Source organism: Hymenobacter negativus, assembly GCF_017571495.1.
Lineage (GTDB): Bacteria > Bacteroidota > Bacteroidia > Cytophagales > Hymenobacteraceae > Hymenobacter > Hymenobacter negativus.
In genome coordinates this window covers 113,897-171,567 of sequence record NZ_JAGETZ010000006.1, presented here as the reverse complement: position 1 = coordinate 171,567, position 57,671 = coordinate 113,897, and the positions used below count along the sequence as shown (strand labels likewise).

The 57,671-nt window shown below is 61.2% G+C and carries 43 protein-coding genes (2 of these 43 running past the window's edge); 20 read left to right on the top strand and 23 right to left on the bottom strand.

Annotated elements, in window-relative coordinates; genetic code table 11:
* The 3 genes from J4E00_RS14790 to rsfS all read right to left on the bottom strand — a co-directional run.
* Positions 1 to 392: the 5' portion of a lactate utilization protein C gene (locus tag J4E00_RS14790; protein ID WP_208175949.1), read on the bottom strand. Its footprint begins 268 nt before the window's first position; the window shows 392 of its 660 coding nt (coding positions 1-392); the start codon lies at positions 390 to 392; its stop codon lies beyond the left edge, outside the window.
* A gap of 78 nt (positions 393 to 470) precedes the next feature.
* Positions 471 to 2,594 carry an ATP-dependent zinc metalloprotease FtsH gene (ftsH, locus tag J4E00_RS14785; RefSeq protein WP_208175948.1) on the bottom strand — a complete coding sequence of 708 codons (2,124 nt, stop codon included), beginning with the start codon at positions 2,592 to 2,594 and terminating at the stop codon, positions 471 to 473.
* Between the two features lie 274 nt (positions 2,595 to 2,868).
* Positions 2,869 to 3,249 (bottom strand): ribosome silencing factor, encoded by a 381-nt coding sequence (rsfS, locus tag J4E00_RS14780; RefSeq protein ID WP_208175947.1) that lies wholly within the window; start codon positions 3,247 to 3,249, stop codon positions 2,869 to 2,871.
* Between the two features lie 115 nt (positions 3,250 to 3,364).
* Here rsfS and J4E00_RS14775 point away from each other — a divergent pair, with 115 nt between their 5' ends.
* From J4E00_RS14775 to rlmB, 5 genes are all read left to right on the top strand, one after another.
* Positions 3,365 to 4,075 carry a biotin--[acetyl-CoA-carboxylase] ligase gene (locus J4E00_RS14775; protein ID WP_208176054.1) on the top strand — a complete coding sequence of 237 codons (711 nt, stop codon included), beginning with the start codon at positions 3,365 to 3,367 and terminating at the stop codon, positions 4,073 to 4,075.
* 258 nt (positions 4,076 to 4,333) lie between these two features.
* The gene (locus J4E00_RS14770; RefSeq protein WP_208175946.1) at positions 4,334 to 4,984 is read left to right on the top strand and encodes a T9SS type A sorting domain-containing protein; all 651 of its coding nucleotides are present in this window, start codon (positions 4,334 to 4,336) and stop codon (positions 4,982 to 4,984) included.
* A gap of 192 nt (positions 4,985 to 5,176) precedes the next feature.
* Complete coding sequence (locus J4E00_RS14765) at positions 5,177 to 8,188, top strand: DUF2723 domain-containing protein (RefSeq protein WP_208175945.1); 3,012 nt, start codon at positions 5,177 to 5,179, stop codon at positions 8,186 to 8,188.
* A gap of 348 nt (positions 8,189 to 8,536) precedes the next feature.
* Positions 8,537 to 9,808 carry a GWxTD domain-containing protein gene (locus tag J4E00_RS14760; RefSeq protein WP_208175944.1) on the top strand — a complete coding sequence of 424 codons (1,272 nt, stop codon included), beginning with the start codon at positions 8,537 to 8,539 and terminating at the stop codon, positions 9,806 to 9,808.
* A complete protein-coding gene (rlmB, locus tag J4E00_RS14755; RefSeq protein ID WP_236049804.1) occupies positions 9,745 to 10,800 on the top strand; it encodes a 23S rRNA (guanosine(2251)-2'-O)-methyltransferase RlmB in 1,056 nt (351 codons plus the stop codon). The genes J4E00_RS14760 and rlmB overlap by 64 nt, the downstream gene beginning before the upstream one ends.
* A gap of 105 nt (positions 10,801 to 10,905) precedes the next feature.
* Here the strand turns inward: rlmB and J4E00_RS14750 are convergent, their stop codons facing one another.
* The 3 genes from J4E00_RS14750 to J4E00_RS14740 all read right to left on the bottom strand — a co-directional run bounded on the left by J4E00_RS14750 (position 10,906) and on the right by J4E00_RS14740 (position 13,693).
* Complete coding sequence (locus J4E00_RS14750; RefSeq protein WP_208175943.1) at positions 10,906 to 11,421, bottom strand: hypothetical protein; 516 nt, start codon at positions 11,419 to 11,421, stop codon at positions 10,906 to 10,908.
* Between the two features lie 23 nt (positions 11,422 to 11,444).
* On the bottom strand, positions 11,445 to 12,527 hold the full coding sequence (locus J4E00_RS14745) for a mannose-1-phosphate guanylyltransferase (protein WP_236049803.1): 1,083 nt from the start codon (positions 12,525 to 12,527) through the stop codon (positions 11,445 to 11,447).
* 161 nt (positions 12,528 to 12,688) lie between these two features.
* Positions 12,689 to 13,693 carry an SIS domain-containing protein gene (locus J4E00_RS14740; RefSeq protein WP_208175942.1) on the bottom strand — a complete coding sequence of 335 codons (1,005 nt, stop codon included), beginning with the start codon at positions 13,691 to 13,693 and terminating at the stop codon, positions 12,689 to 12,691.
* Between the two features lie 349 nt (positions 13,694 to 14,042).
* Between J4E00_RS14740 and recQ the strand changes: the two genes are divergently transcribed.
* Positions 14,043 to 16,247: a DNA helicase RecQ gene (gene recQ, locus J4E00_RS14735; RefSeq protein WP_208175941.1), complete on the top strand. Its 2,205-nt coding sequence runs from the start codon at positions 14,043 to 14,045 to the stop codon at positions 16,245 to 16,247.
* Here the strand turns inward: recQ and J4E00_RS14730 are convergent.
* Positions 16,240 to 16,527 (bottom strand): hypothetical protein, encoded by a 288-nt coding sequence (locus J4E00_RS14730; protein WP_208175940.1) that lies wholly within the window; start codon positions 16,525 to 16,527, stop codon positions 16,240 to 16,242. The genes recQ and J4E00_RS14730 overlap by 8 nt on opposite strands.
* Here J4E00_RS14730 and J4E00_RS14725 point away from each other — a divergent pair.
* From J4E00_RS14725 to J4E00_RS14715, 3 genes are all read left to right on the top strand, one after another.
* The gene (locus J4E00_RS14725) at positions 16,503 to 17,795 is read left to right on the top strand and encodes a tetratricopeptide repeat protein (RefSeq protein ID WP_208175939.1); all 1,293 of its coding nucleotides are present in this window, start codon (positions 16,503 to 16,505) and stop codon (positions 17,793 to 17,795) included. The genes J4E00_RS14730 and J4E00_RS14725 overlap by 25 nt on opposite strands.
* Before the next feature lie 58 nt (positions 17,796 to 17,853).
* Positions 17,854 to 19,929, top strand: coding sequence for an OmpA family protein (locus J4E00_RS14720; protein WP_208175938.1), 2,076 nt, complete (start codon positions 17,854 to 17,856; stop codon positions 19,927 to 19,929).
* A 79-nt stretch (positions 19,930 to 20,008) separates the two neighbouring features.
* The gene (locus J4E00_RS14715; protein ID WP_208175937.1) at positions 20,009 to 20,509 is read left to right on the top strand and encodes an EamA family transporter; all 501 of its coding nucleotides are present in this window, start codon (positions 20,009 to 20,011) and stop codon (positions 20,507 to 20,509) included.
* On the opposite strand, the gene J4E00_RS14710 is transcribed toward J4E00_RS14715, so the two are convergent.
* From J4E00_RS14710 to J4E00_RS14665, 10 genes are all read right to left on the bottom strand, one after another.
* The gene (locus tag J4E00_RS14710) at positions 20,506 to 20,835 is read right to left on the bottom strand and encodes a hypothetical protein (RefSeq protein WP_208175936.1); all 330 of its coding nucleotides are present in this window, start codon (positions 20,833 to 20,835) and stop codon (positions 20,506 to 20,508) included. The genes J4E00_RS14715 and J4E00_RS14710 overlap by 4 nt on opposite strands.
* 110 nt (positions 20,836 to 20,945) lie before the next feature.
* Positions 20,946 to 21,983, bottom strand: a complete 1,038-nt coding sequence (locus tag J4E00_RS14705; RefSeq protein ID WP_208175935.1) for a hemin-degrading factor — start codon at positions 21,981 to 21,983, stop codon at positions 20,946 to 20,948.
* Between the two features lie 140 nt (positions 21,984 to 22,123).
* Positions 22,124 to 22,927, bottom strand: coding sequence for a heme ABC transporter ATP-binding protein (locus J4E00_RS14700; RefSeq protein WP_208175934.1), 804 nt, complete (start codon positions 22,925 to 22,927; stop codon positions 22,124 to 22,126).
* A gap of 49 nt (positions 22,928 to 22,976) precedes the next feature.
* A complete protein-coding gene (locus J4E00_RS14695) occupies positions 22,977 to 23,384 on the bottom strand; it encodes a hypothetical protein (RefSeq protein WP_208175933.1) in 408 nt (135 codons plus the stop codon).
* A gap of 48 nt (positions 23,385 to 23,432) precedes the next feature.
* Positions 23,433 to 24,554, bottom strand: a complete 1,122-nt coding sequence (locus tag J4E00_RS14690) for a FecCD family ABC transporter permease (RefSeq protein ID WP_208175932.1) — start codon at positions 24,552 to 24,554, stop codon at positions 23,433 to 23,435.
* 166 nt (positions 24,555 to 24,720) lie between these two features.
* On the bottom strand, positions 24,721 to 25,554 hold the full coding sequence (locus J4E00_RS14685) for a hemin ABC transporter substrate-binding protein (protein WP_208175931.1): 834 nt from the start codon (positions 25,552 to 25,554) through the stop codon (positions 24,721 to 24,723).
* Positions 25,555 to 25,731: 177 nt separating this feature from the next.
* Complete coding sequence (locus tag J4E00_RS14680) at positions 25,732 to 26,355, bottom strand: HmuY family protein (protein WP_208175930.1); 624 nt, start codon at positions 26,353 to 26,355, stop codon at positions 25,732 to 25,734.
* 58 nt (positions 26,356 to 26,413) lie between these two features.
* Entirely contained in the window at positions 26,414 to 28,537 is a 2,124-nt protein-coding gene (locus J4E00_RS14675) for a TonB-dependent receptor plug domain-containing protein (protein WP_208175929.1), read from the bottom strand.
* Positions 28,538 to 28,714: 177 nt separating this feature from the next.
* Entirely contained in the window at positions 28,715 to 29,137 is a 423-nt protein-coding gene (locus J4E00_RS14670) for a BrxA/BrxB family bacilliredoxin (protein WP_208175928.1), read from the bottom strand.
* Positions 29,138 to 29,421: 284 nt separating this feature from the next.
* Positions 29,422 to 30,540: a glycoside hydrolase family 43 protein gene (locus tag J4E00_RS14665; RefSeq protein ID WP_236049801.1), complete on the bottom strand. Its 1,119-nt coding sequence runs from the start codon at positions 30,538 to 30,540 to the stop codon at positions 29,422 to 29,424.
* A gap of 299 nt (positions 30,541 to 30,839) precedes the next feature.
* Here J4E00_RS14665 and J4E00_RS14660 point away from each other — a divergent pair, with 299 nt between their 5' ends.
* Positions 30,840 to 31,730 (top strand): pirin family protein, encoded by an 891-nt coding sequence (locus J4E00_RS14660; RefSeq protein WP_208175927.1) that lies wholly within the window; start codon positions 30,840 to 30,842, stop codon positions 31,728 to 31,730.
* An 82-nt stretch (positions 31,731 to 31,812) separates the two neighbouring features.
* Here J4E00_RS14660 and J4E00_RS14655 read toward each other — a convergent pair whose 3' ends face one another.
* Complete coding sequence (locus tag J4E00_RS14655; RefSeq protein WP_208175926.1) at positions 31,813 to 33,468, bottom strand: M28 family peptidase; 1,656 nt, start codon at positions 33,466 to 33,468, stop codon at positions 31,813 to 31,815.
* Positions 33,469 to 33,564: 96 nt separating this feature from the next.
* Here J4E00_RS14655 and J4E00_RS14650 point away from each other — a divergent pair, with 96 nt between their 5' ends.
* From J4E00_RS14650 to J4E00_RS14640, 3 genes are all read left to right on the top strand, one after another.
* Entirely contained in the window at positions 33,565 to 34,707 is a 1,143-nt protein-coding gene (locus J4E00_RS14650) for an ABC transporter ATP-binding protein (RefSeq protein ID WP_208175925.1), read from the top strand.
* Positions 34,695 to 36,266, top strand: coding sequence for an ABC transporter permease/substrate-binding protein (locus J4E00_RS14645; protein ID WP_208175924.1), 1,572 nt, complete (start codon positions 34,695 to 34,697; stop codon positions 36,264 to 36,266). The genes J4E00_RS14650 and J4E00_RS14645 overlap by 13 nt, the downstream gene beginning before the upstream one ends.
* Positions 36,267 to 36,345: 79 nt before the next feature.
* On the top strand, positions 36,346 to 36,855 hold the full coding sequence (locus tag J4E00_RS14640) for a GNAT family N-acetyltransferase (RefSeq protein ID WP_208175923.1): 510 nt from the start codon (positions 36,346 to 36,348) through the stop codon (positions 36,853 to 36,855).
* Positions 36,856 to 36,878: 23 nt separating this feature from the next.
* On the opposite strand, the gene J4E00_RS14635 is transcribed toward J4E00_RS14640, so the two are convergent.
* Positions 36,879 to 39,506, bottom strand: coding sequence for a M1 family metallopeptidase (locus J4E00_RS14635; RefSeq protein WP_236049799.1), 2,628 nt, complete (start codon positions 39,504 to 39,506; stop codon positions 36,879 to 36,881).
* 110 nt (positions 39,507 to 39,616) lie between these two features.
* On the opposite strand from J4E00_RS14635, the gene J4E00_RS14630 reads away from it, so the two are divergent.
* Genes J4E00_RS14630 through J4E00_RS14620 form a run of 3 tightly spaced genes read left to right on the top strand, consistent with a single transcriptional unit; the run spans position 39,617 to position 42,042 of the window.
* Complete coding sequence (locus J4E00_RS14630) at positions 39,617 to 40,111, top strand: hypothetical protein (RefSeq protein WP_208175922.1); 495 nt, start codon at positions 39,617 to 39,619, stop codon at positions 40,109 to 40,111.
* 42 nt (positions 40,112 to 40,153) lie between these two features.
* Complete coding sequence (locus J4E00_RS14625; protein WP_208175921.1) at positions 40,154 to 41,671, top strand: NCS1 family nucleobase:cation symporter-1; 1,518 nt, start codon at positions 40,154 to 40,156, stop codon at positions 41,669 to 41,671.
* 11 nt (positions 41,672 to 41,682) lie between these two features.
* On the top strand, positions 41,683 to 42,042 hold the full coding sequence (locus tag J4E00_RS14620) for a hypothetical protein (protein WP_208175920.1): 360 nt from the start codon (positions 41,683 to 41,685) through the stop codon (positions 42,040 to 42,042).
* Between the two features lie 8 nt (positions 42,043 to 42,050).
* Here J4E00_RS14620 and J4E00_RS14615 read toward each other — a convergent pair whose 3' ends face one another.
* The gene (locus tag J4E00_RS14615; RefSeq protein WP_208175919.1) at positions 42,051 to 43,496 is read right to left on the bottom strand and encodes a hypothetical protein; all 1,446 of its coding nucleotides are present in this window, start codon (positions 43,494 to 43,496) and stop codon (positions 42,051 to 42,053) included.
* A gap of 178 nt (positions 43,497 to 43,674) precedes the next feature.
* Here J4E00_RS14615 and msrB point away from each other — a divergent pair, with 178 nt between their 5' ends.
* The 3 genes from msrB to J4E00_RS14600 all read left to right on the top strand — a co-directional run bounded on the left by msrB (position 43,675) and on the right by J4E00_RS14600 (position 47,647).
* Entirely contained in the window at positions 43,675 to 44,136 is a 462-nt protein-coding gene (gene msrB / locus J4E00_RS14610) for a peptide-methionine (R)-S-oxide reductase MsrB (RefSeq protein ID WP_208175918.1), read from the top strand.
* Positions 44,137 to 44,171: 35 nt separating this feature from the next.
* Positions 44,172 to 46,691, top strand: coding sequence for an excinuclease ABC subunit UvrA (gene uvrA, locus J4E00_RS14605; RefSeq protein WP_208175917.1), 2,520 nt, complete (start codon positions 44,172 to 44,174; stop codon positions 46,689 to 46,691).
* Positions 46,692 to 46,912: 221 nt separating this feature from the next.
* On the top strand, positions 46,913 to 47,647 hold the full coding sequence (locus J4E00_RS14600; protein ID WP_208175916.1) for a hypothetical protein: 735 nt from the start codon (positions 46,913 to 46,915) through the stop codon (positions 47,645 to 47,647).
* A gap of 85 nt (positions 47,648 to 47,732) precedes the next feature.
* On the opposite strand, the gene J4E00_RS14595 is transcribed toward J4E00_RS14600, so the two are convergent.
* Positions 47,733 to 48,056: a hypothetical protein gene (locus J4E00_RS14595; RefSeq protein WP_208175915.1), complete on the bottom strand. Its 324-nt coding sequence runs from the start codon at positions 48,054 to 48,056 to the stop codon at positions 47,733 to 47,735.
* Positions 48,057 to 48,439: 383 nt separating this feature from the next.
* Here J4E00_RS14595 and J4E00_RS14590 point away from each other — a divergent pair, with 383 nt between their 5' ends.
* Complete coding sequence (locus J4E00_RS14590) at positions 48,440 to 54,505, top strand: carboxypeptidase-like regulatory domain-containing protein (RefSeq protein WP_208175914.1); 6,066 nt, start codon at positions 48,440 to 48,442, stop codon at positions 54,503 to 54,505.
* 73 nt (positions 54,506 to 54,578) lie between these two features.
* Here J4E00_RS14590 and J4E00_RS14585 read toward each other — a convergent pair whose 3' ends face one another.
* Both J4E00_RS14585 and J4E00_RS14580 read right to left on the bottom strand, forming a co-directional pair.
* Positions 54,579 to 57,482 (bottom strand): hypothetical protein, encoded by a 2,904-nt coding sequence (locus tag J4E00_RS14585; protein WP_208175913.1) that lies wholly within the window; start codon positions 57,480 to 57,482, stop codon positions 54,579 to 54,581.
* Positions 57,483 to 57,485: 3 nt separating this feature from the next.
* Positions 57,486 to 57,671, bottom strand: the end of a protein-coding gene (locus J4E00_RS14580) for a hypothetical protein (RefSeq protein ID WP_208175912.1). Its footprint extends 2,280 nt past the window's final position; 186 of the gene's 2,466 nt are visible here — the last part of the coding sequence; its start codon lies off the right edge, out of view; it ends in the stop codon at positions 57,486 to 57,488.

Below are 57,671 nucleotides of genomic sequence, written 5' to 3'. Positions count from 1 at the left end.
ACCAGCACGCTACCAGTCCGCGCCACCAGCGCCTCACAAGATGTCAGACTGAGGTCGGCATTGGCGATAAAGTCTGCCTCGTCAGCCAAAAACTCGATACCAGCGGCTTGCAGCACCGCCTGCAAATCAGACTCCCACACATAAGGAGGCCCTACCTGCTGCCGCTCCTGGAAAGCGGCCAGTTGCACCGCCAACTGCTCCAGCGACTCGCAATAGTAAAACTCGCCACCCACGCGCTGAAAGCTTTCGGCAAAAGCCACCACAATATCAGGGTTGTTGAGCGGCGGATGCACGGGAGCCGCAAAGTCGGGCCGGGGCGGCAGCGGCGCAGGTCCGGCTGCCAAACCCTGACGGATTCGGGCCAGCACGGCGTCGCGGGATGTATTGGACATAAGTGCAAAAGTAATAACATAAAAAAAGCCAGCCCTTTTGCGGGGCTGGCTTTCACATGCAGCATAAGCTTACAACACTTATCCAGCAACGGCACTTCCGCTGGAAGCTGAAGCTTCATTGCTGCGGTTGTCATCCATACCGGGCAGGTTCAGGTCGGGCAGGTCGCTGCCGAGCTTGCCGCCAGCCGTTTGCTCACCTTTCACCTCCGAAGCAGTTTCGCTACGGTCGGTACCGGCCATGTGGGCCTGGTAATTGGTCTGGGTAGCGAACGGGCGCGGGCCCACGAGACGGGTCAGGTCCTCCTGCTGAAGAACTTCTTTCTCAAGCAGTTCTTTAGCCACTACTTCCAACTCATGGCGGCGCTCAGTCAGCAGCTCTTTGGTCCGGACGTAAGCGTTTTCGATGATGGCGCGTACCTCCTCGTCAATCATCTGCGAAGTAGCTTCCGAATACGGCTTCGAGAAACCGTACTCACTTTGCCCCTTCGAATCGTAGAACGACACGTTGCCAAGCTTGGCATTCATGCCGTACATCGTCACAATGGAGTAAGCCATTTTGGTGATGCGCTCCAAGTCGCTCAGCGCGCCGGTCGAGATTTTGCCGAATACCAGCTCCTCAGCAGCACGGCCACCCAGAGCCATGCACATCTCGTCAATCAGTTGCTCAGTATTGTAAAGGAACTGCTCCTTGGGCAGGTATTGCGCATAGCCCAGTGCGGCCACGCCGCGGGGCACAATGCTCACTTTCACCAAAGGGTCGACGTGCTCCAGGAACCAGCCCGCTATGGCGTGGCCAGCCTCGTGGTAGGCCACAATGCGCTTCTCACCGGGCGAGATGATTTTGTTCTTCTTCTCCAAGCCACCAATCACGCGGTCAATGGCATCGGTGAAGTCCTGGTCGGTGATGAACTTCTTATCGCGACGGGCAGCAATCAGGGCGGCCTCGTTGCAAACGTTGGCAATCTCGGCACCTGCGAAGCCCGGCGTTTGAGCCGAAAGACGTTTGGCGTCCACATCGGGGCCCAACGTCAGGGGCTTCAAATGCACGTTGAAAATCTGCGTACGGCCGTTAATATCCGGCTTATCGATGCTGATTTGACGGTCGAAACGACCAGGCCGCAGCAAAGCCGAGTCCAGCGTATCGGGCCGGTTGGTAGCCGCCAAGATGATAACACCCGAGTCCGTGCCAAAACCGTCCATCTCCACCAGCAGGGAGTTCAGGGTGTTCTCGCGCTCGTCGTTGCCGCCGGGCATGGAGCCCTTGCTACGCGAACGGCCCACGGCGTCAATCTCGTCAATAAAGATGATGCAGGGCGCTTTTGCTTTGGCTTGCTTGAACAAGTCCCGTACCCGGGCGGCACCTACGCCCACGAACATCTCCACAAAGTCGGAACCCGACAGCGAGAAGAACGGCACATCGGCCTCGCCAGCTACAGCTTTGGCCAGCAACGTCTTGCCGGTGCCGGGAGGGCCGACTAGCAGGGCGCCTTTCGGAATCTTGCCGCCAAGGATGGTGAACTTGCTCGGGTTCTTCAGGAACTCCACAATCTCCTGCACCTCCTCTTTGGCTTCTTCGAGGCCAGCCACGTCTTTGAAGGTGATTTTCACCTTGTCGCCGCCTTCGAACAAGGCAGCTTTGCTCTTGCCGATACTGAAAATCTGACCACCGGGGCCACCAGCGCTACCCATACGGCGCATCAGGAACCAGAAGCCCACAATCATCAGGATGATGAAACCGTAGGTCCCGATGTAGTCGCCGGGGCTCTGCCGGTCCTCAATGTCGAGGGGCAGTCGCTGGGCAGGCGGCACATTAGCTTGCAGCTTGTCCAGGTTTTCCTGGAACAGCTTGGCATCCACCACCGGGAAATAGAACTGCGAGCCCGAGCCGGTAGCGCCAAATGGCGTGCGGCGCGTCAGTTCCTGGCGGTACTCTGGCTTAGCCAGGGCTTCGGGCTTGAGCGAAACCTCCACCACCTTCTGGTTGCTGATGATGGTGACTTTGCTCACGTCGCCAGCGGCCAGAATTTGCTCGAAGCGCTGCTGGTTAATTTTGGCGGGCGAGTTCAGGTTATTCACCCACATCACGCCAAACAAGAACACGAGCAAGCCGGCCAGCACCCAAAGCTGCACACCCGGACGGGGCGAGGGCGTGGGCACCATCGGCTTCTTTTTCTTATTGTTACTGGGATTTTTATCCGACATGTAAATAGCTAGTTAAATCTGGTATAACCACGGGCAGAACACCGGCTCGAAAGCAAATGTTCGGTAAAAAGGAAGACGCGGCGGCAACGATTTTATTTTATTCGAAGGCTTTTCTCTGCTAGGCAAGCGGCGTAGAACCTGTCATCCTGAACGCAGCGAAGGCCCTTCTCACCGAAGAACAGTTGGCATTAAATTACAATAGCAATGCGGACGTAATAGGTCGTTCGCAAGCTCAGGATGACAGACGCCGCTTTGCCTGACATTCAATGAGGAGTTATGACGGTTCCGATTCGATGTAGCTGATGTCGGCGTCGCCCCACAGTTCTTCGAGGGCATAGAACCGGCGGCGGTCGCGCAGGAATACGTGCACCACCACATCTACGTAATCGAGCAGCACCCACTCGCGGTTGGTGCGGCCTTCGGTTTGCCAGGGGCTTTCGCCGGTTACTTTCTCAATTTCCTCCTCTACCGAGCGAGCTACGGCTTCGAGTTGGGTATCGGAGTTGGCCGAGCAAATGATAAAATAATCTGCGACAGCGTTTTTTAATTCCTTCAAATTCAGCACCACGATGTCGGATGCCTTTTTATCCTGCATGCCGCGAACGACCAAATCTGCCAATGTGTCTGAATCCTGACGGACCAACGTGCTTTTCATATTGTCTTGTTAGGTGTGAGCTTTACAGCCGAAAGTCTACGAAGTTAACGATACGCGAAAGAAGGCTGTGGTAGTCACCCCAAAAACCCTGTTCACGGGCCAGCAATTGATATGGATGCCGGCCTGTGCCTCGACGAATTCGGAGGCTCAAAGTTTGATTGTCCAAAACCGGGCCAGCGAAGGCTGCACCATTATTACGGACTTTCAGACCGCTGGCCGGGGCCAGCGCGGCAACCAATGGGAAGGCGCCCCCGCCGAAAACCTGATGATGTCGGTGGTGTGGCAGCCCACGTTTCTGGCCGCCCCCGAGCAGTTTCGCCTTAGCCAGACCGTAGCGTTGGGGGTGCACGACTGGGCGCAAACCCTGCTCGGACCCGCCCCAAAACTGAAGCTAAAATGGCCCAACGACCTCTACTATGGCGACCAAAAGCTGGGCGGCATTCTGATTGAGAACACCCTGAGCGGCGCAAAGATTCAATATAGCATCATTGGTATTGGCCTGAATATCAACCAGCAGGAATTTGCCGTTCCCACGGCTACATCCATTGCAAAGGTCACGGGCCGCAGCTACCAGCGCGATGCGCTGGCCGCCCGCCTGCTGGAGTACTTGGAGCGACGCTACCTGCAACTGCGGGCCGGCCAGGTGGGTGCCCTGCGGCGTGAATATTTACAGGCGCTCTACCGCTACCAAGAGGTTCACTCGTTTATAATCGACGGCCAAACAGTGAGCGGCCAGATTGTCGGGGTAGAGGACGACGGCCGGCTGGCCGTGGCCATCGGCAATGAGCTGCGCCGGTTCGGACTACAGGAAATCCGCCACGCCTAGCAACCAATGCCGCCGTTTTGGCATCTGTTCACTATATTCAAACTTTCGAATAAAAAATAATTTTGGGCAGGCAACCTTATTAACAGCATTGCCGAGTTGTTTTTGCTACGGACATTCAACTTCTGAGTGTTTTGGCAGTACATCAAACCGAAATGCTTCGGCTGGCGTTGGTTACGTCAGGCGGCGGCAACATCGGCACGGTGCTTGTCTTACGTGGCTTGGTCCGAATTTTTCCACCTTCATTTTTCTGCTTACCTGATGAAACTCTTTACTCGCTCCTTTGCTACCCTCGCCATGCTGGCGATGTCGCTGGCCACAGCCTTCGCGGCTAATATCACCATTAACGTGGGTGATAACTTCTACCGCGGTCCAGGCAATACCAGCGGCGTAGCCGATATCCGCACCATCAACGTAGGCGATGTCGTGACTTGGCACAATGTAGGCTTCAGTAGCCACCCTACCATGTCGGACAACGGCGCTTGGAGCACCTTCCCGATGAACCCCGGGAGTCCGGACTTCACCCGTACTTTTTCCACGGTAGGTTCTTTCCCTTACCACTGCACGGCACACGGCGGCCCCGGTTCTGGCCAATATGGTGTTCTAAACGTAGTAGCTACCCCTACAGCCACGTTGGCTGATGCCAACCTGGCTGCTGCTACGCTGAATGTATTTCCTAATCCCAGCCACGGCCAGGTGACGGTGAAGCTGGAACAGAAAGGCGGTGCCGACTACAAGCTGCGCCTGAGCAACATCATCGGTCAGGAAATTCGCACCATCGCCCTCAAGCCAGAGCTGACGGCCGCTGGCCTGCCGCTCGACCTGAGCGACCTGCGCACCGGTGTGTATTTCTATAGCTTGCTCGTGGACGGCAAGGTGGCCAGCACGAAACGCCTCGTGTTGCAGAACTAAGCTAACCTATTTTTGTGATTGACCAAAAAGCAGCCTCGGGCTGCTTTTTGTGTTTCTAGCCTGAATTGGTTTGCAGCAAGCGTCAGTGCAACGGTGCATTGCCTACTTTTGCCTTTTCACTGAGTAGTTGTTGCTTTTTCCGGCAATGCGTTTTGTTGGCGCTTGCTGGGCCCTCGTGTCTCACCCGTTTCTATGCGTTCCTTTAAAAGTCTGAACAACCTCGTCGGCTGGCTGGTGTTTGCCATTGCCGCCGCTACCTACCTGCTCACCCTGGAACCCACGGCCTCGTTCTGGGACTGCGGCGAGTTCATTGCCTGCTCCTACAAGCTGCTGGTGCCGCACCCTCCGGGGGCACCCACGTTTCTGCTGCTGGGCCGCTTGTTTTCGCTGTTCTCGTTTGGCGACGTGACGAAGGTGGCCGTGCTTATAAACGCCCTGTCGGGTTTGAGCAGCGCCTTTACCGTTCTGTTCCTGTTCTGGATTATCACGCGCATGGCCCGCAAGCTGGTGCTGCGCGGCGAGGCCAATGAGTACTCGCTGGCTGCCGAAGCCATTGAGCCGACGGGTGCTCAGACCTTGCTCATTCTGAGTGCGGGCGTGGTGGGGGCGCTGGCGTTTGCCTTCTCCGATTCGTTCTGGTTCAATGCCGTGGAGGGCGAGGTGTACGCCATGTCGGCGCTGTGCACTGCGGCCGTGGTTTGGATAATGCTGAAGTGGGAAGCTCGCGCCAGTGAGCCCGACTCGGATAAATGGCTGGTATTGATTGCCTACGTTATCGGTCTCAGCATCGGGGTGCACTTGCTAAACCTACTCACGCTGCCCGCCCTGGGCTTCACCTACTACTACCGCCGCACAGCCAACCCAACGATGAAAGGCGGCATTATCGTACTGGTGGTGAGCATGATTATCGTAGGCTCCATCCTGGTAGGCATCATCCCAGGCCTGCCCACGCTGGCCGGCAACTTCGAGGTGTTCTTTATTAACACCATCGGATTACCCTTCAACTCGGGCCTGTTTATTTTCCTGATTGTTTTTGTGGGGCTGATTTGGTTCGGTTTCCGGATGTCGTTCCAGCGCCGCAGCCAGCTGCTGAACACAGCCATGCTGTGCTTCGTGTTCATCCTGATTGGCTACTCCTCGTACCTGATTGTACCCATTCGCAGCTCCTTCCAGCCCACCATCAACGAGAACGACCCGGAGGATGTGCTGAGCTTTGTGAGCTACCTCAAGCGGGAGCAGTACGGCTCGCGCCCGCTGCTCTACGGCCCGCAGTTCAACGCCCAGCCGGTGGACTACGCCCAGGGTGCCCCACGCTACGCCCGCGACCTGAAGACCGGCACCTACAAGGAGATTCTGCCGCGTCAGCAGGAGCCCGTGTACCGCGACGAGGACAAAATGCTACTGCCCCGCATCTACAGCTACGAGCCCGACCAGATTGCCAACTACAAGAAATGGGTCGACATTCAGGACGGCGTGAAGCCCACCATGGGCCAGAATCTGGGCTTCCTGTTCCGCTACCAGATGGGCCACATGTTCTGGCGCTACTTCATGTGGAACTACGTGGGCCGGGAGTCCGACATTCAGCAGGCGGGCGTGGTGACACCGTTTAGCCCCGGCAAAGGCACGCTGCCGCCCCGCATCGGCGATAGCCCGGCGCACAACAACTTCCTGGCACTGCCGCTTATTCTGGGTCTCATCGGCCTGTTTTTTCAGAGCCGCCGCAACAGCAAGGACGCCTGGGTGACCGGCCTACTCTTCCTGATGACAGGCCTAGCCATTGTGCTCTACCTCAACCAGCCGCCACGCGAGCCGCGCGAGCGCGACTACACCTTCACGGGGGCCACTTTCGCCTTTGCCATTTGGATAGGCCTGGGCGTGCTGGGCGTGGCCGAGCTGCTGGGCAAGGTGGTGAAAGCCGACGGCGTGCGCGCCGGGGTGGCCTTGCTGGCCGGTCTGCTGGTGCCGGGCATTATGGTGGCCCAGGGCTGGGACGACCACAACCGCTCTGACCGCTACAACTCGGTGGACTCGGCCAAGAACCTGCTCAATAGCTGCGAGAAAAACGCCATTCTGTTCACCAACGGCGACAACGACACCTTCCCGCTCTGGTACGCGCAGGAGGTGGAAGGCGTGCGAACCGATGTGCGCGTGGCCGTGCTCTCGTACCTGAATACCGACTGGTACATCGCCCAGATGAAGCGCCGCTCCTACCTCTCGGAGGGCTTCCCCATCTCGATGCCTGCCGAGGCCTATGCCCAAGGTACCAATGACATGCTGCCCTTCGCCGCCAACCCGGCTGTACCGAGCGTGAACCTCAAGGAGTTCATCGCGCTGGTGAAGGACAACAACCCGCTGCTGCAGGTACAGTACCAGGAAGGCGGCCCGAGCATGATGAGCTTCCCGACCCCCAACTTCTTCCTGCCGATTGATACTGTGGCCGTGAAAAACCTGAACATCATTCCCAAAGACCGGGAAAAGCAGCTGGTAAGCAAGATGGAGTGGAGCATGGGCAAGCGCGCCATCGAGAAGAAAAACCTGGTGATTCTGGACATGATTGCGACCAACAACTGGAAGCGGCCCATCTACTTCAGCAGCACCGTGGCGCCTTCCGACTACATGAACCTGCAGCCCTACTTCCAGCTGGAGGGCATGGCCTACCGCCTGCTGCCCCTGAAAGACTCGAACTACGACCCGCGTAGTGGCGACGAAGGTTACGTGGAAAAAGCACTCACCGAGCAGCGTTTGCTGAAGGACTTCAGCTACCGCGGCCTGCAAAACCCGCACATTTTCTACGACGAAAACAACCTGCGTTTCCCGGCCAACTACCGCGACAAGTTTGCCCGCTTAGCCAATGCCTACATGGCCGCCGGCAACGTAGCCAAAGCCAAGGAAATAGCCAACAAGTGTTTGGAGCTAATGCCAGATGCTGCCATTCCCTACGACTACTACTCGCCGCAGCTGGTGCCCGCTTTGGTAGCCGGCGGCGAGAAGAAGAAAGCCGACCAACTGCTCGATACCATGACGCAGCGCTCGGAGCAGATGCTGGCCTACTACAGCACCAAGCCCGATGGCAGCCTCTTCGAGGACGATATGCGCGGCTATTTGCTGGGCCTGCAAAGCGTATACCGCGCCGCCGAGCTGGCCGGTGACACGGCCCGCAGCCAGAAGGCTTATACCCTGATGAGCCAGTACTACCCACGCTAGGAAATAATTGGGTGATTTTCAACCAGCAAAAGGCCGGTTCGCAATGTGCGGACCGGCCTTTTCGTTTAGAAAGCGGCTGAGCTTCTCAATGACCTTAGGCAAGTGGTGCCAATGGCAGCCGAGACGCTCAACTACCCGGACAGTAGGTTCCATTGCCAGTTGAGAGCTGTAACTGCCATTGACACTTGGTGACGCGGCTACTTTCGGGCTGCGACTTGATTAGGAACCCTCGGCTATTGGCAGTTGCGGGCCACAGTTGCCATCAGCTGAGGATAGCCTGACTGGTTGCGGGCCGTCACCGTTTGGCTTTCATTAGCCTTCCTATCTGTTTTCCCGTAGCTTTAATCTATGCAGGTTCGTTCGCTTCTATTAGTCGTTTTTGTGCTCATGGCCTTCGCCCCGCTGGCCCCGCGCCCCGACTTCGCCGGCCTTTACCGCGACGGCCCGCACTTGGAGGTGGACACCCGCCGCGAGGGCGACAGCCTGCGCCTCTACCTGCGCTTGCCGTCACCTGCCCGCTTGGGACCGGGCCACACGCTGCGCCTCACCGCCTGGCCCAGCTACGAAGCCAAAATGCCGCTGTGGCAGGACAGCATTCCGCGCCGCCAGCAGCACCCGCGCCCTGTGGCGGGTGGCGACATGCGCCTGAGTTTTTGCATTGCCACTGCCCGCGTGCCAGCCGGGGCCATTTTGCAGCTCACCACCGCCCCTGCCGACGCTAAAGACGACTACCAGGAACCCAGCACTACCACTTGGCTGCGCCTGACCGAGGCCGTACTCGCCCGCCCGTTCGTGCTCACCGATTCGACCGGGCAACCCCTGCTGCGGCGCTATGTGCAGGCCAATGAAGCCTTTGGCGTGGAAAGCTTCGGCCTGATGCAGCCCGTGCGCTGGAAGCGCTACGCCGTGACGCCCACTCCTGCCCTGCCCCCCATGACCAATCCGGCCGCTATGCCCGCTGGCCCGCGCACCCTGCCCCTACTCGACTCAGCCACTACCCAGCCCGGCGAGCCGTTGCGTCTGCGCGAAGCGGGCTTGTATGCTCTGCGCGTGGGCGGCACGGGCGGCATGCCCTTGCGCACGCTGGCCGTACTGGTGGCCGACAATGCCTACCCCGCCCTCACCACTGCATCGGAACTAATTGAGCCACTGCGCTACATCACCACCAGCGAGGAGCGCAAGCGCATTACCAACACCCGTGACCACAAGCGGGCCGTGGATAGGTTCTGGCTCGACATTGCCCAAGGCAACCAGCGCCTGGGCAAAGACCTCATTCGGCGCTACTACGGCCGCGTCACAACTGCCAACCGCCTCTTTGCCGCTCACAAGGCTGGCTGGCTTACCGATAAAGGACTATTGTACGTAGTGCTGGGGCCGCCACCCAGCGTCCGGCGGCTGTTTAGTGGGGAAGAACGATGGTTTTATCCTGATGGAGGAATTGATGGCGGCCCCATTACCTACACCTTCCGGCCCCGGCCGAGTACCTTTGCCCCTGATTACTACGAATTGGTGCGCCGGCCCGAGTACGAAATGCTCTGGTATGCCGCCGTTGAAAAATGGAGAACCCCAACGACCGCCCTGACCGGCCCGAACGTCCCCAGCGACCTGCCCGCCCGGTAGCCGGCCGCCGCTTCTATGACGGCGCCAATCGCCCCGTCACGCCCAAACAGTTCCGCCCCGACCGTGGCGGCAGCGAGTTTGACGACCGCCCCGCCCGCCCCCGTGGCCGTGGTGGCTCCGACAACCAGGACGACGCGCCTGCAGGCCGTGGCCCGCGCCCCGAGCGCGGTGAAAGCCGCCCGCCCTACCGTGAGCGCGAAGGCGGCTCCGACCGGCCCCGCTACGAAAACCGCCCGGCCCAGGCTTCCAGCATCGACATGCTGTTTGGCCTGCGCCCTATTCTAGAGGCATTGAGCGCGGGCCGCACGCTGGAGAAAATATTCCTGCTGCGCGGCACCAAAAACAGCCTCGTCACGGACATCTCTACGGCCGCTCGCGAAGCCGGCATCCAGGTGCAGATGGTGCCGGTGGAGAAGCTCGACAACCTGACGCGCAAGAACCACCAAGGCGCAGTTGCCTTTGTTTCGCCCATTGATTACGCGCCGCTCGATAACATCGTGTCGGGCCTGTTTGAGGAAGGCAAAGTGCCCTTCCTACTGCTCCTCGACCGTATTACCGATGTGCGCAACTTCGGCGCTATCGCCCGCACGGCCGAATGCTTGGGCGTGCAAGCCATTGTGGTGCCCAGCCGTGGTGCTGCCCAAATCAACGGCGACGCCTTGAAAACCTCGGCCGGCGCGCTCAACATCCTGCCGGTGTGCCGCGAGGTCAGCCTGCACGAAACCATCCGCTTCCTCCAGCAGTCGGGCATCATGGTAGTAGCCTGTACTGAAAAAGCGGAAGAAGCTGTGGGTTCAGCCGAAATTGATTTCAGCGGTCCGGTGGCCGTGCTTATGGGCTCGGAGGAAGACGGCATCTCGCCCGACCTCCTAAACCTGGCCGATGTGAAGCTCAAAGTGCCCATGACCGGCCAGATTCAAAGCCTGAATGTGGGCGTAGCCGCTGGCATCATGCTGTTTGAGGTGGCCCGTCAGCGGGTGAGCGCAGAATAAATTCAAATTAATACCAAAGCAGAAGCCCAACCAGCCCATTGATAATGGGTCGGTTGGGCTTCTGCTTTGATTACTTTTGGAAGTTCTGTTAACGCGAATAGCTGCTTATTCAAGCTCGCCTTTGGTAACCTTGGTGTTATCTCGAAATCCTATGATGTTGCCTTTCACGGTTCCGACTCTAGCGCCTATTTGAGTTGCTTTTCCGTTCACAATTGCCTCAATGCCAACGTCGTTACCTTTATCCTCTTCCTGCTCGGCACTATAGTTTTGGTAGAGCCGGTATTTTACTCCACCATTGGTGAACCGAAGCTCGTTGATGTCGAGTCCTGCATTGGAAATTCCGCCGCCTCGCAAGTAGAAGGCGTACGTGAACTTCTTCCAGCTGCTGCGGTCCAGCACGGCCGGGTATTGCAACTCAACCTGGGTGGCCGTACCGAAACGATACGCCAGATACGCCTGCTTGGGGCCCTCGCAAAGACAGGCTGTTTTACCGCCTTTGGTCACGAACGAAAACACGCTGGTTTCGCCGGCCCGACAGAGAGTGGCTGGCCGCGGTGGGGCGCTGCCAGTCAGGAGAAGCAAACCTATGCCAGCACCAAAAGAAGCGGTTAGGAGCTTCATGAACATCGTTGATTTATTGAAAATTAGTTGTACCCAGCGCCTTTCTTGGCCTTCACGTCGGCCACAAACTCCTTCACGCGCTGCTCTTCACTACGCTTGCAGATGAGCAGCACGTTGTCGTATTCAGCTACGATGTAGTCTTCTAGGCCCTGTACTACCACCAGGCGCTCGGCGGGCGTTTTGATGACGCAGCCGGTGGTATCGTACAGCAGCACGTCGCCGCTCACCATGTTGTCGTTCTCATCGTGCCGGCCAATGCGGTGCAGCGAGTCCCAGGTGCCTACGTCGCTCCAGCCGAAATCGGCGGGCAGCACGTACACGTTATCGGCCTTTTCCATCACGCCGTAATCGATGCTGATGTTGCGGCAGCGGGAATAGGCCTGGCCAATAAACTCTTCTTCCTGGGGCGTACCCAGCAGGTTGGCCCCTTCTTCAAACACCTCGGCGATATCGCTCAGGTAGTGGTGGAAGGCATTGATAATAACATCGGCGCGCCACACAAACAGGCCGGAATTCCACAGGAAGTCGCCGCTGTCGATAAACATGCGGGCCAACTCCAGGTTGGGCTTCTCCGTGAAGGTTTTCACCTTGTGCAGCTGGCCGCCGGGCAGGCTCTGCTCGTCCATAAACTGGATATAGCCATAGCCGGTATCGGGCCGCGAGGGCTGAATGCCGAGCGTAATCAGGACGTCGTTGGCGCGGGCAGCATCCACGGCCTGGCGGATGAGGCGGCGGAACTCATCGTCGCGCAGCACGGCGTGGTCGGCCGGAGTTACAATGATGGTAGCCTTGGGGTCGCGCTGGGCAATGCGGTAGCTGGCGTAGGCAATGCAAGGTGCCGTATTGCGGCCAATGGGTTCGCCCAGAATCTGGTCGGGCGGCAGCATCGGCAGGTGTTCCTGCACCAACTCCATATAGTCGCGGTTGGTGACCACAAACACATTTTCCAGCGGGCAAATGCCTTCAAAGCGGTCCACGGTGAGCTGAAGCATCGACCGGCCCACGCCCAGCACATCGTGAAACTGCTTGGGATGATGCGTGCGGCTAAAGGGCCAGAACCGGCTGCCAATGCCGCCGGCCATTACGATGAGATAGGTGCTGGTCAAAGGGTATGAGGGTAAAAGGGTAGGCGGGTACGAGGGCGGAAAATCACTGCGCAAACCTCGGAATAACCTTAAAGTTAAACGGCATGCAAAGTTGCACCTAAAAAACGGAGCAAATCCCTCCGTTCCGGCCCTCACACCCGCCCGCCCGCTTGTCCTAAAACCTACACCAAGCCTTCGCGCAGCAAGTCGTGCAGGTGAATAAAGCCATTGAACGCTCCATCCTGGGTCACGACTAGCTGCGTGATGTTGCGCTGCTGCATGCGGGCCAGAGCTTCGGCAGCAAAATCCTCGATGTCGATGGTAGCCGGGCGGGGCGTGAGAATGTCACGAGCCGTGAGTCGCTCCAGGTCTGAGAAGCTGCCCAGCATACGGCGCAGGTCACCATCGGTGATGATGCCAGCCAGCTGGCCCGTCGCATCCAGCACGGCGGTAGCGCCAAGGCGCTTGCCCGAGATTTCCAGCAGCACCTCCTTCAAGGGCGCATCCTCGAGCACCTGAGGCCGTTGGTTCTGGCGGCTAAGGTCACCCACTTTCAGGTAGAGGCGCTTGCCCAGGGTGCCGCCGGGGTGCAATCGGGCAAAATCAGCAGCAGTGAACTGGCGGCTTTCGAGCAGGCACACGGCCAACGCGTCGCCCAGAGCCAGGGCCGCCGTGGTGCTAGTGGTGGGGGCCAGATTGTTGGGGCAGGCCTCCTTGGTTACCGGGGCGTGCAGAATATAGGTGGCCTGCTGCCCCAAGTACGAATCGGCGTTGCTCACCAGCGCGGCCAGCGGCACACCCTTGCGGCGCAGCAGCGGCACCAGTACCTTGATTTCGGGCGTGTCGCCGCTCTTGCTGATGGCAATGACGAAATCCTCGGGCTGAATCATGCCCAGGTCGCCGTGGATGGCATCGGCGGCGTGCATAAACAAGGCCGGCGTGCCCGTGCTGTTGAGGGTGGCCACGATTTTGCCCGCTACGTGGGCGCTTTTGCCAATGCCCGTCACTACTACCCGGCCCTTCAACTGCAGAATGGCCTGCACGCAATTGGCAAAGTCGGGCGTGGACGCGAGGGCCGTGGCCACGTCGTGCAGGGCGGCGGCCTCCTCGTACAATACCTGCCGGGCAACGGCCAGCACATCAACGGCGGTGGCCGACGGGTTTTCGAAGGGAATGGAAACAGGCATGGGCAATACGCGGAATGTTATTGCAAAATTGGGGGAAAGAAGCTCCCCCAACGCAAAGCCGCAAAAACGAGTGCCACCGGCATATTAGCTCGCCAATACAGAGCACACAAGTGATTGTGCCGTCTAGTCCGCTGCTACTTGTATAAAAAGCCAATCGGGACATCTTGGCGTAATGGCCCGGCAGCTTTCTGCTCCGCAACCGGTGTGCCCGCGAAGCGCGATGTTAATATGAATAAATTGTTTTCCACAATTCACGAAAAACAACATTTTTCATGCTGAGAATATTGGCTATTGCTTATCTTCGTTATGAACCGCGCATTGGTATGCCTTTCACCAGAGCTTTCTAACTATGTCATCTATTGCCCTTCAAGATGCCCCGGCCATTAGCGCCGACTTGAAACATACACTTAAAGAAGTATTCGGCTACGGCCAGTTTCGGGGCACGCAAGAGGCTGTTATTCAAAATGTATTGGCGGGGCACAACACCTTTGTGATTATGCCCACTGGTGCCGGCAAAAGCTTGTGCTACCAACTGCCAGCCCTGGTGCGGCCGGGCACAGCCATTGTTATTTCGCCCCTCATTGCCCTGATGAAAAATCAGGTCGACCAGCTCGGAGCCTTCGGGGTGAATGCGCAGGTGTACAATTCGACGCTGACCAAAAGCGAAATGAACCGTGTGAAAAAGGACGTCATGAGCGGCGAAGTTCGTCTGCTCTACGTAGCTCCGGAAAGCCTCACGAAGGACGACACCATCGATTTCCTGCTGAAAAGCACCATCAGCTTCGTAGCAATCGACGAGGCCCACTGCATTTCGGAATGGGGCCATGACTTCCGGCCCGAGTACCGCAAGATTCGCGGCATTATTGATAACCTGGGCGGCAACGTGCCCATCATCGCCCTCACGGCCACGGCCACGCCCAAAGTGCAGCTGGATATCCAGAAAAACCTGCACATGGACGACGCCAGCGTGTTTAAAACCAGCTTCAACCGCACCAACCTCTATTACGAGGTGCGCGCTAAGCACAACACCAAAAAGCAGCTGATTCAGTACGTGAAGCAGCACAAGGGCAAAGCCGGCATCATCTACTGCCTGAGCCGCAAGAAGGTGGAGGAAATTGCCGAGTTGCTGCGCGTGAACGACGTGCGCGCCCGCCCCTACCACGCCGGCCTCGACCAGCAGGTACGCATCGACAACCAGGATGCTTTCCTCAACGAGGAGTGCGACGTGATTGTGGCCACCATCGCCTTCGGCATGGGCATCGATAAACCGGACGTGCGCTTCGTGGTGCACTACGATGCGCCCAAATCCATTGAGGGCTACTACCAGGAAACCGGCCGCGGTGGCCGCGACGGTCTGGAAGGCAACTGCCTGATGTTCTACAGCTACGACGACATTCTGAAGCTGGAAAAATTTAGCAAGGACAAGCCGGTGACCGAGCGCGACAATGCCCACCAGTTGCTGGCCGAAATGACCAATTATGCCGAAAGCGCCGTGTGCCGCCGCCGGCAACTGCTGCACTACTTCGGTGAGCAACTGGACAAGGACTGCGGCTTCTGCGACAACTGCAAGCACCCCAAGGAGCGGTTTGAGGGCGAGGCGGCGGTAGGCCTGGCCCTGCGCGCCGTGGTGCAGACGGAGGCCCGCTTCAATCTTACGCACATTGGGCAGGTGCTATTGGGGTTGAGCAACCCGCACATTGAGAGCTACGCGCACAACGCACTGCCAGTGTACGGCCAGGGTAAGGAGTTGGGCGACGCGCAGTTCTGGCACTCGGTGCTGCGCCAGTGCCTGCTCAACGGCTTTTTGGAAAAGGACATCGATAGCCTGGGCCTGGTGCGCATCACCGACAAGGGCATTGATTTCATTGAAAACCCGCGCTCCATCACCCTCACCCGCGACCACAACTTCGACGAGGAGCAGAAGGCCGACGAGGAAAAGGAGGAAGTGCAGCACGCCGCCGGCCACGACGAAGCGCTGTTTGCCCAGCTGAAAGAGTTGCGCAAGCAGGTGGCCAAGCAGAAGAACCTGCCGCCCTACGTCCTCTTCCAGGACCCAAGTCTGAAGGAGATGGCCACCACCTACCCCACCACGCTGCACGACCTCACGCACGTGTCGGGCGTGGGACAGGGCAAGGCGCAGAAGTTTGGGGCGCCCTTCGTGGCCGCCATCAAGAAGTACGTGGAAGACAACGACATCGAAACCGCGGAGGACGTAGTGGTGAAGTCAGCCGTGAACCGTTCGAAAATCAAGATTTACGTTATCCAGCAGATTGACAAGAAGATGATGCTGGAGGACATTGCTTCCTCGAAAGGCATTACGATGACGGAGCTGATGGAGGAGATTGAACACATCTGCTACTCCGGCACCCGCCTGAACATCGACTACTACCTCAACGAGATGGTGGAGGAAGACCGCCAGGAGGAAATTTACGATTACTTCATGTCGGCCAGCACCGACAACATTGCCGCAGCTATGAAAGAGTTGGGTGATGAGTTCACTGAAGAAGAGCTCCGACTGGTCCGAATTAAGTTCATCAGTGAGGTGGCTAACTAGCGACGCCACCTTCTTCGTTTTCTCCACTTAAAAAAGACCTTGCTCCATCGAGTAAGGTCTTTTTTTGCGCCTGACTGATTGGAATAAGGCTTGGGCCGCTAACGGGCATTTCGGCAGTCCAAAACTGTCTATTTACCAAAGCAACCGTTTGACCAGCAAATTTTAAATGAATCGCATTAAATAGCTTTAATATCTTTTTTAATAATTTAAAAAAGCGATATCTTCGTTCCCCTCCGTCACTTTTTAATGTTTTATATGGGAAACGTTCTACGCTATTCATTCTTCCTTGCGGCACTGCTGGCTGGCTTGCAGGCGCAGTCGGCGTGGGCGCAAGCCAGGGTGGCGGCCCCGGCAAAGAAGCCAGTGGCACCAAAGGCCACGCCAGTGCGGGCCGTGCCAGCCAAAGCACCGGCCGCTCCGGTAACTGGTAAGGCGGCAGCAGCGATGCCAGCCCCAACCCAGGCCCTGCCCGCTGATACTGCCCGCGGCGTGGCCTTGACCGACACCGTGCAGGTGCTGACGCCCGCCCAGATTGCTGAACAAGCGTACCAGGCCGGCCTGACCAGCTTTCAGAGTAAGGATTTTGCGGCGGCCATGACTAGCTTCACGGCGGCCATCGCGGCCAAGGCCGACTACGCGCCGCCTTTTGCTTCGCGGGCTGCCACGCACTTCGAACTAAAGGAATACGCGCCCGCGCTGGCCGACTATACCGAGGCTATTAAGCTGGCGCCCACCGACTACACCAGCTACTTGGGCCGGGCGCAGGTTTACGAGGCCAATAGCCAGCCTGCCGAAGCCGAAAAGGACTATGCTGAGGCCATAAAGGGCGGCAGCAGTTTTGGGGCGGCGTGGTACCGGCGGGGCCTGCTGCGCTTTGAGCGGGGTGAATACCAGGCCGCCCGCGAGGACTTCGACGGAGCCCTCAAGGCCGACCAGAAGGATGCGCTGGCCCACCATGACCGGGGCTGTGCCAACCTGCAGCTGGGCAATTACCCCGAGGCAGTCATTGATTTCACCGCAGCGCTGGCCTTGCAGCCCACACTGCTATCGGCACTGCTCAACCGGGCCGCCGCCGAGCGCCGCGTGGGACAGATGCCCCAAGCGCTACACGATTACGACACCTATCTTAAAGCCAAGACCGATGACGCGCTGGCCTTTGCCAACCGGGGCAGCGCCCGCTTTGATAACCAGGATTTCAAAGGCGCAGTGGCCGATTTTACGCAGGCCATTTTGCTGGATGCCAAGTATGCGCTGGCTTGGAACAACCGCGCCGCAGCCAACCTGAAGCTGGAGGAATACGCCAAGGCCGAAGTGGATGCCACGCAGGCCATCACGCTCGAAGCCAAGTATGCCGAGGCGTACCTGAACCGGGGCCACGCCCGCGAAATGCTGCGCAAGCCCGAAGAAGCCTGCCAGGACTGGCGGAAGTCGGCGGAGCTGGGCATTGAAGCCGGCAGCAGCTACGCGACTATTTCGGGCTGCGCGGCCCCACCGCCGATGATTTCGACGCCCGAAGCCGACAACGCGCAGGCAACTTCCAAACCTTAACCGGCGGACTCTCCGACGACGAAAACTTAATTTCCTGCTTATTACCTGCTATATCCGTATGGCTTTTCCTGTACGCTCCTTGCTCCTGACGAGCCTATTCGCGGGGGTGCTCCAGCTGGCTCATGGCCAGAATGTGCCCTTTGATGCCGCCCATATTCCCAATAAAGAGCTGCTAAAAATTGCGCAAAAAGCCCTGCGCAACGGCGAGGAAGAATACACTGCCGCGCCGCCGCGCTACGCCGCCGCGCTGCCGCTCTTCCTAGAGGCCCAAAAAATAAACCCCAACAACGGGGCTCTGAATATGCGCGTGGGCGACTGCTACCTGAACGCCGGCGACGTGCCCACGGCTCTGCCCTTTCTGCAAAAAGCTGCCGAGCTGGAAACCGGCTCCCGCGCGCCGCGCGCGCATTACGTGTTGGGCCGCGCATACCAGCTGAGCTCCCGCTGGGCCGAAGCACTCAAGGAATTTGAACGTGCCAAGCCAATAGCTGCGGCGGCAGTGACCGCCAAGAAAGGCCAGGCTCCCGCCGATGCCGCTGCCGCCGAAGTAGGGCGCCGGCTGGCCGAGTGCAGGGTGGGCCAGCAGCTGACGCAGCGCCCAGTGCGCATGTTTGTGGATAACCTGGGCCCTACTGTGAACTCGCCGGAAGACGACCATAGCCCGCAGGTGCTGGCCGATGAGTCGATGCTGATTCTGACCTCGCGCCGGGCCGGGGCCATGGGCGGCACCAAAGCCAGCACCGGGCGCGGCTTTGCCGATGACATCTACATGGCCACGGGCAGCGGCGCGGCCTGGGGCCCGGCCCGCGTCCTCAATGCGCCGGTGAACACCAACGGGGCCGACGTGGCGGTGGCCGTATCGGTGGACGGGCAGCGCATGCTGCTGCACGCCGACGGCAACGACGGCGACCTGAGCGAAACCCGCCTTTCGGCCACGGGCTGGAGCAAGCCGCACCCGCTGGGCTCGCACATCAACACCAAGTACCGCGAAACATCGGCTACGTTCTCGCCCGATGGGCGCTACGTGTTTTTTGTGAGCGACAAGCCAGAGGGCAGCCTGGGCGGCAAAGACATTTATAAGGCCGAAATCGATGGAAAGACGCCGGCCGTGAACCTAGGCGCAGCCATCAACACGCCGTTTGATGAGGAAGGGGTATTCATGCAGCCTGATGGCAAAACGCTGATTTTCTCCTCGCAGGGGCACAGCACCATGGGCGGGTTTGACCTATTCAGGTCGGTGTATGAGAATGGCAAGTGGAGCACGCCCGAGAACCTGGGCTCGCCCATCAATAGCCCGAATGATGACATGTCTCTGGTGACCATGGCCTCGGGGCGCTACGGCTACTTTGCCAGCGACCGGCCCGGTGGGTTAGGCGGACAAGACCTTTACCGCATCACCTTTTTGGGGGCCGAGAAGCAGGTCGTCATCAACCACGAAGACCGGCTGCTGGCCTCGCGCCCGCGCGTGGTGCGCCAGGCCCGGGCCACGCTGGCCGTGCCGGTCATCACCCCAGCCGTAACGCTCCTGAAGGGCACCGTGACCGACATTGCCAACCAGCAGCCCGTCCCGGCCCGGCTGGAGGTAATCGACAATGCCAATGGCCAGGTACTGGGCTCGTTTCTGACCACGCCAAACGGTAAATACCTGCTCAGCTTCCCGTCGGGCACCAACTATGGGCTGGTGGTGAGCACCGAGGGCTACCTGCCCCACTCCGAAAACGTGAACCTGCCGCCGGCCACCGGCTACGCCGAAAACAAGCGCGATATCCGGCTGCAGAAGCCAGAACCCGGCTCCAACATCGTGCTCAACAACGTGTTTTTTGACCCCGGCAAGGCCAACCTGCGCCCCGAAAGCACCGCCGAGCTGGACCGCCTCGTGCGTCTGCTGGCCGACTCGCCTAAGCTAAAGCTGCACCTGGCTGGCCACACCGATAACTCCGGCGAGCCCGCCGCCAATCAGGACCTGAGCCAGCGCCGCGTGCAGGCCATCATGACCTACCTCATCGAGCATAAGGTCAAGCCCGACCGCCTCACGGCCACCGGCTACGGCGGCACGGTGCCGCTGGCTTCCAACACCACTGAGGCGGGCCGCCAGCTCAATCGTCGCACCGAATTCAAAGTGGTATCGCGCTGATAGGCTGAACTCACCCCGCCGGGGTCCGTATGGGAAAGCACACGTATCCGCCACAGCCGGCGGGTGTTTTCCCGTTCGCATGTGGATAGTATTTGCCCTGTTGGCGGCCGTGGTATCGGCCACGGTTGTCACGTTGTCGAAAGCCGGGATTAAAAATGTGCCGCCCAGCCTGGCCTTTGCCATTCAAGCTGTGCTGATAATTCTGGTGTCTTGGGGCACGGTGCTGTGGCAGGGCCTGCTGCCCGAAATCGGTAAGATTGACCGCAAGAGCTGGGTTTTCCTACTAGCGGCGGGTGTGCTCACGGCCGCCTCGTCGCTGCTTTCGTTTCGGGCGCTGTCGCTCGGCGATGCCTCGCGGGTATCGCCGCTCACCAACACGGCCTTGATATTCTCGGTGCTGCTGGCGGCGTTTTTTCTAAAAGAGAAACTGACGTGGCAGGTGCTGCTGGGCGCGGGCCTGATGGTGGCCGGCGCCATTCTGATTGCTACCACTAAGCCCGCCAGCAAGAAAGAAAGCAGCAGCAAAAATGGCCGCCCCGCCAGCGGAACGACCATTTACGAATCCAAGCCAACCGCTTAGTCCTGGCTGGCAGCCCTGGTCAGCAGGGCTTCGGCTTCCAGCAGCAAGCTGGCGCTCATCAGCAAATCATGCAGCTGAAATACTTCTTCGAGGTTGAAGACAAACGCCTGGTAGCTCACCGGACCGGGCAGGGTGATGCAGCGGGCTAGCGGGTCGGGCAGGCCAATGGCGTGCCTTTCGTATAGCGTGGCCACGGCCGCGCGCCATCCGGGCAGTTCGTCTTGCTTCAGGCACAGTGCTACATTGCCGAAATATAGATGCAGGCAGCAGCCAGTGGAACAGCGCGAAATGCAGCCCAGGTCGTTGTGGTGCAGGTAGCGGCACATTGCAGGGTTGAGTTTTTAGGGTTGAGGGTTGAATGTGAGGGTTGGGTTTTAGGTGCCAACGCTTTTAATCATGCGTCATTCAACCCTTAAAACTCAACCCTCAGCATTTCCTAAAGCGCGGCCACCAGTTCGCGCCACGAGTCCTGCTCGGGGATGCCGGGCTTGCGCTTGCCGAACATCAGAAGCAGGTTGCGGCCCTGGTTATCGAACAGTTCGAGGGAGGTTACCACGCCGTCGGCGGTGGGTTTTTGCACCACCCAGCTTTCGGCCACGTCTTCGGCTTTGAGGTGGAGGTTGAACTCAGGGTCGAGCACGTTAATCCAAGGGCCAGTAGGCACGATGCGCTGGGTGAGGCCGGTGTGAATCTGGATGCAGCCGCGGCTGGCTACGAAAATCATCACGCCTTGCTCCTGAGCCGAGGCAGCGCGCAGGGCCCGTTCGATGGCATCATTCGCCACTTTGCGCAGCAGCTCGGGCGGGCCGAGGCGCAGGGCCTGGGTGCGGCTCACACCAAATTGGCGGAGCAGGCCGAAGAAGGCGTGGGTATCCTGCAAGCCGCGCCAAGCCGCCTGGAAACCGGCCACATCGATGCTATTGTCAGGCGCTTCTTCTTTTTCGGCGGGCGTGGGCACGATGGTGAGCGTGGTGGGCTGCTCAGCGGAGCGGTAGCGGTCTACCAGGGCGTCGTAGGCCGCGGCGTTGCTGGTTTCGGTAAGGTAGATTTTGTGCAGGGCCTCGCCATCGGCGGCGAAAAACTGGAGGCTGCGGCGGCTATTCTCGCTCACGGCAAAGCCGAACTGCCAGTGCATCATGAACAGGCGCAAGTCGATGTCTTCGCCCAGCACCAGGCCCATCGGGCCCTGAAACGAGATGTCGTGGTAGGTACCCTTGCGCTCGTGCACCACGCTGTCGTGGCGGGTGAGGGCCATGACGTGGCCCAGGGTGGGCACCTCTTTCAGTAGCTCGCGGAAGTCGCCGGTGAGCAGCACCACGAGCGAATCATCGGCCCCAGTTATTTGAGTGGCCAGCAGCTCGGCTTCGCTGGACTGGAGCGCCTTGGCGGCGTCGCGGATGCGGGCTTTGGGGTTGGCTTCTTTGTAGTCGGCCCAGCGGGCAGCGAGGTCGGGGACGAGGGTTTCAGGAGTCATGGCGAAGAAGGGGTTATATTGAAAATGGAGCGTGGACGCTGTGAGTTCGCATTTCACCGCAACGCGGCAAACGATGTAATAGCTATTCGCGCGGTTGTGCAGCAAAATCCTTATTGGCCGCGTTGCGACAAAACGCGGACTCACAGTGTCCACGCTACGGCAGCTTGGCGCAGGCAGGGCACGATGAGCGGGCAGCCCAACCGGGGATGGGCCAGTAGCTCGACTTCGAGGCCGAAGCCGGTGTGGATGTTTTCGCAGGTGAGCACCTCAGTAACGGGGCCATAGGCCACGGCCTGGCCCTGGCGCAGCAGCAGCATTTGGTCGGCATACTGGGCGGCTAAGTTCAGGTCGTGCAGCACGGTGATGACGCCGAAGCCGCGCTGGCGAGCCAAGTCGCGGGCCACTTCCAGGGTGTGGTGCTGGTGGGCGAGGTCGAGACCGGTGAGCGGCTCATCGAGCAGGAGGAAGCCGGCTTCGGCCTCCCACACCTGGGCCAGTACGCGGGCCAGTTGGGCCCGCTGCTGCTCGCCCCCCGAGAGCGTAGGGTAGCTGCGCTCGGCTAAGTGTGAGAGACCTACGGCGGCCAGGGCAGCGGCAACCACGGCCTGGTCATGGGCGGTGGGCTCGCCGCCGAAGTGCGGGTAGCGGCCCAGCAGCACCAGCTCACGCACCTGGAACGCCAGTGCCAGTGTGTGCTGCTGGGCGAGCACCGCCCGCCGCCGCGCCAGCCCAGCAGCGGGCCATTTGGCCAGCGGACCGCCACCAAACAGCAACTCGCCGCCGCTGGGCTTGAGGTCGCCGCTGAGCAGGCGCAGCAGGGTAGATTTGCCCGCCCCGTTGGCTCCCACCACGGCCAGAATTTCGCCGGGACGGGCCTGGCCCGAAACCCGTTGCAGCAGGGTCTTCGAGCCGATTTTGTAAGTCAGGTTCTGAAACTCGTACATGGGTGGGGAATACTTAACAATAGCGCGCTTAGCAGGACCAGCCGCGTACTCAAGTGAAAGCCGGCATCTCCGGTAGCGGACCCGCATCGGGTTCCCATGCCACGGGCTCGCCAAATTTTAGCAGGTTACCATCGGGGTCCAGCACGTAGAATTCGTTCATGCCCCAGGCTCGTACTGTCAGTGCGTGTTCGGGCCGGAGCAGGTCTGGCACAGCTGTGTAGGCTTTGTAAAGGGCCGTAATGTCCCGCACTCGCACATAACAGGCAGATGTCTCGGCCAAAGTCGCGTCGGTTGTGCGCCAGAATTGCAGCTCCTGTTCCTGCAGTTTCAAAATCAGCAAGTCGGGGTATCGCCCCACCTCCCGAAAACCCAGCTTCTGCCGGTAAAACCGACTAGTGGCTTCCAGGCAAGTGCTGGGTAGCTGCGGAACAATGGCGATGATGGAAGGCGGAAGCATTAGAATCTGTCAGCAGAAAAATCAGCGGGATTGAGAAATAGTAGTGGTTCAGCGGCTCAGTTTGCGCTGCTCGCGCAGCACCATCCAGAGAAACACCGGCGCGCCCAGCAGCGCGGTGAGGATGCCGATGGGCAGTTCGGCTGGCGCCACCACGGTGCGCGAAAGCGTATCGGCCAGCACCAGTATCAGGGCGCCGCCCAGCGCGGCGGCTGGCAGCACAAACCGGTGGTCGGGCCCGCCGATGGTGCGCAACAGATGCGGCACCAGAAACCCGAGGAAGCCAATGGTGCCTACCATGGCCACCGAAGCGCCCACGGCCAATGTGGCCAGCGTCACGAGCTGCCACTTCAGCTTGGCTACTGGCAAACCCAGGTGGGCCGCCTGGTCTTCGCCGAGAGCCAGCAAGTTGAGCGGCTTGCCCAGGCGCGGCAGCCACAGCAGCGGCACCGCCAGAAACGGCAGCAGCGTGCCCACCGTCGCCCACGAAGCCCCGCCCAGGCTGCCCAGCCCCCAGAAGGTGATGCTGCGCAGCTGCTCATCGGTAGCGGCGTAGGTGAACAGGCCGGTGAAAGCGCCCGACAAGCCATTGGTGGCCACTCCGACCAACAGCATCGTTGCCACCGCCACCCGTCCGCCTACCCGCGACACCCGATACACAAACAGCGTGGTGAGGCTGGCTCCCACGAAAGCCGCCAGCGGCAACACGTAGGGGCCCAGCGTTCCCGCCGCCCCAGCCAGCCCTGGAAAAGCAGCCAGAATTTTCACTTCCAGCACAATGGTGGCCACCGCCGCTAGCGACGCCCCCGAGGAAATCCCGAGGAGCGAAGGGTCGGCCAATGGGTTGCGGAACAGCCCCTGCATGGCCGCGCCCGACAGGCCCAATGCCGCCCCCACCAGTAGCCCCAGCACCACCCGCGGCAGCCGAATAGCCAGCAATACGCCCTCCTGCTGCGGCTCAAACATCAACCCCGTGCTCAAGCCAATTTTGCTGAACAAAATGCTCAGAACCGCCGGCGCCGGAATGCTCACCGCGCCTACCCCCACCCCCAGTAGCACGGCCGCTACCAGCCCCACCGCTAATGCCAACAGCACCAGTTGCGGCCGGCGCGTGGGCTTGGGCAGCGGCAGGGCTACTGGAGTGATAATAGGTTGAGTGATGGTAGCGGGCATTTCCTGATTTAGATATAGGATGGCGCGGGGCTGAGCCCCGTGCCAATTATTAGCAGGCCTCCGGCCTGCATTCTTTGAGCATTATTACCCTGGCGTGATTGTCCTGGCGTTGCGAACCAGCGGCTCGCTAATAGGGGGTCACGGGGCTCAGCCCCGCGCCATCTCCCTACTTCAGCTTCTGGCCCAGTTCCGTCACGGCCAGGCCCAGGCGCGGGCCGAAACCAGTGAGCAGCTGGCCGTCCATTTCCACTACACGGCCGGTTTTGCCGGCGGTAGTTTGGGCGATGCCGGGGATTTTCTGGAGGCCGGCCACGCCACCCAGGCTAGCCAGGCCGCTATCGAAGAGCAGGAGCACGTCGGGATTGGCGGCCACCAGGGCTTCGGCGGTGAGGGGCTTGAAATCGGCGAAATCGGTGACGGCATTTTGGCCCCCGGCTAGCTGAATAACTTTCGCGGCCTGGGTGCCGGTGCCGGCCACCATCATCGTGCCCGTGCCCCGGGCGTAGATAAAGAGGACTTTCGGCGCTTTGGCTGGCTTTTTGGCTTGGGCTAAATCGGCGTCAAGCTTCTTGAGCACCGCCGGTACCTGGGCTGAGGCACCGAAAGCGGCGGCCACTTCTTTCACCAGTTGCTTGGTGCCGGCCACCGAGTAGTCTTGCTTGAACAGTTGCACCGTTACGCCAGCCAATTTCAGCTGCGCCGCTACTTCCGGCTTCAGCGACTCAGTGGTACCAATGACCAGCGTAGGCGTCAGCGCCAGCACGCCTTCGGCCGAGATGTTACGTGAGTGGCCCACTTTGGGCAGCTTTTCCAGCGCATCGGGATAGGTGCTGGTTACGTCCACACCCACCAATTGGGCCTGCCTGCCCAGCGCACAGATGATTTCGCTGGTGGTACCGCTCAACGACACAATGCGCGGCGCGGGTGCAGCCGATGCCAGGCCCATGCTCAGCAACGCGCCGAGCAATAGCAGGCAGAATTTTAACAAGGGATTTTTCATAACTCAGAAAGACAAAGGGGGTATTAATCAGGCCGGTAAAACTTGGCAAGCCGTCACGATGAGTGGAGCCAAGGCATCTCGCTTGTGGTAGTAATTCGCTCGCCGAAACAGTATTTACTGGAGCACGCGAGATGCCTCGGCTCCGCTCGGCATGACGGCCTGTCGGCGGCGCTTGGTTTACTTCAGATTGCGCGAGCCGTCCGGCTGGTACAGGTAGCGGAAAGTGTAGTAGCGGCTCACGCTGGTAGCTGTGGGGGTGGCAGGCGCATTTTGGTAGTAGCTCACGATTTCCAGCTTGGCGTATTTACCCGTGGCTGTGCGCACCAAGATGACCTTGCCCGCGATGGGCGTCACGATGTTGGTAGCGCCGTCGTAATTGTACCAGCCGTTGCCCGAACCAGTCGGAATGGCTTTGCCCGCGGCGGCATCTACCGCATAGCCCGTTTCAGGAGCCGATGCGATGTCCGTGAACAGACCCGTCTGCACCAAGGCTCCGCCCTGGCCGGGGCCGCTGTTGCCGCCGTTGATGATGAGTGTCGTGCCTTTGAAGCCTACATCCCACTTAGTGGTGTTGGAGTCGGCGGTAGCTACCTGGGCGTTGTTGGCGAGGCTGTAGAACGTGTACTTGGTAGCCGAAGTAGGCTGGCCGCCACCGCCGTTGGTGGTGGTTACGCCGGCGGCCAGGTTGCTCACAGTGGTGGCTTCCAGAGACGGCTTTATTAAGGTTTCTTCTTTATCATCGGAGCAAGAGCTGAAGCCGATAGTGAGGGCTAACAGGGCAAAAGAGGTGGCCGTTTTCATAAGGGTAACTAAGTAAAAGGGAGGGTGTTGGTTGAATTTTATTTGTAGAAAAGACTGGTTATTTCTTGGCCAGGCGTAGCTCCACGCTGGCGTAGAAGAGGCGGCCGGGCAGCGTGCTGATGTAGGCCGCGTCGGTGTAGCCCAGCACGTTGTCGATGCCGGCCTGCAGGGTGTAGCGCTGCTGCCAGGTTTTGCTGGCGGCCACGTTCCAGAGGGTGTAGCCGCGCACATACTCAGCGTCGGTGTCCAGAATGGCGTTGCCGTTCACATCCTGAAAGCCGTAGCGCCCGCGGTAGATGCCGCGCAGGCTGGCTGTGAGGCCTTTTGCCGGACTTTCATAGAAGAGCTTCACATTGCCCGAGTGCTTCGAGCGGTTGAAGAGACCGCCGTAGTCGGCCGCCTTCACGCGCTCGGTCATCAGCGTGGCCGGGTCGCGGCGGTAGATGCTGCCGGCGGCTAGCTGGGCTTCCACGGTCTGGTCTTTGGCCAGCAGGAATTGGTAGCCGCCGCTCAGGCGCAGGCCGCGCAGGAGCTGGTAGCCGACCTCGGCTTCCACGCCCTGGGTGTAGGCCTGGCTCACGTTGTAATAGGTGAATACCGACTGACCGTTGGTTTTCTGGGCGATGGGCGTGGTGTCAATCAGGTCGCGCAGGGTGTTGCGGAAGTAGCTGGCCGTGATGCTCAGCTTCTCGGTGGGGTCGAGCTGCAAGCCGGCGTTGTAGGCCACCGAGCTTTCGGGCCGCAGGCTGCTGGCCCGGTCCAGCAGCGTGGTGTTGATAAGCGGCTGGCCGGTGGCGGGGTCCAGTGAAAGCTGGCCCGCTGCCGCCAGTGCCGCCAGCCGCTCGCGCACCTCGTGGGTGCCAAACACGCTGTAGCCCACCACCGGATTGGAGAAATTGAGGTAGAGCTGGCGGAAATCTGGCGCCCGGTAGCCCCTCCCCGCCGAGCCGCGCACCGCCAGCCAGGGCCGCACCTGGTAGCGCGCCGATACCTTCGGGCTCAGTTGCCCCTGGTATTGGTTGTGCCCATCGTAGCGCGCCCCGGCCACGATATTCAGGCCCGGCAGCGGCGTCCAGTCGTCCTGCACGAAGCCATAGTACGACTGCATGTGCCGGGCCGCATCGTAGCGCGTAGCCTCCACACTTTCATTGATGTAGCCCGCACCACCGGTCAGGGTGTGCCGGGTACCCAGCCGCCAGTCCAGCTGCACTTCGGGCCGCAGAAACGTCTGGTTGAAATAGGTATTGTCGTAGGGTGCGCCATCGGCCACATAGGTGTAATTCTCGCGGGTGCGGTAGCCAGCCACGTAGAAGCGAGCCGTAGCAAACAGCCGCCCGTTGGCCGTGCCGTGCGTCAGCACCGGGTTGAAGCTGTAATCCTGCTGGCGGCTCTCGTAGCGCACATCGGCGGTGCCGGTGCCGGATGCCACCGGGTAGGTGCTGGCCTGGCTTTCGCTGAAATAGCGGCCTGATACGCTCAGTTTGGTACGCTCGCCCAGCTTGTAAGTCAGCCGGCTTTGGGCCGTGTAGTTTGAGAAGGGTGGCACGGTAGCGGTGCCGCTTTCCGGCAGCAGCGTGTAGCCAGTCGAACTGTAGCGGTCCACGAAGGCAGTCAGGCCCAGCCGCTCGCCCTGCGTGTTGAAGCTGGCGCTGAGGTCGGCCGTGCGGTTGCTGCCGTAGCGCAGGCGCAGGGTGCCGCTGGTGCCGTCCTGGGGCTTTTGGGTGATGATGTTGACCACGCCGGCCAGCGCCTCCGAGCCCCACAAAGCCGAGGCCGGGCCCTTCACCACTTCCACCCGCTGGATATTGCCCACGGCCACCCGCGACAGCTCCAGCGTGCCCGCCGTGCGGCCAATCAGCGGCTCGCCGTCCACCAGTATCAGGGTGTACTCGGGGTTTAGGCCCTGCATTTGCACGCCGCGGCCGTGGTCGGCCACGATGCTCAGGCCAGTTTGCTCGCCCAGCACGTCGTTCAGCCGCACCGAGCCCATGGCCTTGATTTGCTTCGCCCCCACCACCGTCACCGGGATGGGCACTTCGGCAATGCTACGCTCGGTGCGCGTGGCCGTCACCACTACTTCGCTCAACTTCTGACGCCGCAGGGTGTCGGTGGGCTGCTGGGCCAAGGCCGGCAGCACCAGCCCAGCCAGCGACGAGATGCAGAAGAAACGAGCGAAGGCCATGAGCTTGCTTATTTAGAATTATTCTAAACAGTGGCAAAGGTATTCGCGGATGATTTACTCACGCAATATTATTTAGAATAATTCTAAATAATTTTTTAGGCCATAAAAAAGCCGCTCCTGCAATGGAAGCGGCTTTTTCAGCTTGGTAATTCTCAGCTATAGGTGCTGAACTGGTGATTAGCAGTACTCTTCGAACGCGCCCTGCAGGTTGTTCACGATGCGCATGGCGTCGGAACCTTCGATGTGGTAGCGCTCAATCATGTGCACCAGCTCGCCGTCTTTGAACAGGGCGATGCAAGGGGACGAGGGAGGATACGGAAGCAGGTGCTCGCGCATCTTGGCCACGGCGTCGGTTTCCATGCCGGCGAAAACGGTTACCAGTTTGCCGGGCTTTTTGTCGGCGCTGGCGAGGGCCATTTTCAGGGCCGGACGGGCCTTGGCGGCGGCGCAACCGCACACCGAGTTCACGGCCACCAGCACGGTGCCTTCGTTGGAGGCGAGAGCCGACTCTACTTCGTCGGGGGTCATGAGTTGCTCGAAGCCCACTTCGGTAAGGTCCTGGCGGATGGGCGCTACCATGTATTCGGGATAAACTGCCATTGTCGTAATGAGTTATAAAAAAGCGGCGCGGCCGCATGAAGATGCAAAAATACGCATGCTTAAAGCAATGAGGCCGGCGGAAAGTTTCGGGAAGTATTGTTCGCTCGTGAAACCTCACCCCCGGCCCCTCTCCAAAAGAGAGGGAAGCCACAGCGGCGTGGACGTGGCATGTTCCGTCTATGAAAAAAAGCCTCGGTTCAAAATTGAGCCGAGGCTTTCAATCCAATTGTCAGGCTCACCCTCTCTTTTAGAGAGGAACCGGCCCCGTAGGCGACTTGTGAGGTTTACGGGACTATCGTCTCGATGCTACCATCGGCTTTGCGCTTTAGCTCGGTCACTTTGATGTTGCGCAGCCAGGTTTTGCCGGAGAGCTGGGTGTCGTGGTAGAAGATGTACCACTTGCCTTTCACCTCAATGATGGAGTGATGCGTGGTCCAGCCCTCCACGGGCTGCATGATGACGCCTTTGTAGGTGAAGGGGCCGGTGGGGTTGTCGCCCACGGCGTACACTAGCAGGTGGGTGTCGCCGGTGGAGTAGGAGAAGTAGTACTTGCCGTTGTACTTGTGCAGCCAGCCGCCCTCGAAGAAGCGACGCTTGGTGTCACTGGCCAGCAGGGGTTTGCCGGCTTCGTCAAGTATTTTGACATCCTGCACGGGTCCGTCGAAATGCTTCATATCGGCCGAGAGCTTGCCCATGCGGGCGCTGAGGGCGGGTACGTCGGTGCTAGGCTCTTTTTCGGCGGCATTGGCATCGTAAGTGCCTTTTTGCCAGCGCTGGAGCTGGCCACCCCAGAGGCCGCCGAAGTACATGTAGGCATTGCCATCGGTATCCTGGAACACGGCCGGGTCGATGCTAAAGCTGCCGGCAATGGGCGTGGCTTCGGCTTTGAACGGGCCGCTGGGCGAGGTGCTGGTAGCCACGCCGATGCGGAATACGTCCTGCTTGTCCTTCACCGGGAAGTAGAGGTAGTAGGTACCGCTTTTAAAAGCTGCATCGGGCGCCCAAAGCTGGCGGCCGGCCCAGGGAATGTCCTTCACCGAAAGGGCTACACCGTGGTCGGTGACTTTACTGCCCACGCTGTCCATCGATAGAATGTGGTAGTCGTTCATGGCGAAGTGGTCGCCCTTGTCATTCTCCGGCATCCCCGTTTCGATGTCGTGCGAGGGGTAGATGTAAATCTTGCCGTTGAAGACGTGGGCCGACGGGTCGGCGGTGTAGATGTTGCTGATGAGGGGCTCCGACAGGTACTTTTTGGCGCCAGCCGAATCGGCTTTGGGGGCTTCGGCCGGGGCCGTGGTGGCGGTGGTTTCCTGCTTGGTTTCGGTGGATTGGCAGGCGGCCAGCAGGGCCAGCGAGGCCGCCATAACCGAGGCCGACAACTTGGTTTTTGACGAAAACAACATGGGGGAATTTTGGGGTTGAAAGCGAATGCAAGAGCCGGCAAATCCGGACTGAGCTGGACCTATCGAATGGGTAGCTATTTCGAAAGCCGTGTAAATATAGAGCCCACCTCGCCCCTGCAACCAATTGATAAATAACACTTTTTAATCAGAAACTACCGAAACCGATTGCGATAGACGGGCTAAAACCCGCCGTCTAAAAGCCCGTTTACCTCATTGACGCAGATAACTATTTTGCGCCCAAATGCTTTTATAAAACCGCCGCTGGATGCGGGCTTTCGCACCGGCCTTTTTTGCTTTTTATGGAAACTACCCACGCTACTACCTTCCGCCGCATCTTCCAGGTGATTGACGGCAACAGAAAAGCCGTGGGCGACGGCTTCCAAGTGACCAGCCCCATGCCGGGGCCACGCATCCGGCAGCTCAGCCCCTTCCTGCTCATCGACCACATCGGGCCCATGACCATTGCGCCAAGCGAGCAGCCGCTGGGCTCGCCGCCCCACCCCCACCGCGGCTTCGAGACCGTGACCATCATGTACAGTGGCGTGCTGGCGCACCGCGATACGGCCGGCCACGCGGGCAACATTGGGCCCGGCGACGTGCAGTGGATGACGGCCGGCGCGGGCCTGCTCCACGAGGAGCTGTATGAGAAGGAGTTCACGCGCCGGGGCGGCACGCTGGAAGTGGTGCAGCTGTGGGTGAACATGCCGAAGAAGGACAAAATGGCCCCGGCCAACTACCAGGACATTCCTTCGGCCGACATCAAAACCCTGCCCACGCCCGACGGACGGGGCACCGTCCGCGTCATTGCGGGCACTTACGAGGGTGTGACCGGGCCGGCCAGCACCTTTTCGCCCATGACCATGCTGGACGTGCACCTGCCCAAAGGCACCGAATTCAACCTCACGCTGCCGCAGGACTACAACGTGGGCCTCTACATTGTGAAGGGCGACGTGCGGCTTCACGGCGACTACTCCGCCACCACCAAGCAACTGGTGGTGCTGGGTTGGAACTCCAGCGAAGCAAGCATCACGGCCAACGAAGACAGCATTATTCTGGTCCTGGCCGGCGAGCCAATTGAAGAGCCCCTGGCGACGTACGGGCCGTTTGTGATGAACACGAATAAGGAGTTGGTGCAGGCCATTGCTGACTATGAGAGCGGGGCCATGGGGTCCTTTGCGGACACAGATTAGAAGGCCATAGAAAGCCGCCCGTCATGCCTCGGCTGCGCTCGGCATGACGGGCGGCTTTATCCTACACCTGTGTTATCCTATGTTACTGCTGGCCGCCGTAGCGCACCCCGAAAAAGTCGCCCTTATTCCACGTCGGACGCGCCGCATCCTGCGCTACCTGATAGCCGATGAGGAAGCAGAGCTGCACGTATTTGCGGCCGGCTTCGAAGTCGAAGCGGCCGTTGATATCGTCCTGGGGCTTGTGGTAGGTAACGGCGCGCCACTTCTGCACGTCTTCGCTGAGGTTGTTTTTGCCGTCGGCGGTTTTGTTGCCGTATTTGATGTGCAGGGCCGGAATGCCGGCCGTCACGAAGCTGTATTGGTCGCTGCGGATGAAGCGATTTTGCTCGGGCTCGGGGTCGTTTTCAAGGTCGATGGCCATGTAGGCGCAGGCCTTTTTCACGGGCTCGATGAGGGTGGAATGTGGGGCACCCAGCGCTACCACCGAGAGTAGCGGGGCAATGAGCGTGGGCATGTCCATGTTGATATCGGCCACGATTTTGGCCTTGGGCACCGTGGGATTGGCCGCAAAAGCTGATGAACCCAGCAGGCCCAGTTCTTCGCCGGTCATGAAGACGAAGAGCATCGAGCGCTTGGGCTTTTCCTTCAGCTTGGAGTAGACTTTGGCGATTTCGAGCACGCAGGACACACCCGAAGCATTATCGTGGGCGCCGTTGTTGATTGAGTCGCCTTTCACTGGCGCAGTGATGCCGAGGTGGTCGAGGTGGGCGGAGTGCACCACGTATTCGTCACGCAGCTTAGCATCGGAGCCCGTGAATTTGCCCACCACATTATAGCTCTCAAAGTCCTGATACGTGGATTCGGTGCGGGCCGTGATGGTAGTTTTGAGCACCGCCGAAGCCGGTTTGCCAGCCCGAATGGATGCAAAAACTGCTGTGGTATCCAAGGCCGATGTTTGCAGGAAGCGCTGCAGCGCGGCCGAATTTACAGACGCGTAGAATTGCTGCTGGCTACCAACAGCGAAGGTGCGCGACACTGCTACTTTGCCATTGGCCCCGAGCACGCTGTTGGTACCGGCTTTCACGCTGGCCGGTGGCGTGGCGTGCGTCGAAGCCAGTATCAGCCCTACAGCGCCGTGGTTGATGGCCGCTTTCAGCAGCCCTGCCAAATCCTGGCTGGCCGAGGCCACAGTGGAGGCAAACGTGCGGGGAGACCCGCGTACAATCATTACCACTTTCCCCTTCACATCGAGGCCGGCGTAGTCGTCATAGCCCAATTCGGGGGCACTGATGCCGAAGCCGGCGAAGGCCACCGGGGCATCCTTCACACTGGTGGCGGGCAGCTCGGGGCTGGGGTAAAGCACATAGTCGGGGCCGGCAGCAAGAGGCAAGGCGGTGCCCTGCGCATCGCGCACCTGGAAAGTGGCGCCGGGCTTGAGAAAAGCGCGGCGCAGGCGCACTTTCTGGATGTAGGTGCCGCCTTCGCCGGCCGGCTGCACACCCAGGATTTTCAGCTGCTGCGTGACGTAGTCGACGGCCATTTGGTAGCCGGGCGTGCCGGCTTTGCGGCCCTGCAGGCGGTCGTCGGCCAGGTAGGCAATGTGGGCTTTGATATCGGCAGGTTTGACTTGCTCCAGGGCAGCCGTCACGGGCTTGGGGACGGTGAGCGGTGCCTGGGCCTGGGCTGTAAGGCCGAATAATAGGTTGCCAAGTAAGCTAAGGGGACAGAATAATCTCATGCTGCAAAGTAGCGCGAACTTTTAGTTCGAGCCCCCGCGCCGTCACAGCGGTGGTCGTTCGGCGACGCGAACTAAAAGTTCGCGCTACTTTGCAGCATGCCCGACGCCCCGCCGCCCGTTATCCAAGTTACCAACCTTCACAAGAGCTTTGGCGCACAGGCCGTGGTGCGCGACGTATCATTTGCCGTGGCAGCCGGCGAAACACTGGTGCTGCTTGGGCCCAGCGGCTGCGGCAAAACCACGCTGCTCAAGCTGCTCAACCGCCTGATTGAGCCCGACGGCGGCACGGTAGAAATCAACGGGTGCGATGTGCGCCAGCAGCCACCGGCCCAACTGCGGCGCGGCATCGGCTACGTTATTCAGCAGGTAGGGCTGCTGCCACACTACACCGTGGCCGAAAACATTGCCGTGGTGCCCAAGCTGCTGGGCCACGCCCCGGCGGCCATTGCCGCGCGCACCGCCGCGCTGCTCACCCGCCTGCACCTGCCGCCTGAGCGCTACGCCGGGCAACTGCCGCAGCAGCTTTCGGGCGGACAGCAGCAGCGCGTGGGCCTGGCCCGCGCCCTGGCCGCCGACCCGCCCATCATCCTCATGGACGAGCCCTTCGGAGCCCTCGACCCTATTACCAGGGCTAGCATCCGACGCGAGTTTCGGGAACTGGACGAATTGAAACGTAAGACGGTGGTGCTGGTGACGCACGACGTAACCGAAGCCTTTGAGCTAGCCGACCGCATTATGCTACTCGAGGCCGGGCAGATTCAGCAATTGGGCACACCGCGCGAGCTCCTGTTTCGGCCCGCTAATGGTTTTGTGCGGCGCTTTTTCACAGCTGAACGGCTGGCCTTGCAACTGCGTACGCTTACCCTAAGTGATGTTTTTGCGGAGGAAGAAGCAAATAAACTCCTACTGGAAGTACATAACCCCAGTTTGGCAGCACAAAATACCCTTCCTTTGTCAAGCTCAACAACAAACTCAGCACATACAGAAGGTTCGGCAGTAAATAACCCTGAAGTCAGAGTAAATAACCAAACAGGCAGCCCGGCAATTTTGAGCGCAAGTAAGCAAGAGGTCACGTCAAAAACATCATCTGCCGCTGATTTTACCGCTGCTACTACCGTACAGCAGGCCTTGGAAACACTGACTGGCCCGAATGCCCCACTGGCTTCCTTCGGCGTGCCCCAGCTCATGGCCGCTTTTGGTGAGGCCTTGCAACGAGAGGAGTACGCATGGAAACGCTAAGCGCCCTCTTCACTTTCTGGCATGAGCAGGCCGGCAAGCTTGGCGAGCAGACTTTGCAACACATCGGCCTCACGGCGGGCTCGCTGTTGCTGGGCGTGTTGCTGGGCGTACCGCTGGGCATCTGGCTGTCGCGCCGGCCGCGCTGGGCGCCAGCAGTGCTGGGCCTGGCCGGCGTGCTTCAGACGGTGCCCAGTATCGCCCTGCTCGGCGTGTTGATTCCGCTGCTGGGCATTGGGTGGCAGCCGGCCATTTTCGCGCTGTTTCTGTATTCGCTGCTGCCCATTATTCGCAACACGTTCGAGGGAATCAGAGGCGTGCCGCCGGCCGTGGTAGAAGCTGCCCGCGGCCTGGGCCTGACGGATGGGCAGGTGCTGCGCAAGGTGGAACTGCCGCTGGCCCTGCCGGTGCTCATGGCCGGCATCCGCACGGCCACGGTGATAAACGTGGGCGTGGCTACGCTGGCGGCCTACGTGGCGGCGGGCGGGCTGGGCGAGTTCATTTTCGGTGGCATCGCTCTCAACAATCCGGTAATGATACTAGCCGGCGCGCTGCCTGCTGCCGGGCTGGCGCTGGTGTTTGATGCCCTGCTAGGCGGGGTGCAAAAGCTGAGCACCCGCCGATTAGGCCAGGTGGGCGCGGCCCTGCTAGTGTCCCTCCCGCTGCTGGGCGGGCTGTACCTACTTCCCCGCGCCACCGGCAAGCTGCTGGCTGGCTTCAGTCCGGAGTTTGTGGGCCGGGCCGATGGCCTGCCGGGCCTTACCAAAGCCTACGGCCTCACGCACCTGCCCAACGTGGTGCTGGCGCCCACCCTCGTGTACGAGGCGGCCCGCAACGCCCACGTCGACGTGATAGACGGCTACAGCACCGACGGCCGCATCCGGGCCTATGGCCTGCGCGTGCTGCGCGACGACCGCCGCGCCTTCCCGCCCTACTTTGCCGTGCCCGTGGTGCGCCCTGCCCTGCTCCGCGAGCATCCGGAGCTGGCCCCCGTACTGGCCAAGCTCGATGACCAGATTTCCGACTCGGTCATGACCAACCTGAACTACCAGGCCGACTATCTGCATCAAGACCCCAAAGCTATTGCTGAAGCGTTTCTGAAGCGGCGCGGGCTATGGAAGGCCCCACGCCCGGCCGTGGCGGGCGCGCCGGTGGTGCGACTGGGCTCCAAGATTTTCGCCGAGCAATACATCCTGGCCGAGCTGTACGCCAATCTTATTCGAGGAAATACCGACCTGGCCGTGCAAACCAAAACCGGTCTGGGCGGCACCACCATCTGCTTCGAGGCGTTGCGCCACGGCGAGATTGATATGTACCCCGAATACACCGGCACGGGCCTGCTGGTGCTTCTGCAGCCAAAGCCGACGGTGGTTGATTCGCTGGGTGGGCGGCCAGCGGCAGTGCTCGGATACGTGCGCCAGGAATTCCGCCGCCGCTTCGGGCTGGAATGGCTGGCTCCGCTGGGCTTCAATAACACTTATGCGCTGCTAATGCGCGGGCAGCAAGCACACGAGTTGGGCATTGTAAGCGTGTCGGATTTGGGGGGATACCTGCAGAAGTAGCATGGACTCTGCGAGTCTGGGCCTTGCAGGAGTCGTTCATTCCGGCGCGGACTCGCAGAGTCCACGCTACTTTCGCCCCATGATTCTCGCTACTGCCACGCCCGCCGACGCCCCCCGTCTTACCCGCTTCGTGAATGCTGCCTACCGCGGCGATACCGCCCGCCAGGGCTGGACCACCGAAGCCGACCTGCTCGACGGCCAGCGCATTGACGAAGAAGGACTGCTGGAAATGCTTGCCCGGCCCGGCGCCGCCATCCTGCTCTGCCTGAACGAAGCCAGCGAGTTGCTGGGCAGCTTCCATGTGCAAGTGAAGAGCGAACTGGTGTACCTCTCCATGCTGGCCGTGAACCCGGCCGGCCAAACGCAGGGCGTGGGCAAATTCTTGCTGCAAGCCGCGGAAGACTACGGCCGCCAGCACGGCTGCACCCTCAGCCGCATGACCGTTATTTCCGTGCGAACCGAGCTTATTGCCTACTACGAGCGGCGCGGCTACCACCGCACCGGCGCCACCGAGCCCTTCCCCACGGACCCACGCTTCGGCATCCCGCGACAGCCGCTGGTGCTGCTGGTGCTGGAGAAGGAGCTGTAGGGGTAAGCCCTGCCCCTTTTTCTCTACCGCACCAGCTTCTCGGCCCGAAACAGGTCGTCGCTAGCTTGTAAGAGCTTGGCGCGGAGCTGCGGGTTATAGTTCGGGTGCGCGGTCAGGAAGCCACGCACAGTGGCGGCAGCCGTGGGCGACTGGTAGCTGCCCAGCGTGGCTTGCAGCCAGGAGTAAGGAAAGAAAATATCGCCGGTAAGCTGGATTTCCTGGAGCAAATCGAGGCTAGCGGGCAGGTATTTTTCCGAAGTAGCTTGGCGCAACGGATGGTGCAGGTAGCCGAGGGCAGCCGTCACCCAGGCTTCTTTGGCGCGGCCGGCCTTGTCGTGCAATGAGGCGAAAAAAGTGTCGCGGGTGGCCACGTCAGGAGCCAGGGCGGGCATGAGGTATTGCAGGCGCTGGCGCCGGTCGGGGTTTTTGATGCGGGCGAGCTGGGCGGGCAGGATGGGCGCGGACGCCGGGTAGTCGCGCACAGCCAGCGCCAGGGCCAGCGCGGTGTAATCGTCCTCGGTCAGCTTCACGCCGGCCAGGGCCTTTTCCGTCTGCCAGATTTGATACAGCCTGCTTTGCGCCGCCTTGGTCAGGGCCACCGCCTGATAGGTTTTAAAGAGCAGCTTTTTGGAATTTGGGGCCGCGTTTTTCTGCATCGCGGCCCACAGGTCCTGCTCCAGCGCGGGGCCCACGGCGAGGCGCTGAGCGGGGCTCAAAAACTGCCAGAAAATGGCGCTGGCCTGCCCCGTCAGCAGCTTCAGGTTCAACTCTTCGGGTTCCAGGTTCAGGGCCTGGCGGTAGGCATTGAGCAGAGCCAGCGGCGCGATTTGCTGCCCGTTCAGCATGTTTTCGTAGAGGTTGACATAGGTGGCGGCGCGGGCTACCGGGTCATTCAGCTTCGTTGTGCTGGTGAGCAGTTCCGGCGCGGTTGGAAACACGCCATAGCCGATGCCGGTGACGTTGAACACCACGCGCTTGGGCAGAAACGATATCCGAACGCCCTTTTCCTGGCTATCCATTTTCACCGTTACCTGCTGCTTTTCGCCACTAGCCGACTCTACCAGCACGTCGAACTCCTGCGGCCACAGGCGGTCGGAGCCATCCTCGGCGGTTTGGGTTACATAGATGCCGTAGCGCTGGTCGTGCCCCCCGCTGATGCGGTAGCTGAAGACGGGGCGACCGGGCTGGTTCACCCATACCTGGTTCCAGGCCTGCAGGTCGGCAGGGGTGCGGGCGTCCAAGATGGTGATGAGGTCGGGCCAAGTGGCGTTGCCGTGGGCGTAGGTTTTAAGATATTCCTGCAAGCCGGCCTGGAAGGCTTCGGGCCCCATCAGGCGCTCCAGCTGGCGCATCATGATTGGAGCTTTATGGTAAATGATGTTGCCGTAGAGCGAGCCCGCGTCCTGCAAATTGGCCAGCGGCTGCCGGATGGGATTGGCCCCGGCGGTGCGGTCGATGCCGTAGGCGGCGGGGTAGTGGTCGATAACGAATTTGAGGTCGTAGCTTGAGTTTTTGACCGATACCTGGGTGATTTTATCAGCCATGAAATTGGCAAACACCTCCTTCATCCACACGTCGTTGAACCACTGCATGGTCACGAGGTCGCCGAACCACATGTGGGCCGTTTCGTGCGACACCAGGTTGGAGCGGGCCAGCACCTGGTCTTGGGTCGCGCCCTCATCCAGAAACAGCGTCGCGGCCTTGTAGTCAATGGCCCCGACATGCTCCATGCCGCCGTACTGAAAGTCAGGAATGGCTGTGAAATCGAACTTCTGAAACGGATACTTGATGCCCGTGTACTGCTCCATGAAAGCCAGCGCATCGGCATGCAACTGGAAGATGGGGTCGAGGCTTAGGCGCAGCTTGGCCGGGTCGGTTTCGCGGTGCAGAAAGGTCATTGGGCGGCCGTTTGTTGTACGGCTCACCCGCGAAAATTTGCCTGCCGCGAAGGAAAACAGGTAGGTACTGATGCTATCCGAAGTGGCGAAACGGTAGGTTTTCATGCCGGGCACCCGCCCGTTGAGCGTTATGGAGGAGTCGCGTACCGGTGCATTGGCCACGGCCTGCCACTCCAGCGGCACCGTAAGAGCCAATGTAAACGTCGCCTTCAAATCGGGCTGGTCGAAGACTGGGAAGACGGTGCGGGCGCGGTCGGGCACCAGCAGCGTGTAGAGGTAGTCGTCGTTGCGATTAAGGGACTGTTCGCCAGCCGTGAGCTCAATTTCGACCACATTGCGGCCGGTTTTCAGCGCAGCGGCAGGCAGCACGAGGTGCTCGTTGCGATGGTCCAGGGCCACGGGCTGGCCATTGACTAACAGCTTGTGCAGGTGGTCAGCGCTGGCTTTAAAATCCAGCTGCACCGGGCTACGGTTGTCTTTCAGGGTGAACGAAACCAAATCCGTCACCGCAATTGGTGCAGTTTTTTGCGCCGGAATGTTCAGGCGCAAGTCATACGCTACGCCGCTGATGAGCTGCTTCCGCGCCGCAGCCAGGGCCTCAGACACTCCTTTTTCAACGGCCAGTTCCGGAGCAACTTCCTTGATGATAGGCGGCATTACAGCCGTGGCTACTGGCTGCCGCTGGCAGGCGGTGGCCAGCAAACCGAGCAATACCAGCTTGGTGCAGCAGTAAGGAAGCAGGCTCTTATTCATAAAGGTTGATTTTCAGATAGCAGGCCAAAGTTCGGACTTCTGACGTCGGGGATGGTCATAGCCCACCCGCCGCGTATCTTGACGCCACTTTTCCCATTCCAATTTCCTTTATGAAACAACTGCTACCGCTATTGCTCCTCCTCGGTATGGCCGGGTCGGCCCAGGCTCAGCTCGTCAACCTTATTGCCACTGGGGTGCGGGTGGGTACGTCGGCCGCGGTGGCCAGCCGCTCTAGCGCGGGGGCCCGCAATTACGTGGAGAAAGCCGACCCACGCGGCTTCGGTACGGATGTGAACATCACGCCGGCCATTTACCGGGGGCTGGCTTACCCGCAAAAGCGCACCCCGCCGGGCAAGCTAAAAACACCCGGCGGCGAGCAAATTGCTGCGCAGGAAGCAGAGCTGCAAAAGTACCAGGCCGACATGCTGGCCGATTCGACGGCCGCAATTGGCACCACCGAAACCTGGGCAAGGCTCAAAGCCGCGCAGGAAACCATTGCCCGCGAGCGCCCCACCTGGAACGTGCAGGCCTACCGCGACGAGGCTGCCTTCTACCAAGCCGAAGCTGCTCGGCGTCAGCGCGTGGCGGCAACGGCTCCTCACTAATCGTTCTTATATTCGGCCGGGTCATCTTTTACCGCAACTGCTATGAACACCGCGTCCGAAACCCTCGCCGCTCCTGGTCTCACCAGTCCCGATTTGGCGCCCGTGGCCCCCGCTGAGCGCACCTGGGGCACCGGCAACTACGCCGCCCTGTGGATTAGCATGAGCCTGTGCATCCCGACTTACATGTTGGCCAGCTCGCTCATCGAGGGCGGCATGAACTGGTGGCAAGCACTGCTCACCATTTTCCTGGGCAACACCATTGTGCTGGTGCCCATGCTGCTCAACGGCCGGGCCGGCGCGCAGTACGGCATCCCGTTTCCGGTACTGGCCCGGGCCAGCTTTGGCGTGCGCGGGGCCAACGTACCGGCGCTGCTGCGAGCCATTATTGCCTGCGGCTGGTTCGGCATCCAAACCTGGATTGGGGGCTACGCGCTTTATCAAATGGCAGTGCTGTGGGTGCCCTCGCTGGCCACGCTGCCAGCCGTGTTTCCGGCCAACTGGGGCCTGGCTACGGGGCCGGCACTGGTATTTCTGCTGTTTTGGATACTGAATATGTACGTGGTGTACCTCGGCGTCGAGAGTATTCGGAAGCTACTGGTATTCAAAGCGTTTTTCCTACCGTTTGCGGCACTGGCGCTGCTGTTGTGGGCCATTTCGGCGGGGCACGGATTGGGGCCGATTTTGTCGCAGCCGAGCAAGTTTGCCGATAGCGCGGCGTTCTGGGCCTTCTTCTTTCCCTCGCTCACGGGCATGGTGGGCTTCTGGGCCACGCTCTCGCTGAATATTCCGGATTTCACCCGCTACGCCACCAGCCAACGGGCCCAGCAGCTGGGGCAGGCGCTGGCCCTGCCGGCTTCGATGACCATGTTTTCCTTCGTGGGCGTGGTCGTGACGTCGGCTACGCTGGTCATTTACGGCAAAACCATCTGGGACCCGGTGGTACTGGCTGGCCGCTTCGACAGCAAGCTGCTGGTGAGTACGGCCATGCTGGCCGTGGCCCTGAGCACGCTGGCCACCAACATCGCGGCCAACATCGTGAGCCCGGCCAACGACTTCGCCAACTTCTCGCCCGAGCGCATCAGCTTCAAAACCGGCGGCTATATTACCGGCATCATTGGCGTGCTCATCTTCCCCTGGAAGCTTATTGCCGACCCCTCTGGCTACATTTTCACCTGGCTGGTGGGCTACTCGGGGCTGCTGGGTCCCATCGGCGGCATCATGATTGTGGACTACTACCTCCTGCGCAAGCAGCAGTTGGCCGTACCCGAACTCTACCAATACACCGGCCGCTACGCCTACCGCAACGGCGTGAACACAGCCGCCATCTGGGCACTCATCATCGGGGTGCTGCCCAACGTGCCGGGCTTTCTGGTGGCCATTGGCGCATTAGAAAAGGCCAACGTGTGGCTGGGGCTGGTGGCGGTGTACAACTACGCGTGGTTCGTGGGCTTTCTGGTGTCGGGCGGCGTGTACCTGCTGCTGATGCGCGGGCAGCGCGTCGCTGAGGCTATTGCGCCGCCACACGCTTCGGCGGCGCCATCTACTCCTTCCCTCGCTTAGTTTTCGGCTTTATGGTTGATGTTTCTTTCCACGGCGACGACGTACTATTTACAGTGCAGGGCCTGCACAAGGTCTGGGCGTTCAAAAGCTCGCTCACCATTCCGCGCAGCCACATTTCCGGGGCACGGCTCGATGCTGAAGTAGCTAAAAACCTAAGCGGCTTCCGGGCGCTGGGCACCTCCGTGCCGTGGCTCATCAAGGCGGGTAAGTTTTACCTGCACGGCGAGCCCGGACTGAAGCCCACGTTTGTGGACGTAGTTCACCCGGAGCAGGTCGTCGTTATTGACTTGCGCGACGAGGACTACCAGCAGCTCATTATCGAGGTGGAAGACCCCGTGGCCGTGGTGGCCTTGCTTGCAACAAGTAGCTGACCCAGAGGCTATTTTTTGAGCCTGTCCAGTTCGTCCAGGTCGGCGGCACCTTGTTTGGGAGGCATCCACTGCCAGGGCTGACGGGTATTGGCGGCATCAAGCTTTAGGTAGTTGAGCTGGCTGGTATTGGGTACCACCAGCAGGCAGGGCTCGGCCAGCGGCAAGCCGGTCAGGCACATGCGCAGGGGCTTGCCGAAGCGCGTCCACGGTATTTCCAGGTACTGCCCGGGGCTCAGCACGCCGGCTTCGCGGCCTTCGGCCACTACTACCACGCGGCCAGCACCACCGGCGCGGGCCGGCTGAGGGGGCGGCATCTGGTATACATACACGTAGGCAGTATCGAGGCGCAGGGCGGTATGTAGGCCAGGGTAGGGCTCAATGGCGCCAGTGCGTGGGTCAAGGCCATAGGCCATGGGCTCGGCGGTATGGTCGGACATGCCGCCAGATGTGGCACCCGCAATGGCCCCACCGATGGCCCCGCCCATTACGCCGGCCTTCGCCTGGCGCTGCGATTGAACGGCCGTATACACGGCGTCCAGCGGGGCCTCGCCCACGAAGGTGAATAGATTTCCCTGACGCATTAGCGGATAAAATTGCTTGGCATAGCGCACAAATACCTGGTGCCCGTCGGAAAAACCCCACAGGTCGGGCGGCACTCCGCCGTGCTGCATCGCCGTGCCAGCTAGCGGCCGCACCCGGGCCACGCCCGACCACTTGGCCGCAGCCAGCTGGCTGCCATAGCGCCGCCGAATGGTGTCGACCACAAACGGCGCAATAGTATCCGGTTGATTGGCCAAAAAGTGCTCTAGCCGGTAGTACAGGCCCCGACGGGGCGCTTCCCGCAGAATGGCGGGCAAGCGGCGCCCACCCGTGGGCACATCGGTTGGCAGTTCGGCCAGGGTGCGGGCCGGTTGGTGAGCCACGGCGTCCCAGCTGGCCGGCGCTATCTGCTCCAGGCACTGGGTCAGCATCTGGGCGAGGTGGCCGACATGGCGGCCGGTGGTTTCGACGCCGTAGGAACTGGCGTGGGCGCCTACGTTTTGCACAAAGTGATAGCCATCAGGAAGGGAGGCGTACACATCGGCAGTCATGTCGGCAAATGCCTGCTCCTTGGTTCCACCCAGCGTTTCGCCGATGTGCAGGGAGCGCACGCACAGCACCACGGTATGGTCGGCGGGCCGGGTGGGCAGCAGCAGGTGCACAAACGCGGTAAGCTCCGGGCCAAGCCCCTGCCGGAAAGCCACAGCGGCCGACTTGCCGCCCCAGCCCCGATACACCACGCCGATGGGCGGCTGGCCAGCCCGGCCATCAACCACCTGCTCCACCGCCAAGGTAAGATAGGGCGCAGTCGCCGCCTGGGTGCTCGGTAGTAGTTTTGGGCGCGAGCGGCCAAGCTGGTAGCTGCCAGCAGCACAGTTAATAGAAATGCTTTCACAGAAAAGAAGGATTTGCAATATCAAGGTTAAGCAGGATTTTACAGATTGCCAACCCAGTGCATAAGTGGGCTGGCATACAAGTAGCGCAGGCGGCTGGCATGAGGCGCTGGCAAGAGCCAACGCTTACCAAAACCGTAGTCTATAAATCGGCGTTGCCGGCATCCCCTCAACTATTCCATTCTATTATTTTAGACCCATGCTGCGCTGGAAAGACGTTCTCATCTACGCTAAATATGGCAACCCCGAGCCCGCCCGGCGCGTGGAGCATTCCGAAGCGGAATGGGCGCAACTGCTGCCACCCGAGCGCTACCACGTGCTGCGCGAAGCGGCCACCGAGCCGCCTTACCGCAACGCCTACTGCCGCGCCTACGAGCCGGGCCGCTACGTTTGTGCCGGTTGCGGCAGCCTGCTGTTTGCGGCAGAGGAGAAGTACCACGCCATTTCGGGCTGGCCCAGCTTCCGGCAGCCGGCGGCCCGCAACGCCATCCACTATGCATTCGATGCCAGCTTCAATATGCAGCGCATCGAGGCGCGATGCAACGTGTGCGATGGCCACCTCGGCCACGTATTTCCGGACGGGCCGGAGCCCGGCGGCCTGCGCTACTGCATGAACTCGGCCAGCCTGCGACAACTGAACGAGGAGGATAGGAGTAATTGATTACCCTACGGCACCACCCTTTCCGCCACTCATACATGCCTAAATCCTCTTCCTCTGACTTCTCCGGCTTCGTGCGGGTGCGCGGCGCCCGCGAGCACAACCTCAAAAACGTCGACGTTGATATTCCGCGTGATGCCTTGGTGGTGTTCACCGGTGTGTCTGGCTCGGGCAAGTCGAGCCTGGCGTTTGGCACGCTCTACGCCGAGGCCCAGCGGCGCTACTTGGAGTCGGTGTCGCCGTATGCGCGGCGGCTATTTCACCAGATGGCGGTGCCAGAAGTGACTTCGATTGATGGTTTGCCGCCGGCCGTGGCCTTGCAGCAGCAGCGGGGTGCACCCAGCACCCGCTCGTCGGTGGGCTCGGTCACGACGCTATCGAACTTGCTGCGCATGCTGTACTCGCGGGCCGGCGACTACCCGCCCGGTCAGGGCATCATTTACGCCGAAGCCTTTTCGCCTAATACCGCCGAGGGCGCCTGCCCCACCTGCCATGGCCTGGGCCGCGTGTATGAAGTGAACGAGGCCAGCATGGTACCCGACCCCACACTCACCATCCGGGAGCGGGCCATTGCGGCGTGGCCGCAGGCCTGGGGCGGCCAGAACCAGCGCGATATATTGGTGAGCATGGGCTACGACGTGGACACGCCGTGGAAAGACCTGCCCCAAAAAGACCGGGACTGGATTCTATTCACCGAGGAGCAGCCGGTGCTGCCCGTGTACCCTGGCTACTCGCCCGAGCAAACCCAGCGGGCCATCAAGCGCCGCGAGCCACCGAACTACATGGGCACCTTCACGGGAGTGAAAAAGTACGTGCTGCACACCTTCGCCACCACCCAAAGCGCGCTGATGAAGCGCCGCGTAGCCCAGTACATGCTGGGCTCCGACTGCCCCATCTGCCACGGCAAGCGCCTGCGCGTGGAGTCGCTGTCGGTGAAGTTTGCCGGTCTGGATATCGCGGAGATGTCGCGCCTGCCACTCAAGCGGCTGGCGGCACTGCTACAGCCTTTCGCGGCGGGCAAAACGGCCGGCCACACAGCGCACCCGGAGCAGGCCATTGTGGCCCGGCGCATTGCCGAAGACCTGGCTGCCCGCCTCGCCGTTTTACTCGATTTAGGACTGGGCTATTTGTCGCTGGAGCGCGGCACGCCCACCCTTTCGCCGGGCGAGCTGCAACGGCTGCGGCTGGCCACGCAGCTGTATTCCAACCTTTTTGGCGTAGTCTATGTGCTTGATGAGCCTTCCGCCGGCTTGCACCCGGCCGATACTGAGGCCCTGCTCAACGCCTTGGCTGGACTTCAACGTGCGGGCAACTCGCTGTTTGTGGTAGAGCACGATTTGGACGTCATCCGCCGGGCCGACTGGCTGGTGGACGTGGGCCCGGCCGCCGGCACCCAGGGCGGCGAAATCCTCTACAGTGGCCCACCCGAAGGGCTGAAAGCTGTGGTCGCCTCCCAAACGCGCCAGTTCTTGTTCGACGCCCCCACTCTGCCTGACCAGCCGACGCGCACCCCCACCGGCTGGCTGAGGCTAGCCGGCGTGACCCGCAACAATCTGGAAAACCTCGATGTGGAGTTTCCGCTGGGCGTGTTCACGACGGTCACGGGCGTGTCGGGCTCGGGCAAATCCAGCCTCATCAGTCAGGTACTGGTAGAGCTGGTGGCCGAACAGCTGGGCCAGGAAATCAGCCCCGAAGAAGAGGAAACCGACCCGCTGGCTCCGGCTGCCCCTGCCACGCTCGGCGGCCACATCACGGCGGGCATGGAAGGTATTAAGCGCCTCGTCCGGGTCGACCAGAAGCCCATTGGCCGCACCCCCCGCTCCAACATGGCCACGTATACAGGTTTGTTCGACCACGTCCGCAAGCTCTTCGCGGCCACGCCAGAAGCCAAAAAGCGCCGCTACGACGCCGGCCGCTTCTCCTTCAATGTGGCCAAGGGCCGTTGCGAAAACTGTCAGGGCGAGGGCTTTGTGATGGTGGAGCTGCTGTTTCTGCCTAGTGTGTACGCGCCCTGCCCGGTCTGCCACGGTGCCCGCTACAACGCCAAAACCCTGGAAGTGACCTACCGCGACAAGAACATTGCCGAAGTGCTGGGCCTGACCGTGGACGCCGCCTGGGCCTTTTTCGATGAGGAGCCGCTTATTTACCGCGCCCTCACGGTGCTGCGCGAAGTGGGGCTGGGCTACCTGCGCCTCGGCCAGCCCGCTACCGAGCTAAGCGGCGGCGAGGCCCAGCGCATCAAGCTCGCCACCGAGCTACAACGCATCGGACGCGGCAATACGCTCTACGTCCTGGACGAGCCTACCACCGGCCTCCACCCCTCCGACATCGAAAAGCTCATGCTTCAGCTCCAAGGCCTGGTAGAAGCCGGCAACACCGTCATCGTGGTGGAACACGACATGCGCGTGGTGGCCGGTTCCGATTGGGTTATCGACATTGGGCCCGGGGCGGGTGAGGACGGGGGACGCGTAGTGGTAGCCGGCCCGCCACAGGAAGTAGCCAAAGCAGCAAAAAGCCGCACGGCACCATACCTACAGCAGTTTTTGACGCAGCACTAGCATTCAATGCCGATACGTCTTGGCAATGGGCGCGTGCTTCCAGCGCTGCATGTTTGGCCCCGCACTCCAAGCAGGCGCGGGGTCATAATACACTGTGCCAGCGCCTTTCTGAACAGCTTCAATTTCATGATTCTTAAGCACTAACCAATGGATGCAATTACCTTAGCTCGTACTTGATGGCTTGCGGCTGACCGTGCTCACACCTTTGCTTCCTTTTCACTATGAAACATGCTTTTCTACTGTTTGGCGTGGGCCTACTCGCCGCCGCTTGCCAGAAAAAAGACCCTGAACTTCCCCTCGAGGCCGAAGACCCGGACTGGATAAAACTAGAAATCCCAACCGCTTTTTCCGGTGATGAGGCCTATGCCATCACGGGTGACCTCGACCGGACGCTTATGGTCTCGACCAAAGCACAGGCGTTTACCAGCTCCGACCGGGGCCGAACCTGGCAGGAGTCGCGCAATTTCAAACAAGCAGTGCACGGCTTCCTGATGCGCAACGACACCCTTTTTGCCCTTACTTCCTATCGCTCTACCCCCCAGGGCGAAAGAACCGAGGCCACCGATGCGGAGTTGTTCACCACCGACTTTGGCAAAACCTGGGCCTATACCACACCCCTACCGCGCGGCTACGAGCGCTACCACAAGCTCAGCCAGCCCTATGGCCGGGTAACGGCGGCGGGTATTACCTACCGCGCCCAGGAGAATACCGAGTCGATTGCCAACTCCTCCTCCCGCCTGGTGGTGGCCTCCGACTTGCTGCGCACGGCCGGCGGCCCCGAAACCAGCCTGCGCCTCCCGGCCCGGCACTACCTCAAAAATCTTTACCTCGACGGACAGCAACGCTTGTACGTAGCCGCCTCCGGCCTCCGCTTCGATGCTACCACCGGCCTGGCCATCAATCCAACCAAGGGCCGGCCCGCGGTGGTGTACGTTTCGCGCCGTCCCCTTCCCTAGCCGGATAGTCCACCAGCCCAAACAAGCAACGGCCCCGCATTTCATCTGAAATGCGGGGCCGTTGCCGTTTCAAAAGACTAACCGATTAGCGGCCGTAGCGTCCATCGTGGCGGTCGTTGCGGTGTTGAGCTTCCCAACGGGCGCGCTCGGCGGCTTTGCGCTGGTCTTCGCGGCGCTGGGCTTCCAGGCGGGCGCGCTCCAGGGCCTGCTGCTTGCGTTGGGCTTCTTCGTAGCGGGCCCGTTCCAGGGCCATGCGGCGCTCGTTGTCGCGCTGGGCTTTTTCGTAGCGAGCCCGTTCGATGGGCGAGAGACGGCGCGGGTCGTTGTGGTCGGCCGGAGCCGCAGCCGAAGCAGTGGTGGAAGCAAACAGGCCGAAGGCGGCAACGAGCGAAAGCAAGGAGGTTTTCATGGCTAAAGTTGCGTTGAAGGGTTGGGAAAAGCGTCAGCGGAACAAGGTTTTTCAGGTGGCGCTGAGCCGGAAGTTTTTATTGACGCATCTGCCCTTCCAGATACAAGCGCTGTGCCATGCCCGAAAAACGCTTTTCCAGCCTTTCAATCTAACTCTTTAATAAAAAACAGCTTACGGATTTTAAGCTCCTCAACTCATCGATTAGCCCGCCAAATGTGCCGACGTAAGCCCTCGAATCAGGCGCCCCGGTAGCGGCGGGAATCCAGCCGCCGCTTTCCCGCCCGGTTATTTCAGCTCAGTGAGCCAGTGGTTGGGCTTGCAATCAGGTATGCAATCGGCCATCAGATGGCATCGGAGGAGAAATCCTTCCAGCCCGCCCGCCTATGCGCCCTCTCCTACTCCTCGCTTTTTTCGTGTTGCTACTCCAGCCCGCCCACGCCCAGCAGCGCCTAGCCCAGGCCCGCCAACAGAGCTACCTCACCAAAACCTTCCGCATTACCGACGACCAGGCCCGCTACCTCTACGAGCGCAGCCTAGACGCGGCGCGGCCGGAATTCTTCACGCAAGCTGTCGATTCCTTTCCCTCCGACAAACCCGTGCACCGCCCCCTGCCGCTGGGCTACTACCTGGTGGCCCACACCGAAGGCCCGCGCCTGGTGTATCAGCTGCGCACCGAAACGGACCGGGAAGTGGTGGTAATTGACAACCAGGTGGACCTGGCGCTGGTGGTGCGCGACTCGCTGGGCCACCTGCTGCCCGATGCCCAAGTGGCCCTGGCCGGCCGGGCCCTGCTCTTTGATACCACCACCCAAAGCTACCGGCAGGCCCGGGGCGGCCGGGCCGGGCTGCTGGCTGTGACCCTGGGCGGGCGCACCACCTTCCACGCCCTGGACCAGACCTTTCCCTATCAGCCGCGCCAGAGCTACCAGGCGCGGGGACCGTGGCTGCGCCGGGCGGGGAGGCGGCTGCTCTACGGGGTTCCGTTGGGCTACCTCACTCGGCCCGTGTGGCGGCTGGTGCATGACCTCAAGCACGCCAGCAACGTCTCGACCGGCTTGTTGGGCCTGCTGCGTTCGGCTTTCAACGAAGAAGTGCGCGACGAGCGCCAGGACCGCCGCGAACAAAAGCACGAAGGCCAAGAAGAAGCTGCTCGCTGGGTCAGCTACGTGGCCACCAGCCAGCCCCGTTACCGCCCCACTGGCGACACGCTATTACTAAAAGCGCGGGTGCTGCGCCAGAAAAACGGCCGCCCCTACCGCCGGCCTCTCACCCTGTGGGTGGGCGGCCTCTACGACCGCGACGGCGGCAAGCGCATTGCCAGCCTGCGCCCCACCCGTCCCGGCAGCTACCAGTATGCTCTGCCCCTGACCGATACGCTAGGCCTGCGCCCCGATACCCACGTGGGCTTCCGCCTGAAAGACCAGCACGACAACGTGCTGGCCAGCGGTCAGTTTAAACTGGAAGACTATGAGCTCAAAAACAGCCACTACACCCTGCGGGTGGCCGAAAAAACCCACCGCCAGGGCCAGCCCCAAGCCGTGTACGTGCGCGGCACCGATGCCAACGACCTCAACCTGCTCGATGCCCGGCTGCAACTCAGCCTCACCCCGGCTGGGGCGCCGGGGGCGCTGCCGCAACGCCAGCTGTTCATCCCCGATACGCTCTGGACCAAGAGGCAACTGCTGGATGCCCTGGGCGAAACCCGTGTCAACGTGCCCGAAACGGCCCTGCCAGACGTGGATTTCCGCTACAACGTACAGGCTACCCTGCTGACCTCTGACAACGAGCGCCGCACTGAAAGCACTACCGTGGACTTCCGCCGCGACCCTGGCGAGTTGCACCTAGAGCTGCGCGGCGACTCGGTGTACCTCAGCTATCAGCACCTTGGCCAGGCGCGGGCGCACGCGGCCACGCTCAAGGTTTCCACGGCGAGCGAGCTGGGCAGCGGCTGGCTGTTTCGGGGGGCGGTGCAGCTACCGTGCGCGGTGCGGGTTGATGTCCAGGCCGATAGCTATGAGCTACGCGACGAGCAAGGCCGTAAGGCTACGCTCGATATCGACGCCGACAACGCCGGCTTGGCCCTGCTCTCCGACCGCTCTGCCGACTCGCTGGTGCTGGCCGTAGCCAACCCCCACCGGGTGGCTTTCTGGTACTACATCTACCAGGGCAACCGGCTGCGCTACCGCGGCTACGGCCCCAATTTGCGGCTGGCCGTGCCCCACGCCGGTTCCGAGCCCTGGTTTGCCTCGCTGCACTACTGGTGGGGCGATGAACTGCGCTCGGCCGAGTACACCATGGCTCTGCCCGCCCCGCAGCTCGTCATCACTACCGAACAGCCGGAGGTGGCGTACCCGGGCCAGAAAATCAGCCTGCGCTTTGCCGTAACCGATGAGCAGGGCCGCCCCGTGCCCAACGCCGACCTCACGAGCTACGCTTACACCAGCAAGTTTGGACAAGCCGAGGCACCGGCGCTGCCAGTGCTGCGCGTGGCCCGCCCGGTGGTGGGGCGGCAGTCGCTGCGGCGTTTCAAGCTGTCCAAGAATTTTGATGATGCCACCAGCAAGCCCTTGCCCTGGGGCCGCTGGCGGCATGTGCTGGGGCTCGATTCCCTGCGTTTTTATCAGTTCCTGTACCCGGAAACCGGCTTCTTTCACGAATACCGGCCCGCGCCGGGTGGCCTCGCGCAGGTGGCGGTTTTCCTGGTCGATTCGGGCCGGGTGCAGCCGCCGGTGGCCATTTACGTCGACGGCCAGCCCGGCTACATCCACAACGTCAACCAGAACGACCCTTACACGGTGGTGGCCGACAGCGGCCACCACACGCTAAGCGTGCGCACAGCCACGCGCCTCGTTACGCTGCGCGACGTGTACCTGCGCCCCCTACACAAGCTTACACTCAGCATCGATGTAAACCGGAAGTGCCACGAGCTGAGCGTGGAAAAGCGTGACCCGCAGCTCAGCTCCTCCGAGCTGCTGGGCCTGCAACGCGCCCTTGTAATAGTGGACAACACGCCCCTGGCAAACGCCACATTGCGCCAGGGCCGGGTCCTGCGGCCTTTCACCCAGAATAATTACCGCTACGGCAACAGCCGGGTGAGCGGGCCGTTCCGGCCCGATTCGGTACTGCTGCGTGATGACTACGGGCTGCGGCGCAAGTTTCTGTTCGAGCCGCTTTTCCGGTATTCGTTCGGGCCGGAGTTGCTGCGCATGCAGTGCCTGGAAACAGACTACCTGGGCTCACTCAACGGCTATGAGCGGTACAATTGGCTGCCCCTGGCGGGCTTTGCTTACACGGAAGCTGACTTCAAGCGCCCGCCGCTGCAACCCAACGGCAAGAGAAGCGCCACCTACTACGACTACCTCAACACCCGATTCGATGTGCCCTACGCCACGCCACGCGGACAGGGACGCCTGGAGCTGCGCCTCCCCCCGCGTCCGGCCGATGCCGGCCCCAATTACCAGGGTCTGCCCACGTTGCGCTACGTCCTGCTCACCCGCCCTGGCCAGCCCAAGTTCCAGCGGTTGGAGCACGGCAATGGCTTCGTGCACGCGCTGGCACCCGGCCGCTACCGCGTGGCGGTACTGCTGGCCGACAGCTCCTGCCTGGCCCCGGCCGAGGACGTCATCATCGAGCCTAATGGCCAGACCTACTTCCAGTTCCAGCTTGCCGACCGGGTGCCGGCCGGCCGCCTTAGCCAGCGCATCAACCAGCTGTTGTGGCGGCGCCGGCCCATCAGCCACGTGACGATGGCCGACAGCGTGCCTGCCCGTCGCGAAATCCGAGTTGAAACGCCAACCGCGCCCAAAGCTGGCTGGCGCACCGTGCGCGGGCAGGTGCTCGACGCGGCCAGCGAGGAAGGGCTGCCCGGCGCCACAGTACTACTAAAAGGCACGACCATGGGCGTTTCCACCCAAGCCGATGGCAGCTTCTCGCTGCAAGTGCCACCCGATGGGTCACCCGTGCTGACGATTAGCAGCATCGGGTATGTCACAAATGAAATTCCGCTAGAACGCCAGAGCGTGTTCACTATCCGGCTAGCCGTTGATACTAAGCGGTTGGACGAGGTAGTCGTGACGGGATATAGTATTCAACGCGAAAGGCGCTCATTGGGCTATGCCGTTTCTTCTATTACCCTCAATACACTGGCCGGTAAAGTACCCGGGGTGCAAATCATTGGGGCCGCCCCGGGCGCAAGCTCGCATATAACGATTCGTGGCGCCGCTACCATCAGTGGGAATGACCGGCCGCTGATTATCCTCGACGGCCTGCCCTTCAACGGCCTGCTGACGGACCTGGACCCGGCCACCGTGGCCAACGTCACAGTGGTAAAGAGCGCCCAGGCTCAGGGGCTCTACGGCAGTCTGGCGGCCAATGGCGTGCTACTCATCACCACCAAAAAAAGCGTCGATGCCGACATGCCCGGCCACGACCCGCGCCTGGCCATGCGTCGCCATTTCCGCGACTACGCCTGGTGGCGGCCCCTGCTCCTGACCGATGCCCACGGCCAGGCCCACACCGATGTGGTGCTGCCCGACGACGTGACCAGCTGGGACAGCTTCGTGCTGGCCTCCAACAACCACGGCCGGCTGGGCCGCGCCACCAGTCGCCTGCGGGCTTTCAAGCAGTTGCGGGCTGAGCTGGCCACGCCCCGCTTTCTGGTGGCCGGCGACCGCACCCAGTTGATGGGAAAAAGCTTAAACTACGGCTTCGACACGGCCCAGGTCACTACCACATTCCGGGCCGGGACGCAGGTGCTGCGCACGCAAAGCCGACGGGTCAGCCCCATGGCCCTGGACACGCTCACCTTCACCGCCCCCGCCGCCACCGTGCCCGATTCGGTGCAGCTCAGCTTTGCCCTGGCCCAGCCCAATGGCTACCAGGACGGCGAGCAGCGCAGCCTGCCCGTGCTGCCGGCCGGCACCCTGGAGCGCATCGGCACCTTCGCCACCCTCACCGCCGCCGATACGACCCTGCAGCTGCCCACCGACCCGGCCCTGGGTGAGGCCACGGTGCACCTCGAAAGCGACGCCCTGCCCCTGCTGCTCTCCGAGATTGAGCACCTGCAACACTACGCCTACCTCTGCAACGAGCAGGCCGCCTCCAAGCTCAAGGCCCTGTTGCTGGAGCGGCGTATTCGGGCGGTGCAGCAGGTGCCGTTCAGGGGCGACCGGGCAGTGAATTTCCTTATCCGCAAGCTGCTGGCCGGCCAGCACCAGCCCGAAGGCCTGTGGGGCACCTGGCCCAAGTCGGAGGTTAGCCCCTGGGCCACTTCCCACGTCGTAGAGGCCTTATTGGAAGCCGAAAAGGCTGGCTACAAGGTGAAGTTCGACCGGGCGCCGGCGCAGGCCTACCTGCTGCGCGAACTCGACGACCACCTCAGTGATGCTTCGACAGTGGCCATTTTGCGGGGCCGCCCGCTGCCCAGCTACTACAGCTACTACCGCTCGCCCGACGACCTTATCCGCCTGCTAGCTCTGCTGCACCGGCTGGGCGCACCCACTGATTTTGCCACCTACCTGGCCCGGTTCGACCGCCTTCAGACCGGTCGCCAGCCCCTCGACCGCTACCTGGCCCTCGTGAACCTGCGGCAGGAGCTGAGCCTTCCCTATCAGCTCGACACGCTGCGCCGCTACAGGCTGCGCACCCAGCTGGGCGGGGTTTTCTACGCCGATACGCTGCATTTTTCTTCCTACTATGGCTATTTGCTGCGCGACAAAGTGGGCACCACGCTGCTGGCCTACCGGGCCCTGCGCGCACACGGCGGGCACGAGGCCGAACTGGCCCGCCTGCGCGTGGGCCTGCTCAACCTGCGCGAAGGCGGCCACTGGACCAGCACCTACGAAGCCGCCCAAATCCTCGAAACCATCGGGCCCGACCTATTTGCCCCGGGCCGGGCCACGTTTGCCCGGGCCAGCCTCAGCGGGGGTATAAACCAGACCATCACACAGTTTCCCTTCACCGCCAAGGTAGCCGCCACCGCTGGCCCGCTCACCCTGCGCAAGGAAGGCGTGCTGCCGCTCTACGCCACGGCTTACCAAAGCCGCTGGAACCCCACGCCGCCCCCCGTAGCTGCCGCCTTCGCCGTGCGAACCGAGCTGGCGGGCCAGACTGGCACCCATGTGGTGCTGCGCGCCGGCCAACCCGCCGAGTTGCTCGTGACCGTGGATGTGAAAGCCGAAGCCCGTTACGTGCTGCTGGAAGTGCCCATTCCGGCCGGCTGCTCCTACGGCGAGCCTGCCCAGCCCAGCTACCTCGAAACCCACCGCGAGTACCTACGCCACCAAACCGGCATCTTCCTCGACCGCCTGCCCGTGGGCCGGCACCAGTTCCGCATCGCGCTCCAGCCCCGCTTCCGGGGCACCTATACCATCAACCCGGCCAAAGCGGAGCTGGTCTATTTCCCCACCAAATTTGGCCGCTCGGCCAGCAAGCAGGCCGTGGTGAAATAACTGATTTTGAACTCGCTTATCATCTGAGCATTTTGCAAATTAAGCAGAATGCTCCGGATGACAAGCGTACGACCTACTCCTCGCTTTCACTGATGGAATGAAGCGAAATACGCCCGGTATCTTCCAGCAGCGCAAACTTCTGGCGGCTGATGGTGGGCAGCACGGCGACGAATTCACTACTCGTTTTAATGGTCCGCATTGGCTGTATTTCGTCGATTGTGTAGTAGTAAAGCACGGCTTCGTGCTGTTCCGTTATTGCGGACCGATGAGTTGTTACCAAGTGTTCCGGCCCAACGAATTGCATGTTGCTGGCCATAGAATCGGTCGAGAAAACGGGACCTGGTTTGTTGGGGGGCGTAGTAGGCTCCCAGAGCAGAAAGCCCTCTCCTGTCGCGATGGCCAGGCACAGTTTGGCGGAATAGAGCGAACGCACGAGCATATAGTTGCCCCCGTCGGGCGTCTCATACGCCATCATACGTTGGCTATTCTCTGTTAGCTGAACCAATTGGTCTTCCCAGTAAGTGTAGTACATGCCGTTGCGGTACAGCAGTTCACTGGGCCACATCCGGGCATCTTCATCAAATTTCAGGTCTGGAATCTCATGCGTCAACAGGAATGGCCCCTCTGCTTTCCCTTGGGCCGAATACTGTATCAGATGAATAAAAGAGCTACGTATTTGGGCGCTGGCCAGCTTGCCCTCGGGTAGTAGCGCTATCCGTATAGGCCATGGGGGGAGCCAGCTCGGACTTTCCACTACCAACGCATGGGGGAAATACTTGTTTTTGGGTAGCTGCTTGGTTTCCAGTGCCACCGCCGCAGAAGTTCGTAGCAGAATGCGATTCCCGTGCTGCTCATCAGCCATGAGTAGCACCTGAATGCCTGACACATCGGTCATCCACGAATAATACTCCACGTTGCCGTACCAGTTGCCGCGAGCCAAGTGCAGGCGCTTATCGCGCCAGCCAATGGCAACCCATTGATGGCCGTGCGCCACGGCGCTTTGCCATGAAATGGTAGCATCCAGCTGCGGGGCAATTACCTGGCCCGTCTTGCTGCTGTCGGCGGCCGGGCGCGAGGCGCTACTGACGTAGCGGCTGCAATCGGCGGCAATGAGGCGGTCGTCGGGCAGGAAGTTGCGGAGCAGGGCCAGGTGGGACACGTTGCCCGCGCTGGCCTCGGTGCTGACTACCTCGTAGGCCACTTCCAGGGAAGCGGCACGCAACTCCGGCGTGGTGTACCGGGCATTGACGGCCGTGAGGACTTGCAGCAGCGGCACGCGCCGCGCCGCCGGGGTGTGGTGCTGGTAAATATCCCGAACGTGGGCGCTCAGGTCCTCATCAGAACCGGCAGCCAGCACGTCGAAATATTGTTTGAGGCACGTTTCGGGCTGTTTGGGGCTCGCCCATCCTTGCAGCAGCACGGCCTGGGCGCGGCCGGGGTCGGCCAGCTTGTCGGCTAGGAGGCGGGCGGCAGCGGGGTGGTCGGTGTTGTCGAGGAACAGGGCTACGCCGCGTTCGTAGTGGCGGGCGGCCAGCGCGGGCTGGTCCAGCTTCTGATGCAAGTCGCCGGCTTTTTCGTGCTCCTTGAGTTCAGCGTAGAGGTCGGCGGCTTCGAGGAGCAGGCCGCCATTTTCGAGGCACTTGGCCGCAGCGGGGCGGTTGTTGAGGTGGTCTTTGTAGAGGGCAGCGGCTTCGCGGTAATAGCCGCCCTGCTCCAGCACGCTCGCGGCGCTGTGGTAGTCGCCCAACAGGTGGGCATGGATGTAGGCGGCCTTTTTGTGGCGGCCGGCCTCTACCTCTTGGCGGGCGGCGGCCAGGTATTGCTGGCGCAGGTTGTCGCGGTAGGCATCGAGGTTCCACACGTCCACGCGCCCGCCGCCACCCAGGCCACCTAGGTTGAAGTTGGTCGCCCGCGGCCCCAGCCGGGCCGACTCCGGCGCCGCGCCCCGGTTCTGATAGGGCCCGCCGAGCGGAATGGCGTACTTCAGCGCCTCGTCCATGTTTTCGCCAAACAGCCGCAGCAGGCGCTCAATCTCGTTCTGGCGCTTCTGCTCCAGGTTGTGAATCCGGCCGCCCAGCCAGTTTTCCATCCGCTGGAACATGCCCGGACGAGCCGGCGCGGTCGGCCGGTAGCTGGCTGGCCGGCTTTTCTCTTTCTCCGAAAAGCTGCGCCAGATTCGCACCGCCAGAATGGTCAACGGCACGATGAGCCCGCTTAGGTTACCACTACCCAACTGACTAAATACGGAAAACAGCAGCGCCAACGCCATCACTACCAGGATTACCAGGCCCAACACCCGCATGACCCGGCCCGTCGGCAGCCCCGGCAGCCAGCGCACCACCGCCAGCACCGCTTTCAGCAAGCGGCGGCGCAGGTTATCCCAGGCAGCCTGGGCGGGACCGGGTTGGTCTTCGGTCAGCCCGGGCAGCTGCGCCAGCGGCACCGTACCCACTTCTTCCTGAATGGATTCGACCACCTCGGCTACGGTGGGCGCCAACACCCGCACCCGCTCCAGCCGGGGCTTGGGCTCGACGCCGGGCCGGGCACGGTCCCAGGCCGTGGGGCGTGGCGGGCCGCAGTCGAGCAGCCCAGCCAGATTGATTTCATCAGTAGTGTCGAAGCCGACCATGCCGATAGCCGGGTGTAGCAGCTGGCGGGGCCAGAGCAGGGCGGCACTAAGCTCGTCGGACGCGGTGGCGGGCCACAGGGCTGCCCGCACGGGCACGTAGAGGCGGCTGGCCACCACGCCGTAGGGCTCCAGCACGTCGGCCGGCAATTCCCCGTTTTTCACCACCACAAACAGGCCGACCAGCTGCACCGAGCGGATGGACTCCGGCACCAGGTAGCAGCTCAACTGGCCGGCGGCCAAACCCCAGCGACCGATTTCGCGCAGCCAGGCCGCCGGGTCGGGGCCGCGCAGAAAGGCTGCGCACGCCGGCCGCTGGGCCGATTCCTGGTAGCGAAGCGTGAGGAGCATGGGTTAGGCCAGATGGGCGATAAAGCGTTGAAGATACTGCTGGTAGAACTCCGGCGCCGATACCCGTTGGGCGGGATTGCGCCCAGTGAAATAATCCGGCCCGCACACCGTGCCATCGGCGGCCCAGGCAGCGGTAGGCTTGCCCATGATGAGCAGCAGGGTGATTTCGGGGATGCTGGCATCGGCGCT

Excerpts from the sequence above, each read along its gene's own strand:
- ftsH (WP_208175948.1), bottom strand. The coding sequence starts at position 2,594 with ATGTCGGATAAAAATCCCAGTAACAATAAGAAAAAGAAGCCGATGGTG.
- J4E00_RS14710 (WP_208175936.1), bottom strand. The coding sequence starts at position 20,835 with ATGTGCCGCTACCTGCACCACAACGACCTGGGCTGCATTTCGCGCTGT.
- J4E00_RS14690 (WP_208175932.1), bottom strand. The coding sequence starts at position 24,554 with ATGCCCGCTACCATCACTCAACCTATTATCACTCCAGTAGCCCTGCCG.
- J4E00_RS14590 (WP_208175914.1), top strand. The coding sequence starts at position 48,440 with ATGCGCCCTCTCCTACTCCTCGCTTTTTTCGTGTTGCTACTCCAGCCC.
- J4E00_RS14705 (WP_208175935.1), bottom strand. The coding sequence starts at position 21,983 with ATGACTCCTGAAACCCTCGTCCCCGACCTCGCTGCCCGCTGGGCCGAC.
- J4E00_RS14760 (WP_208175944.1), top strand. The coding sequence starts at position 8,537 with ATGCAGGTTCGTTCGCTTCTATTAGTCGTTTTTGTGCTCATGGCCTTC.
- msrB (WP_208175918.1), top strand. The coding sequence starts at position 43,675 with ATGCTGCGCTGGAAAGACGTTCTCATCTACGCTAAATATGGCAACCCC.
- rlmB (WP_236049804.1), top strand. The coding sequence starts at position 9,745 with ATGGAGAACCCCAACGACCGCCCTGACCGGCCCGAACGTCCCCAGCGA.
- J4E00_RS14700 (WP_208175934.1), bottom strand. The coding sequence starts at position 22,927 with ATGTACGAGTTTCAGAACCTGACTTACAAAATCGGCTCGAAGACCCTG.
- J4E00_RS14640 (WP_208175923.1), top strand. The coding sequence starts at position 36,346 with ATGATTCTCGCTACTGCCACGCCCGCCGACGCCCCCCGTCTTACCCGC.
- J4E00_RS14695 (WP_208175933.1), bottom strand. The coding sequence starts at position 23,384 with ATGCTTCCGCCTTCCATCATCGCCATTGTTCCGCAGCTACCCAGCACT.
- J4E00_RS14630 (WP_208175922.1), top strand. The coding sequence starts at position 39,617 with ATGAAACAACTGCTACCGCTATTGCTCCTCCTCGGTATGGCCGGGTCG.
- J4E00_RS14635 (WP_236049799.1), bottom strand. The coding sequence starts at position 39,506 with ATGAATAAGAGCCTGCTTCCTTACTGCTGCACCAAGCTGGTATTGCTC.
- J4E00_RS14645 (WP_208175924.1), top strand. The coding sequence starts at position 34,695 with ATGGAAACGCTAAGCGCCCTCTTCACTTTCTGGCATGAGCAGGCCGGC.
- recQ (WP_208175941.1), top strand. The coding sequence starts at position 14,043 with ATGTCATCTATTGCCCTTCAAGATGCCCCGGCCATTAGCGCCGACTTG.
- J4E00_RS14770 (WP_208175946.1), top strand. The coding sequence starts at position 4,334 with ATGAAACTCTTTACTCGCTCCTTTGCTACCCTCGCCATGCTGGCGATG.
- J4E00_RS14670 (WP_208175928.1), bottom strand. The coding sequence starts at position 29,137 with ATGGCAGTTTATCCCGAATACATGGTAGCGCCCATCCGCCAGGACCTT.
- J4E00_RS14585 (WP_208175913.1), bottom strand. The coding sequence starts at position 57,482 with ATGCTCCTCACGCTTCGCTACCAGGAATCGGCCCAGCGGCCGGCGTGC.
- J4E00_RS14725 (WP_208175939.1), top strand. The coding sequence starts at position 16,503 with ATGGGAAACGTTCTACGCTATTCATTCTTCCTTGCGGCACTGCTGGCT.
- J4E00_RS14730 (WP_208175940.1), bottom strand. The coding sequence starts at position 16,527 with ATGAATAGCGTAGAACGTTTCCCATATAAAACATTAAAAAGTGACGGA.
- J4E00_RS14775 (WP_208176054.1), top strand. The coding sequence starts at position 3,365 with ATGCCGGCCTGTGCCTCGACGAATTCGGAGGCTCAAAGTTTGATTGTC.
- J4E00_RS14625 (WP_208175921.1), top strand. The coding sequence starts at position 40,154 with ATGAACACCGCGTCCGAAACCCTCGCCGCTCCTGGTCTCACCAGTCCC.
- rsfS (WP_208175947.1), bottom strand. The coding sequence starts at position 3,249 with ATGAAAAGCACGTTGGTCCGTCAGGATTCAGACACATTGGCAGATTTG.
- J4E00_RS14620 (WP_208175920.1), top strand. The coding sequence starts at position 41,683 with ATGGTTGATGTTTCTTTCCACGGCGACGACGTACTATTTACAGTGCAG.
- J4E00_RS14715 (WP_208175937.1), top strand. The coding sequence starts at position 20,009 with ATGTGGATAGTATTTGCCCTGTTGGCGGCCGTGGTATCGGCCACGGTT.
- J4E00_RS14740 (WP_208175942.1), bottom strand. The coding sequence starts at position 13,693 with ATGCCTGTTTCCATTCCCTTCGAAAACCCGTCGGCCACCGCCGTTGAT.
- J4E00_RS14720 (WP_208175938.1), top strand. The coding sequence starts at position 17,854 with ATGGCTTTTCCTGTACGCTCCTTGCTCCTGACGAGCCTATTCGCGGGG.
- uvrA (WP_208175917.1), top strand. The coding sequence starts at position 44,172 with ATGCCTAAATCCTCTTCCTCTGACTTCTCCGGCTTCGTGCGGGTGCGC.
- J4E00_RS14675 (WP_208175929.1), bottom strand. The coding sequence starts at position 28,537 with ATGGCCTTCGCTCGTTTCTTCTGCATCTCGTCGCTGGCTGGGCTGGTG.
- J4E00_RS14655 (WP_208175926.1), bottom strand. The coding sequence starts at position 33,468 with ATGAGATTATTCTGTCCCCTTAGCTTACTTGGCAACCTATTATTCGGC.
- J4E00_RS14685 (WP_208175931.1), bottom strand. The coding sequence starts at position 25,554 with ATGAAAAATCCCTTGTTAAAATTCTGCCTGCTATTGCTCGGCGCGTTG.
- J4E00_RS14650 (WP_208175925.1), top strand. The coding sequence starts at position 33,565 with ATGCCCGACGCCCCGCCGCCCGTTATCCAAGTTACCAACCTTCACAAG.
- J4E00_RS14765 (WP_208175945.1), top strand. The coding sequence starts at position 5,177 with ATGCGTTCCTTTAAAAGTCTGAACAACCTCGTCGGCTGGCTGGTGTTT.
- J4E00_RS14595 (WP_208175915.1), bottom strand. The coding sequence starts at position 48,056 with ATGAAAACCTCCTTGCTTTCGCTCGTTGCCGCCTTCGGCCTGTTTGCT.
- J4E00_RS14750 (WP_208175943.1), bottom strand. The coding sequence starts at position 11,421 with ATGAAGCTCCTAACCGCTTCTTTTGGTGCTGGCATAGGTTTGCTTCTC.
- J4E00_RS14665 (WP_236049801.1), bottom strand. The coding sequence starts at position 30,540 with ATGTTGTTTTCGTCAAAAACCAAGTTGTCGGCCTCGGTTATGGCGGCC.
- J4E00_RS14660 (WP_208175927.1), top strand. The coding sequence starts at position 30,840 with ATGGAAACTACCCACGCTACTACCTTCCGCCGCATCTTCCAGGTGATT.
- J4E00_RS14600 (WP_208175916.1), top strand. The coding sequence starts at position 46,913 with ATGAAACATGCTTTTCTACTGTTTGGCGTGGGCCTACTCGCCGCCGCT.
- J4E00_RS14680 (WP_208175930.1), bottom strand. The coding sequence starts at position 26,355 with ATGAAAACGGCCACCTCTTTTGCCCTGTTAGCCCTCACTATCGGCTTC.